Genomic DNA, 56350 nt, shown 5'->3' with positions numbered 1-56350 from the left:
CAATCAGCGCAATATCATCCACAGGTTTACCGGCATTACGTTTTTCCGCCTGAATACTTTCTCTCAACTCATAATCATCCGCCTGGGTTTTGTTATAAAACCAGGCCTCGCTCTGCATTGAGAACAGTTCAGAGGAAAAACCCTGCTTTTTCAGCACGGAAAATACGTTCATTTCCTTCAGGGTCCGTTCCGGCGCTTCTGACGCTCCGCCTTCACGCACGAACATGCAACGTAACGAGAGCTTGGTTGAGGTATCGCAGGAATAGCCCTGCAGCACCGCCAGATTGCTTTCCTTATCCAGATTCGGCGTGTTGTCGCGTTGGTAGCCATAAATGCCCATGTGGTCGCGTCTGGCGCTTTCGCCAATCACAAACACCACGTACAGATCATTCACGTCTTTTGGCGGTTGATAGGTAAAGTGCGCCGCCGGATCAAACAGATTACGGCTGTCTTCCGCCTGGCTGTATGAGCTGTAGGTCAACAATCCCAAGGCAGAAAGCCAGTTGGACGGCGAATAACTGCCGGCCACCACCCCACCATAACTGGCCATCAACTGATTACTTTCCCGATCGTGACGATCCTGTACCTGCCCCATTAGCTTCAGGGGGAGCCAGCACAGCAGTGCGGCGCTCAGCATAATGCCGCCCTTCTTGCACCACGCCCAGCCGTTTCCTTTCTTATAAGTCGCTTCGTGCATCGGGGCCAACCAAATAAGCAGCATCGGCAACAGGCTCACCAACACCACCCACACGGCAAAATGCCAGCCTACCGACTCCCTGGACAAGTCAACGTCAGTGGTCATCACCGCCGCCAGAATGCCGTAGCCAATATCAACGTGGAATAACACCATGTAGTAGCTGGCGGCAACCGAACTCAACACCAGTAACGATGCCAAAACACGGAACAGCCTGCGCCCCAAAAACGAGATCAATAGCGTGATAAAACACACCAGGCAGAAGGCGGCGAGCACCTCAATGCCGATCGACAAGGAGTTGTCATAATGAAGTTGCTGATAACGGCGGTAAAATATGGGGATATTGAGTAACACACCGAGATAAAAAGCGATAAAGAAAGAGACCTGCAACTGGGTCCAGCGTCGGAACTTCTGCATTATTGATACCATTCTTGCCAAAGTGAATTCATACCCTTGCCAGATACAGGTTATTGTTGAGAGTTTTCTCTCTCCTGCTGCTGGAATGGTTATCTGACAGGCAATTTAGGCCGGCGTTGCCACGGTGGGTGAAATTAGTGCTGTTATGATGTAACAATTCATGTGTGGCGTTGTTTTCGTTTATCTCCAGTAACGGCAGTATCCGACCACCGTTACTGGAATCGTCCGTTTTATGGCATCTGCGGTTGCTCATCAGTCACGGCGTTTTGTACTGGCATCGCCGCCTGATTTTCTTCGCGGTATTTTTGCTTATCCCAGGCGCGGAAGAACGGATAGTAAATCGCCATTGAAATCAGCAGATTGACCACCTGGATCACCGTTCCTGAAATATGACCGCCAGTTGCCAGATAGCCACTAATGAAAATCGGCGTAGTGAACGGTAAGGCAATGCCGACCGGAGGCGTCACCAGCCCGGTTGCCATCGCGCTGTAGGTCACGATCACCAGCACCACCGGCGTCAGAATAAACGGCAGGAAGAAGTACGGATTCATCACCAACGGGATCCCAAACACCATGGGTTCACTGATGTTGAACAGACAACCCGGTGCGGCGATTTTCCCCAACTGTTTCATCTGAGTGCTACGGCTGCGCAACAGCATAAAGATCACCAGCCCCAACAGCGCTCCCGTCCCGCCGGGCGCAATCCACAAATCGTAAAATTGCTGAGTAATGATGTGCGGGATCGGCTGATTGGCCTGAAACGCCACCAGGTTTTCTGACATATTCGCCAGCCACACCGGTTGAATAAACACCAGTACGATAGCGTCGCCATGCAGCCCCAGCGTCCACAGCAGGCCGATCAGAATGACCGAGAAAATCATTCCGGGAAGTGTTCCACCCACGTGATGCATCGGGATGCCGATAAGCGTAGCGATCATGGTGTTGATATCGCCAAACGGCGTAGCCTCAACAATCAAACGCAGCAGCAAAATCACTGCTAGCACGCAGAACCCCGGGATCAAGGCCAGAAAGGATTTGGCTACCGCTGGCGGCACCCCTTCCGGCATGTTGATCACCAGATTACGGTTATGCACAAAACGGTAGATTTCCGTCGATAATAGCGCCACTACGATCGCCACAAACAGCCCCTGGCTACCGATAAAATTCATCGGCAGCACGCCTTTAACAATTTGCTCTGCGGCCCCTTTCACCGGTGAAAACAGCGTATGCTGGGGAATAGTCATGATAAACGCCACCAGCGAAACCGCACCGGTACTGAGCGGATCCATCCCACGGTATTTTTCCGCCAGCCGGTAGGCAATGCCAAAGCTGGAGATGATCGCCATGATGTCGTAGGTCGCCTTGACCGGATACAACAACTTGTCCCGCCACGCCGCACCAAACACCTCGCCCATCAGATTGGCGTAGCTGGGGATCGGTAAATAAGCGAAGATCAGGAAAAACGACCCGATTAACATAAACGGCATGTTGAGAATTATGCCGTCCCGCACCGACAAAATATGTTTTTGCCCGGCAATTTTTAACGCCGTCGGCAACACGTAACGTTCCAGAATGTTATTTAAACCCGCCATCATCCCCCCTGCCCGGCAAAGCCGGTCGTCGTGATTGTTATTATGGAATATCGACTTAATTAAACTGCGGTAGATAGGCCTGATTGAGGCTCAACACTTCGTCCAGTAAGGGTTGCGCAATGCCGACACCGCCAATCAGCGGGTTCACCACAAGCGCCAACAGCGCACTCTGACGATCGCCATGCACCGCCGCCTCTATGGTCAGGCGTTCAAAATCTTTAACCTGTTGAGTCAGTCCATTCATGGCCATTGGCAACGGGCCGAAGCTCAGCGGATGCGCGCCCTGTGCATCGATCACACAGTTGGTTTCAATCACCGCATCATCGGGCAAGCCCTGAATGGCACCGTTATTGCGAGTATTCACCACCAGCACCTTGCCGCTGTTATTGTGAATTGCGCGGATCAATTCGACCGCCACCTCAGAATAGAAGGCCCCCCCGCGAAAACTCAGTTGCTCCGGTTTTTTATCCAGTGTCGGGTCGGCATATAAGGCAAATAACTCTGCTTCTACTTTCATCACCTGCTCTGCACGGGTGCCCTGCGCGGCAGCCGCTTCCAGCTCTTCTTCCAGCATGCCGGCAGTCTGATAAAAATAGCGATGATACGGACAAGGGATTGCCCCCAGAGCCTGCAGAAATGCCGGAGGCCACGGCAGGTCTTTGATGTTGTTCATCGACAGCGTTTCGCCATTGCTTAACATTTCCAGCACCTTGGCGGTCACATCCTTACCGCTTTGCGTCACCTGATGCACCCACACCATATGGTTCAGCCCGGCAAACCGCAGATCTACCTGATCGTACGGCGCTTTCATCATATCGGCGATCATGTGGTGCATGGTGATCGGCACGTTGCACAAACCAATAATCTTCGCCTTGCTGTAACGGGAAACGGCTTCGGTAACGATCCCAGCCGGGTTAGTGAAGTTGATAATCCAGGCATTAGGCGCCACCGCCTCCACCACGCGTGCCACCTCCAGCATCACCGGAATGGTGCGTAACGCCTTGGCAAAACCGCCGACGCCGGTGGTTTCCTGGCCCAGACGCTGATATTTCAACCCCAGACGCTCATCGGCAGCGCGGGCTGCCAGTTGCCCCACTCGCAGCTGGGTCAGCACAAAACTGGCACCGCGAATGGCCGGCTCCAGCGTGAAATGTACCGAAACCACCACCTGCTCCAGCCCATTGCGCTTGAGCATTCTTTTGGTCAGCTCCGCAATAATGCCCACTTTCTCGCGGCCGGACTCCACATCAACCAGCGCCAGCTCGGTTAACGGCACATCCTGAAAATGCGCGATCAATCCCTCGACCAACTCCGGCGTGTAGCTGCTGCCCCCGCCTATTACGGTGATTTTAGTCATTGCCTGCCCCCTGGGGTAAACGACGATAAAGTTCGATCATGTCAGTGGCCAGATCCTGGATCAGCATCGCATTCATCAAATGATCCTGCGCGTGCACCAGAATTAAACTGACCGATACCTTTCCACAGCCTTCATCCATGCCAATCAGCTCCGTCTGCATGCCATGCGCCCGGCCAATATCGGCCTTCGCCTCTTCCAGCCTGGCGCTGGCGGCTTCAAATTCACCGCGACGCGCTAACTGCAATGCAGAAAGCAGCGAGCTACGCGCACTACCTGCATGAACCAGCAATTCCATCACACTAGTTTCCAAATCCATCATTACCTCCCCCGTCCTGATTCCAGACACGGCGATCCCACCGCGGGTTAATGAAATAACCCGTGGTAAATCAATAAATAAATGAATATGGGGAACTACGTCCCCAGAGTGTTTATCAGGCCAGCAGACTAAGCGCCTTGTCCAGCACCTTATCGCCGCGCATGGTGCCGTAATCCATCATGTCGATAACCGCCACGGCTTTTCCCAATGGCGCAGCCAGTTCGGCCAGCCGCGCATGTTCATATTTCACCTGCGGCCCCAACAGGACAATGTCTGCCCACCCCAGGATGCGTTCAAAGTCTGCCACCGGAACGGCTTCGATCTCGATATCCAGCGCTCGTTTTTGCGCTTCGTTTTTCATTTTTTGTACCAACATGCTGGTCGACATTCCTGCGGCACAGCATAAGACGATTGTTTGCATTTTTCAGTGTCCCGGTTGTTAGCCACCACGGCTGTTCAAATATAAAACAACTCCGTAACACGCTTGTAAATACCTTAAATCCATACGATTCGATTATGATTTTTACTTAATCATTTAAAAACAATCGATTAAAAAAAATTATCATGAAAATTTTTTTCAACACTGTGATCGACGATCTAATTTTTGGTTTAATAATCGCAATAACATTTTAAAATCCTTTAAAAACAAAAGGATAAAGACACAACAAATCAACACCGAGATGAGTGTCGTGTTTTACAACAGAGTGCATTGAAAATTATTTTCATTAATTTATTCTGCCAGTCAGGGCTTTATAGCGTGCGAAAAACAGGCTAGTTTGAAGCACCGGGCATCGGTTGGCACACAGAAGGGACACTGCAGTTATGGATCTCGTTTACCACATTCAGTTCCGTCAGGATCCGTTCAACCGTCAGGAGGCAAAAATTGCCCGGACTATCCTGGACAATCCCGGGTTCACTTCAACCGCGACTATTGAACAGTTGGCAGAGCGGGCCGGCGTCAGTACCGAGATCGTCACGCATTTTGCCCTGTCTCTTGGTTGTCAGGATCTTAACGACTTTATCTCGTTGATGCGCACTCAGCCTTTACCAATAAGCCAGCCAGCCACCGTGGCGCAACCGGTACTGGGCGGCATGGATATCGCCTTCTCGTCCGCTGCCGATATCGGTAAATTGCCCGGTGTCAGCCCCACGACTTTGAGTCGCTTCGCCAAATCCATCGGTTGTGAAGATATCGGCGACATCGTCTATCAAATCCGTGCGCGGCAAAACCAACTCAGCCAACAGGAAGCCAAGGTAGCACAGACCATTTTGGACGATATCGCCTTTGCTTCTTCCGCTACGATAGAGTTGCTGGCCAGTCAGGCAGGGGTTAGCCCGGCAACCATCACTCGGTTCGCCAAAACCATAGGCTGTGATGATATTCGCGATCTGCGCATGAAGCTGGCACAGGCAAGCGTCAGCGGATCACGCTACTTGGCTGCCCAGACAACCCCCAATGGGCCACCTCGTTTGTGGCTGCAGCGCGTCAATGACGTAGAAACCACGCTGCATCAACAACTGCAACAGGTAGAACATTCGGCATTAATAGACGCCAGTAAACAGGTGAGCCAGTGCAAAAGCGTGCATATTTTTGGCGTAAACAGCATGACGTTGTACATCAACGAACTGCAACAACGCCTGGTGGGTTTGGGTTATCCCGCTTTTGCCTGCCAGGATCCGGCACTGATGCGCATGACGGCCTCCACCCTGAGTACGCAACAGTGCGTGATACTACTCTCGCTGAGTGGGGAAAATAGCGATTTGCTCAATGCCGCCAGGTTAGCCGGTGCCACTGGCGCTTATCGCATCGCGTTGACCCCGGCAGGCAGCACTCTGGCATCCCTGGCAGATAAGGTCCTGCCCCTGAGTGGTGGGAGTGCCGCACGCTATGGGCTGATGCTGACGCTGGATCTGTTGCTGGCACAGTTAATGCCAGAAAGCCTCGGTGCGCAAGCGGAAGATTAAATCCACAGAACAAGCCTTAACTCTGGTTATCGTCTGAGGATTTTCCTAATTAGCCATCCAGATTGCTCCACCCTATTGATAGGAATATTCTTACTACGTTATCGTTAACATGCCAATTAGGTAGTGACCTAAGTGGCATTTGCACAACTTTAATTTTTATATGGCTTCTCTGCCAGCTTCGGCTGGCACTTTACATTTCATCAGCGGTAAAATTCCATGATCGATTACTCCCTTTACGGTCTCAACGATAAAGATGTCGAGACGTACCGTGAACAAATTTACAACCTGCTCGGCAAGGGCGTTATTCAGGTGCTCTCCGCCAACAAGCCCATCAGCAAACAAAGCATTCTCGCCTATTTGATCAAAGAGATCGAAACACAACCCGATGACCATTGCCAAAAGCTGCACAGGGCGGCAATCGAAGTTATTGGTGTCACTGGCCGCTAAGGAACTGCATGCGAAAATCGGATCTATGCACCATTCTCTCTATCGCCGCCGTGGTGGCCATTATGTGGGTAGCGAACTGTAGCGCTGATCTAGCCCCGCCGTTTGGTATTCACTAGTGCGACCAAGACTTTCAGGAGAGATAGATAAGCACAACCCCGGCTCAACCGCCGGGTATTGCGCCAAGCCAGAATGATTGTTGTCGTTTGGGTGACTGTAAATTATTTGCGCACGAATAAAATAAAGGGATATCAGGGAGGTATGGCTCAACGGGGGCCAGATACAAGAAAACCGCCTTCCGGCGGTCACGACATTACTACTTATTGCTTTGATTATTCTGGAATTTATTTTCCTGGTACCGGGGCGGGATTTGAACCCGCACAGCCATAAGCCGAGGGATTTTAAATTCAGCGTTAACATCTTAAAAAACAATGGGTTGTTTAAAAATTCGGAACATGGATTAATAACTTCACATTTAGAAATCATCTAGTTAGAGCAAGACTAACCCCCATCTTCCGAACAATTACATGCATAACCGGCCGAATGCCAAGTTACCTTTAATTCCTTATTGGATACTCCCGTCAAACTGCAAAACACCCCAAGATGAAAAAGTGACCGACCATCGTAATATTGGACGTTTCCAAGCGACCACGTCGAACAATAGCACTTCAAAGATCAAGGCCTTTTAGCATATAATGGCTCAGTATAATATAGGAAACTAACTAATTTATGATACGGAAATTTATTTCTTATGCGTCTGGTTGGCGCATAGGCACAGCAGAAGAATATAGAACATGTTATTGCCTTTATGGCGGTAGTTTTGTAACTCACCCTGACGTTTTATCTTTTATGCAACGTCAACTTAACTTACGCCATAAATACTACATCAAGCGGGATTCCAATGGCTCACTACTCGGCGGTATGTGTACCAATGGAAGAAAAGAGATCGCTATCGTCGGACGTCAGTCGAAAAAAATCGGGGTTGATATGTTCCCGTTTAACAAAGACGAAATGATTTTACCAATTAGCAGCAGCGTTAAGACAGTGATCCCTTATCGCTCTAAAATCCTATCGTCCTTAAACGGCCGTTCAACATTGAACTCTACGTTTTCGCTTAATAGTCAGCGTGAAATTTGTCTGGCTAAAACCTGCGGCAAAGGTGGATATTCATCATCAACAAAAAACAGCCGGAACCGCGAGCTAAAAAAATTCCTGAATTCAGGTGGTGAAATAGTAGACCAAGCATTATTAACACCAGCTCAAATTGTAGACATTTACTTTGAGTTGTATGCCAAGCGCTGGGACCGGGAGCCCGGAAACAAGCGTCAGATGATGGAAATGATAACGTCGCTGCGTGAAATGATATTCGGTTTTGTGCTGTTCTATAACGGCAAGCCGTGTGCTTTTCAATTAATTACTCGCACTGACAGTCCAAGATGGATCTGCTTTGATTATGTGAATGGTGGATATGACCGTGAACATAACGGATTTTGCCCTGGGACGATTGTCACCTGGTTAAACGTTCGGGCCGCATACGAGTTATGCGAACAGGAAGGAAAGGAGATGCGCTATTCCTTCGGCAAGCCGACGGAGGCGTATAAAGATAGGTGGTGTGAGCGCGCACCGCTGGGGCGCACACTGTCGATTTAAATTAATGAGCCGGGATCAATCCCGGCTTTCATAATCACCCCATCAACTCGGCTTTTAACGCGTTGAATCGCGCATAGAGCGTGTTTTTCGCGTCAACCGACAGCGCACCGGGGACGATTATTTTCGCGGTAATGTCCCCTTGAAAACCGTTACTCAATGGGTTGCCTGCGCCACCTACGATCAACTGGCGCGATGCAGCCGTTGAGAACGGCTTAGCCGGGATCTGGATCTCTTTCTGCTGTAATAGTGCGCCGTCATGCTCCCAACGATGATGCGAGCTCGTCGCCTCGATTGCTGCAATGTGCCACTGATTATCGCGAAATCCTGCAATCGTCGTATTGATCGGATAATTGCTTGGGTCACTGACAGCCGTACCACCGTGATTGATCCAAACAGCATCTGTCAGGAATGAGTCATTCCCGAACCGGACGCGCAGCCAGTCAGGAACCGTCGTATAGTTCCCGCAGATATTACGCCGGTTCCCGTGTAACCTTCAGTGTTCGGTAGCGGGATACGGTACAAAATAAACTGCGAATAAATCCCATCGGCAGGCAGGGATTCGTAACCACTTTCGGCTATCAGCGCGCCAGAGTTGGACACAGCCCGGCCGAAACCTAGTGCAAACCCTTTTCCAGCCGCAATAACCCGAAGTGAAAATAGTGCCGGTGGTGGGTAATCAGAAAGGATGAATATTTATGCTGCTTTCAGGTTTTATCTTCTGAAAGCATCTTCTGAAGATGTTCTGAAAGGTGATTTCGGGTACAAAAAAACCGCCTTCCGGCGGTCACGACATTACTACTTATTGCTTGTTATTCTTGAATTTATTTTCCTGGTACCCGGGGCGGGACTTGAACCCGCACAGCCATAAGCCGAGGGATTTTAAATCCCTTGTGTCTACCGATTTCACCACCCGGGCTCGGGAAAATTGGAGGCGCGTTCCGGAGTCGAACCGGACTAGACGGATTTGCAATCCGCTACATAACCGCTTTGTTAACGCGCCTAAATTCTGTTTACCTTTTTCAGGCTAAAGCTCGTAAAACACCAGCTTTATCAAATTTGGAGCGGGAAACGAGACTCGAACTCGCGACCCCGACCTTGGCAAGGTCGTGCTCTACCAACTGAGCTATTCCCGCATTAATCAGAACTTACTGATTTTTTTGCTATCTTTCGGCAAATCACTGCTGCCGTCTGATGCGATGCATTCTACTTACCTGACGTAATGAGTCAATAAAATTGTTGGCTCATTACGTTTGTTTGACGATTTTTGCAGCGCTTTGATCAGGGTTCCAGCAAATCTTTGCGGGCAGCGTTCAAATATTGGAACATTGACCAGAAAGTCAGCACCGCAGCAATGTACAACAAACCAAAAGACACATACTCAACGGTGCGGTCCGGACGCCAAAGCAGACCGACCAACGACATCATTTGCGCCATGGTTTTTACTTTGCCAATCCAGGACACCGCTACGCTGCTGCGTTTACCAATCTCCGCCATCCACTCACGCAGTGACGAGATGATAATTTCACGAGCAATCATGGTCGCCGCCGGCAGAGTGATCCACCAGACGTGGTAGTGTTCCGCCACCAGCACCAGTGCCACCGCCACCATCACCTTGTCCGCGACCGGGTCGAGGAAGGCTCCAAAGCGGGTAGTTTGCTTCCAGCGGCGGGCGAGGAAACCATCAAACCAGTCGGTTATGGCAGCAAACACAAAGATGACGGCGCAAACCATCGGAGCCCAGGTGAACGGCAGATAAAATGCCAGAACAAAGAATGGGATCAGAACTACGCGAAACAGAGTAAGCCAAGTCGGTATATTCAATTGCATAATGCTAGGGTAACTATCTGGCTGGAGTGGGAATTAAGAGTATGTTGCTACATTGCCCTCAGTGTTTCAATGCATTGTAGATCTTTTCTGCCAATGCTTGTGAAATACCCGGCACTTTTGCAATTTCCTCAACGCTGGCGTTCAATAATGGTTGAAGTCCGCCCATATACTTCAACAGCACCTGTCGCCGTTTTGGTCCAACGCCGTCGATCAGCTCCAACGCGCTGGTATTTCTTACTTTTGCCCTTCTCTGCCGATGCCCGGTGATCGCGTGGTTATGTGAATCATCGCGGATGTGCTGGATCACATGCAGCGCCGGTGAATCCGACTGCAAAGCAATCCCCTCACCTTCAGGTACAAAGAAAAGTGTTTCCAACCCGGCTTTACGGTCTGCTCCTTTGGCGATACCGATCAGCAAGGGTTTGTTTTTATCCCAGCTCACGTTCAGCGAGTTAAATACGTCAATCGCCATACCAAGCTGCCCCTTGCCACCATCAATAAAGATAACGTCGGGGATTTTTTTCTCTTCCAGAGCCTTACCATAGCGGCGTTTCAACACTTGCGCCATCGCCGCATAGTCATCCCCTGGCGTAATGCCGGTGATATTATAGCGACGATACTCGGAACGCAGCGGCCCATTAGCGTCAAACACCACGCAGGAAGCTACAGTTTGCTCACCCATGGTATGGCTGATGTCGAAGCATTCCATGCGGTTAATCTCGGAAAGATTCAGCACCTTAGTTAACTCGGCCAGTCGCTGATGAATGGTCGACTGCTGGGAAAGCTTGGTGGTCAGAGCTGTCGCGGCATTGGTACGCGCCAGTTTAAGGTAACGAGCACGGTCGCCTCGCGGTTTACTCTGGATCTGGATTTTGCGACCGGCCAGTTCAGACAACGACTCGGCCAGCAGGTCTTTTTCCGGCAAAGTGAAATCCAACAGGATTTCCGCCGGCAAGGTACGCATCTGGCTACCCTGTAAATAGAACTGACCGACGAACGTCTGCACCACTTCGCTCATTTCGGTGCCGCCTGGCACTTTGGGGAAGTAGCTGCGGCTGCCCAATACTTTGCCCTGGCGGATAAACAGTACGTGCAGACAGGCCATGCCTGCCTCGAATGCCACGCCGATCACGTCCAGATCGTCGCTGTTACCGGACACGAACTGACGCTCAGTCACCCTGCGTACCGCCTGGATCTGATCGCGTATCTGCGCGGCCTCTTCGAAGTTCAACGCCTTGCTGGCGATTTCCATCCTTTCAATCAACTGATGCAGTACCTGCTGATCCTTGCCGGACAGGAACAGGCGAACATACTCCACCTGCTGACGATATTCATCTTCACTCACCAGCCCGGCGACACAAGGTCCCAGACAACGGCCGATCTGGTATTGCAAACAAGGGCGCGAGCGGTTGCGGTATACGCTGTTCTCGCACTGACGTATCGGGAACAGTTTCTGCAGCAGCGCCAGCGTCTCACGCACAGCATAGGAATTGGGGAATGGGCCGAAATACTCCCCCTTGGCATGTTTGGCACCACGATGCACGGCCAACCGCGGGTGGCTGTCCGCACTGAGGAAGATCAGCGGATAAGATTTATCGTCTCGCAAAAGAACATTATATCGAGGCTGGTATAACTTTATGTAGTTATGTTCCAGTAATAGCGCTTCTGTTTCGGTGTGCGTAACAGTAACGTCTATTTGTGCGATATTTTTAACCAGCGTCTCAGTTTTACGGCTTCCCACCTGCTGGCGGAAGTAACTGGCAAGGCGTTTTTTCAGATCTTTGGCTTTACCGACATAGATAACCGTGCCAGAGGCGTCGTACATTCGGTAGACGCCGGGCTGGCTGGTTACGGTGCTTAGAAATGCTTTGGCATCAAAACGGTCACTCACTGCTTAACAAAGTCTCCGCATTGAACAATCCGTGTCGGATAGCCAGGTGTGTCAATTCAACATCACCGCTGATATTCAGCTTACTGAACATGCGGTAACGATAACTGTTCACCGTTTTGGGGCTGAGACTCAGTTGTTCTGAGATCTCGTTAACCTTTTTGCCTTTGGTAATCATCAGCATAATCTGCAGTTCGCGCTCAGACAGGCAACTAAACGGCGTTTCCGTCTGCGGTTCCAACTGGCTCAATGCCATCTGTTGGGCAATATCGGACGCGATATAGCGCTGCCCGGCCTGCACGGCGCGAATGGCATTCACCACATCCTGTGGCGCCGCGCCCTTGCTCAGGTAGCCTGCGGCGCCCGCCTGCATTACCTTGGCCGGCAATGGATTTTCAGTATGGATTGTCAGCATAATGACTTTTACGTCGGGCGCATAGCGTACAATCTTGCGCGTGGCTTCCAGCCCGCCAATACCCGGCATGTTCATATCCATAAGAACGATATCTACAGCATTGCCACGGCACCATTTCACGGCGTCTTCACCGCACTGGGCCTCCCCGACAACTTTTATACCTTTGATATCTTCAAGAATGCGTCGTATCCCTGCGCGCACCAGTTCGTGGTCATCAACAAGAAGAACGCTAATCAAGGAAAAATCTCCAAAAAGAAGGGAGTAACGCAATCAGCCGCTGTTATAGGCAGAGATATTACTTGTTTTTCAGCCAAGAATGAACACAGATTAATACTTACTCCCGATTAACTTTGCGCAATGGGCCAAATTTTTGAATTTTAGTCACCCAAGGCAGCCCGATAAAACCGTTGTTTGTCGATAAAAAACCGACGATATGAATATTACCATGCGGGCCTCTGACCTCATGATAGTGCGTCTAACCTAACCCGCAGGTAAAACCAGTGTAAGCAATCGCAACACAGATAATACTAACACCGGCATGACCAGCTTGTAATTTATTGAAACAACACAAAATGGCAAGATTATCTTTATCTCACATGGCGAAATTCATTGCAAAAGAAATTATTCAATCCATGCCAAGCCAACGTCAGGCCAGAGACTAATGTTGATCATTTAAATAACAGGAGCAAGGTAACAATAACCTGCCAGACAAATACTTATTAACTCAAAAAAAAATAACTTGGCGGTATTGTTCAGCAAGCCGATTAATTCATCAATAGTGAGTATGCACTATAATGTGAAGTCGCTTAAACCCTGGAACTGACTCCAGTTAATGGTACGGACTACGACAGCGCTATCAGTGCAGATGGATAGCTGCATGCTATGCTATACTCCGCGCCCAGTTAAATACGCATCTGCAGGTTCGAGTGAATGATATCGGTGTGGGTGCGCATCAAAATGCATTTTGTTTCAGGCTTCGGCCTCAAAAACCAGGAGAGAAAATGAGCAACGTTGATTTCACTACGTCTGCAAACCCGGAAACGCTAGCAACAGAAGTTGCCTGCCTTAAAGCCACGCTGACGCTGATCCTGAAATCGATCGGTCAGGCCGATGCCGGGAAAGTCATTATCAACATGGAGCGCTTTATTGCGCAGATTGAAGACCCGACCCAGGCCGAAATTTTTAAAAACAGCATCCAACAGATTAAGCACGCTTACCGTCAATAATCTGTCACCCTTCCGGCCTGCCCTTATCGCCGCTGCCACCATTCCCTCCAGGAGAATGGTGGCAGCGGCGCTGATAGTCCCCCCGCCAGGCTTAAGGCCTACCGGCCTGCAGTACAAACCCACGCTGCATATCACCGGCAACGCGGAAATAGCGGCTCTCACCGGCGCGTAGCGTCATTGGCAGCCGCCCGCTGGTATCACGCCAGATACACAGGCTGTTTTCGATCATATCCTGCCCAATACTGATTTCGTTATTGCCTACCGGCACCCGAAACTCGGCCTTCTCTTTGGATGCCAGCGAGGCGGCGAACTCGCCGTTGATATAAACCCCAGTCCGGCAACTTCCCGCCAGCATCCCGCTGTCGCGTACCACCACTATGGTGGCAAATGGCGTTTGTGGCACATTCTGATAAAGCAGCAACCGGCTGGGCGGCGGTGATTCGGCCTGCTGCAGCGGAACGGCCTGGGTGGCACAACCAGACAATAGCACGGTGGTAACAAGTAACGCGGCGTAATGCTTCATCCTTTGCTCCTGAAATAAACCAACCCTCATACTAGCAAGAGAATAGCCACTGACTGTAGCACCGGGGTATCACCAATAGAAAAATAGGATAACTTCCAGTGGGCTGAGAAAAAAAGAGCCGGAATAATCTTACCCACGCCAACTCTATTGCTACAAGGCAAGGCAGTCCGTAGAGATAAGAATATTCTGTATACAGTATATTGAAAATAATAAAAATTTTATGGTTTTTCTAAATTTTGACCATGCGTTTTTGTATGTCATCGCGAAAGGCTTTACCCACATAGTTAAAACCATCTTCCGTCACATAAACCCGCGAGTAACCGTTTTCTGACAGCGTAGTCACCATATAACCTGCGTTAATCATCTCCGTAGAGGGTGCATTCATAAGAGTAAGAAAACCGCGGCCACGACACCATTGATAGAAGCGAGTACGGCCATAACCCAATGAATCACCGACATCAGAAAGATTTCTCAGCCGTTCACAATCCTCTGATAATGAAGGTAAATCACCACTATCTTTAAGTGTTTTAGGTTTATTCGCCAAAATATAAATCCCTTTAATGTCTTCATCATCATGACAGTCATTCATCGATCCTGAATCTAAAAAATTTACACCTGAATTGCAATCTCATTACCGACATATTCAATAATTTTTTTAATCTTGATTGTTTATAAAAAGCAATATAAAAAAACTCAATTTAATTACGCAGAGTACAAATATCCTTATACAGCAAATAATAAGAATAAATCCTTAGGCAAATATCTTAATGAATAAACAATAAAAAATAAAAAAACACAGAAAAAAATTAGCACGAACATGATAACAAATAAGTATTATTCTACTTATCAACAAGGCATCTTCCTCACACATTGCCACCAGCCTCACCTCAACCCCATCTAAACAATAACTATTATCATTTTCAATTTTAGCAGCAGTTTATTACACTCAGGCTCCACCTGAGAAAATTCTCAGCGTGTGCATTTAGGACGAAAGGAAGAGTCAGGAATACCATGAAGAAGTATAGCTTTTTGATTTTATTACCGTTAGTAACATTGACCGCCTGTACCCAATGGGAACGCGCTGGCGCCGGCAACGCCACCCGTGATGCGGAGTATGCAGAATGCAAGGGGCGGGGATACGAGCGGTTTCCTCCCGATGTGGTACGTGACTTTGAGTTTAGCTACGAGAACCAATACCACAGCTGCGAGAAAGACAAAAAAGACTGCCCGAAAGGCTACCGTTACGATAAACAACCCTCGTTTAAAACGGTGCAAAACGATCGCAATGAAGAGGCACGAACGGCGACTATCGAAGCTTGTATGTATGGCAAAGGCTGGCATGAGAAAACCTATTACTGGCCACAGTAATCTCAGCGTTGTCGAGGCTGGCACTTAGCTCAACTGACACTGCTTACCGCCGGGGATTATTCATCATCACCGTGCGGCATGCCGGTCCTCGGCCTAGCTTTATTCTGTTCCGGTTTTTTATCTTTTGCGGCCGATAATGCCCGACCAATCAGCCACAGCAGCAGCGGTATCAGCAGCAGGCACAGCCCCAGCGTAATCAGTGCATTTATCATCCGTTGTCCGCCCGATCTTTCTGGTCACTATGTCTGAGTGTAGCAGGCTTATCCGCCGTGCTCGATATGGCCCAACCGAGCCAGAGTAGCCACCCTGGCTGGCGTCAGGGGGATCCGTGGGACCGGCAGTGGCCAGCCGAACAAATGGCGCGCTGCCGCCGCACAAATCTTGCCCTGGCAAGCACCCATGCCACAGCGGCTGCTCAACTTGGCGGCCGTCCAATCGGCTAATCTACTTAACTGATGCAGCGGCACATCCTCACAACGACACAATAGCGTTTCCCGTGTCGCCAGCGTTTTCAGCATAGGGTTAAGCACAAAGGTAACCTGCGCGGCGTTCAGTGCTTGGCTGCTCACACCATACTCCGCCATGCGTTGCAGTTTACCTTCGGCATGTGCATTACTCGGCGCTGTGGGCCGATATCGAACCCTTGACCGACAAGGGGCTGGTGGCCCAGGCCTATACCCCCAACCATGTCTGGGTCACGCCGGCAGGAGGAACCCGGCAGCTGTTTGGTACCAATCCGATTGCCTTCGGTTGGCCACGTCCTCAGCGACCACCCTTTATTTTCGATATGGCCACCAACGCAACAGCACGCAGTGAAACCGAACTGCATCGCCGCGCCGGTAAGCCGTTGCCACCGGGGTGGGGCATCGATCGCCAGGGGCAACCCTCCGCCGATGCGGCGAGCGTGTTGCAAGGGGCGATACTGACCTTTGGCGGTCATAAGGGGTCGGCGCTGGCGGCGATGGTCGAACTGAGCGCCGGGCCGTTGATTGGCGATATGACCAGTAAGGAATCACTGGCCTACGATCGGCAAACCGGCTCCTCCCCTTACGGCGGTGAGCTGATTATCGCGATGGATCCCGATCGTTTTCTGGGGGCGGACAAGACGGTGCATTTGGCCAGGGCAGAAGTCTTATTTGCGGATTGAGTGATCAAGGGACACGTATTCCGGGGGAACGGCGTTTTGAGCGCCTACAGTACAGTGAGCAGCACGGCATTAGCTTGCAGCAGACGCTGTATGACGAGATTGTGGCGCTCTGCCGATGAACGAATCAGGCCCGCAATGCAATATTGCGGGCCTGATTTAACGGGATTACCTGACCACCATCACCGAGATATTGGCATGGCGCACAATGGCCGCCGCGTTGGAACCTAGCAGGTAGGTTTTTACACTCGGGCGACGCGAGCCGATGATGATCAGATCGGCCTTGATCTCCTCCGCCAACTGCAGCACCTCATCGCGCGGCGAACCAAAGCTGATGGTGTAATCCAGGCGATCCAGGGGAATGTCTATTTCCGACATGATCTTCTTGAGCCTATCTACCGCTTTCACTTCCGCCTGATTCTCAAATTCCTTGATACCGAAAGAATAAGCGGTAACGAATGCCGAAGCATCCGGCAGCGCATGGAAGAAATGCACTTTGGCACCGGATATTTTCGCCAGGTACTCAACATGCTCCAGCGCATGCTCGGTCAACAGATCTTCTTCAATATCTATCGGCACTAATATAGTCTTGTACATATCACATCCCTTCTATGCAACCTTGGTGCCTACAGGGTACTGCCGGGAAGAGTACGGGTGAACCGCTTATTCGCGCTTTTGTGATCGGCGGTAAATACTGACCAGGATAATTCCTTATTTAACAAAATATAAACATCACATTTCTAACGGATAGCCGATTAACTATTTCAAACGCGGTTAAATAAGCTGTAAATACACCGCCTTCGCCGTGGCGACGGTTTTATTGGCCACCGAAAGCTTTTTAATCGAATTGCCAATGTGGAAATTCACCGTCCGTTCACTCAGCCCCATTAACTGAGCAGTTTCTTCCGAGGTTTTACCTTCGCTGCACCAGCGCAAAATATCCTTTTCGCGCAGAGTCAGCACATCTTTGATTGCCTCGTCGTTTACCGATATTAATGCCTCACGCAGCGTTTTATGAACCATCTGCGCCAACCACAGGAAGAAGGTTTCGTTACGCGCACTGGCCTGCGACCTGATTGTCGCCAGCCGCAACGCGCAATTCAGTTTCCCGGAAACCGGGCTGGGATTGATAGCCGCGCAGGGAGAGTGTTCACGGCTGCCGGCGCGCATCTCACCCTACATCGCCCTCGATTGGTTGTTGACCGGCCGGATCATCACCGCACAGGAAGCCTGGCAACAGGGGGCTATTTCCCGCATCAGCGAGGGCAGCGCATATGAGGAGTCGCTGAATCTCGCCCGGCAGATTGCGCAGAAAAATCCGCAGGCAAGTCAGGCGGTGAAGGCCATCGTCCACCATGGATTAAACCGACACGAAGCCCCTTCCTTTGACTACCAACAAAGTGGGGTAAACCGGGCGCGTCAGGCGGCAATATCCTTTTAGGAACATTCTTAATGAATGGTAATCATTCGCAGTCTAATTTTTAATCATTACAAGACAGTGCTTGAGAAGCCATTAACCCCGCTCTGCGGGGATTTTTTTGCTCCCTTAGCCCTTCACCAAGGCAAATGGCTGCATAAACAGGAAGGTGCAGGGTTTACTTTGATGCTGGTTGATTAACGGTACCAAACGCCTGAAATGTTCCGTCTGGCAATGGGCGTCCGGCGCGGCGCGATCGGGCCACTCTTCGACAAAAATAAAATGCCCCGCGTCCTGATGATCGATAAACAGTTCATAGGAGAGACAAAGCGGCTCCTGCCGGGTTTTCTGCACCAGTTCCTGATACAGCAGCATCACCGTTTCAACACAATCGAGCTTGATAAAATCTTCAGCAATCACTTTTAACATTGTTACCTTCCTTGTTTTTATCTCAAGCGAACCATCAGGGTAACCGCGCTATCTCATCAGGATGAACCTATTCAGTTAACAAAACCTAATTGACCATTTATTGAGGTTATCAATGGGAAACTGGTCACCAGAGGATACATTTTCAAAGGTGGCCGATGGAACAACTCACACAAATTATTGCCAAATACAGCCCGGAACCTGAATTCCTGTTGTTGATTATCTTTTTATTTTCGCTGGGAAAGTCAGTGATTTTTATTTCCTCGTTGCTGCCACCCGCGTCGGTCACGCTAATACTGGGCATCGTTGCCGGTAAAAGCGTGCTCCCCGACGTTCATGTCTGGGGGGCGATTACCCTGGGCGCCTTACTCGGCTCCGTTTTGTCCTTCCATTGTGGCGCGCTGTTCTGCCTCCGGGGATCACTCAAAGGGTTACCGGTCAGATTTCATGCACCACTGCACAGGGCACAAACCGCACTGCAGAAAAAAGGCATGCCACTGTTGTTTATCTCGCGTTTTTTGGCGGTGATGCGCTACAGCGTGCCGTTGGTGGCCGGCATCATTACATTGCCCCTGAGGCAGGTCTATTGCGCCAGTGCGCTGTCCGCCGGGATTTGGGCGCTGGCTCTGATATTGGTTAGTCGGGTGTTTTGACCTGACTATCAATACCAGACTGGCCGATACTATGGCTAAGGTAGTAAAAAGCCACCTAAAGGTGGCTCTAGGTTGCTGACAAAGCAGGAAAAAGCGTGGTTTTTCCTGCTTTGTGGTGAGCAGCCGAAAATCAATAAATTGATTTTCCTGATTTTTATTTATCGGCCTCTACTCGCTCTGGGCAGGAATGAGGTTTGTCATCAGTCTGAAGCCACCTAAAGGTGGCTCGATGGTTACGCGTGGTTTTCACAACCCGGAAGGCTACGGTCAATAATTAGGTTACCCTCTGCCCGAACACCAATCTTGCCAAACAGGAAGGCATGGTTGAGCTGAGTGATAACTACATTACTCAAACCTACAGCGCATTTATCTTTCTCAATAACTTTATCGATGGCTGTTTTCATTTTACAGAAAGCCAACAACACTTTTCGATAGACTTCCGGCATCCAGACACTTCCCACTACGTCCGGCATATATCATGCTCCCAAGGCAATCGGCTTATTCAATCGAAGTCCCATTATCAATTTTGCAGGAAATAGCTGGCTGTACCACACCCGAAAGGTTGAGATCGGAAGCCCACCTTGCGCCAGATCACTTAACGGCAAATTCCTCCTGAAAGGAGGCAATTTTTGTGGGAAGAGTCTCAATCAGGTATTAATCGTTAAAAAACCATGAAGAAAAAAACCGCTAAAAAATTGATTTAATTTATATTTTTTATTAAATCCAACCCCGTAATCAATTAATTAAACCTCAAGGATGCTACCCACAGTGCTAACAACTCAAGGTGTTAACTTATTCACCTCCGTTCCCCAAATGCAAAACGCTTACACGCATTAGTTTTTCTCATGCGATATTTTCAACCCCCTGTTTTATCAATAAGATAAGCCACATTAGGGCTGTTAATCTGCTAAGACCCAGAGTAATCTTCCGCCCCCAAGACGTCCGATTTGTCTCCGCAGTGTAAAGAACAATCGACTTTTATCCCTCGCATAAATGTTGTAAATATGTTGCACGAAGGTGGCGTTATTGCACTACCTTACTAAAGCCGGGCCAACCGGATAATCGTATAAAAAAGAGCCACTTCAGAGCTCGCTATTTCACTCATGACAGGTAAAACAGGACATCATAAGATGGTAGATCACTCTAAAATAGCCACAGAGGCCGCGCCAGAATCAGAAGATCATCTACGGCGAAACCTAACTAACCGACATATTCAACTGATTGCCATCGGCGGTGCTATAGGTACGGGTTTGTTTATGGGCTCCGGCAAAACCATCAGCCTGGCCGGACCTTCGATCATCTTCGTATACATGATTATCGGCTTTATGCTGTTCTTCGTGATGCGTGCCATGGGCGAGTTGCTGCTCTCCAATCTGGAATATAAATCCTTCAGCGATTTCGCCGCCGATCTGCTCGGCCCCTGGGCTGGCTTCTTTACCGGCTGGACCTACTGGTTCTGTTGGGTGGTCACCGGTATTGCCGACGTGGTGGCGATCACCGCCTACGCGCAGTTCTGGTTCCCCGAACTGTCACAGTGGATCGCTTCGTTGCTGTGTATCCTGCTGCTGCTGGGCCTGAACCTGGCGACGGTGAAGATGTTTGGTGAGATGGAATTCTGGTTCGCTATGATCAAAATCGTCGCCATTGTCGGGCTGATCATCGCCGGGCTGGTGATGATCGCTATGCAGTTCCAGTCGCCTACCGGCACCGTCGCCTCGTTCTCACATCTGTGGAATGACGGCGGCATGTTCCCGAAAGGCATCAGCGGTTTCTTCGCCGGCTTCCAGATTGCAGTGTTCGCCTTTGTCGGCATTGAGCTGGTGGGCACCACCGCGGCTGAAACCAAAGACCCGGAAAAAGTGCTGCCGCGCGCGATTAACTCGATTCCTATCCGCATCATCATGTTCTACGTGTTCGCCCTGATCGTGATTATGTCAGTCACGCCATGGAGTTCCGTGGTCGCCGATAAGAGCCCGTTCGTGGAACTGTTCGTGCTGATTGGCCTGCCTGCCGCGGCCAGCGTGATCAACTTTGTGGTACTGACTTCCGCCGCTTCCTCCGCCAACAGTGGTGTGTTCTCCACCAGCCGTATGTTGTTCGGTCTGGCACAGGAAGGCGATGCACCCAAGTCGTTTTCCCACCTGTCCAAGCGAGCAGTACCGGCTAATGGCCTGACCTTCTCCTGTATCTGTTTGTTGGGTGGGGTGGTGCTGATTTACCTGATCCCGAACGTGATGACAGTCTTCACGCTGGTGACCACCGTCTCAGCGATCCTGTTTATGTTTGTCTGGACCATCATCCTGTGCTCGTATCTGGTTTACCGTAAACAACGCCCGGCGCTGCACCAGAAATCGATCTACAAGATGCCGGCCGGCAAACTGATGTGCTGGGTCTGTATGGCGTTCTTCGCCTTTGTGTTGGTGCTGCTGACGCTGCGCGAAGATACCCGCCAGGCGCTGATCGTCACGCCACTGTGGTTTGTGGTGCTCGGCCTGTCCTACGTGTTCCTGCGTAAGAAGAAAACCGCTTAAGACGCTGCTGGGGGATAGTCCGCTATCCCCCTTTCCGCTCCTGGCGCTTAGCACGGCCGAATACCCTCGACAATCACCCGCTGCACGTTCTCCACCGTCTGCTGAAAAAACGCCTCATCGTCCAGGGTCTTGCCGGTCACCGCTTCTACCTGCACCCAAAAATCAGCGTAATGCTGAGTGGTTGCCCACAGCATGAAGATCAGATGGTGCGGATCTACCGCCGCGATATGACCTTCGGCAATCCAGCGCTCAATCATGGCGGACTTCTCGTCCACCAGCGCCTTCAACCCGCCCTGCAGCTCCAGTTTCAATAAAGGCGCCCCCTGGATCATCTCCAGACAAAACAGCCGTGAAGCCTGCGGATGATGACGGGATACCTCAAGCTTCAGCCGAATATATTCACGAATGGCCTGCAAGGGTTCCTGATCGGCACGCAGCGCTTTAAGCGGTGCCAGCCATACATCAAGAATGCCTTTCAGCACAGCCACATACAGCTCTTCTTTGGAAGGGAAGTAATACAGCAGATTGGTTTTGGAGACGTCGGCGCGTTCCGCCACCTGATCCAGACTGGTGCCATGAATACCGTACAGCGAGAAGAACTCCAGCGCCGCATCCATAATGGTGCTGCGTTTTGCAGCCACCGCACGCGAGCGGCGCGTGGGAGGTTTAAGGGCTTGTGGCTTCACTGCGACTCCTTGGCGCAACCTGATTCGGGCCAGCATAACAAAGCCATTGGGTGAAACCCACGCTTTTGCCTACCCCTTTCGAGTGATTATTTGCACCTTTAACGCGCAGTCTCGCCTGTTTTTTGTGCAGCTATTTTTGACCAAATGGTCTGTTTTAGACCATTCACTCAACAAAAAAAATTACACCTTAAAAAAAATCGTTGATAAATAAGCCATTTTCAAAACTGGCACCGCCTTTGCAAAAGCCTCCGTATCCAGCGCCGCCTGCAGAAAGCATTCAGGCGACGCATGATCCGTCCCACTAGCAACCGAGGTGTTCAAATGAAAATTGGCGTATTTATCCCGATCGGCAACAACGGCTGGCTGATTTCCAGCAATGCCCCGCAGTACCAACCGACGTTTGAACTCAACAAAACCATCGTGCAGAAGGCCGAGCACTACAACTTCGACTTCGCGCTGTCGATGATCAAACTGCGCGGCTTCGGCGGCAAAACCGAGTTCTGGGACCACAACCTGGAATCCTTCACCCTGATGGCCGGGCTGGCCGCCGTCACCTCACGCATCAAGATCTACGCCACGGCAGCCACGTTAACCATGCCACCGGCGATCGTCGCCCGTATGGCCTCCACCATTGACTCCATTTCCAACGGGCGTTTTGGCCTGAATGTAGTGACGGGTTGGCAGAAGCCGGAATACGAGCAGATGGGCATGTGGCCGGGCGACGATTACTTCGGCCGTCGATACGACTATCTGGCGGAGTACGTCAATGTGTTGCGTGATCTGTGGGGCACCGGTAAATCCGATTTCAAAGGCGAGTTCTTCCAGATGGACGACTGTCGCGTCAGCCCGCAGCCGCAGGCGGACATCAAGGTGATCTGCGCCGGACAAAGCGATGCGGGCATGGCCTTCTCGGCAAAATATGCCGATTACAACTTTTGCTTCGGCAAGGGCGTCAACACGCCGACCGCCTTTGCGCCAACCGCAGCACGCTTAAAAATTGCGGCGGATAGCGAAGGCCGCAGCGTGGCCTGCTACGTACTGTTTATGATTATTGCCGATGAAACCGACGAGGCCGCCCGTGCCAAATGGGAAAGCTATAAAGCGGGGGCCGATACCGAAGCCCTGGCCTGGCTGACGGAGCAAAGCGGCAAGGACACCAAATCCGGTGCCGACACCAACGTACGCCAGATGGCGGATCCCACCTCCGCCGTCAATATCAATATGGGCACGCTAGTCGGCTCCTACGCCAACGTGGCGCGCATGATGGATGAAATCGCCACCGTCGCCGGTACCGAAGGTGTGTTACTGACCTTCGATGATTTCGTCACAGGGGTGGAAGACTTCGGCGAGCGCATCCAGCCACTGATGAAAAGTCGCGCCGACGTTTGCCCACAGACTGCCACAAGCCGCGAGGTAGCATAATGAAAATTGTTGAAAACCAACCAATAGTGCGCCGCCAGTCACCACAGGCCGGGGTTACCCTTACCCTGCCTGCCCGTCCGGAGGCTATCGTCTTTGCACCACAGGAAACCGCGCTGATCGTGGTCGATATGCAAAATGCCTACGCTTCGCAGGGCGGCTATCTGGATCTCGCCGGTTTTGATGTCTCGGCCACCGCCCCGGTGATCGCCAACATCAAACGCGCCATCAGTGCTGCCCGTGCCGCCGGAATCAAGGTGATCTTTTTCCAAAATGGCTGGGATAACCAGTACATCGAAGCCGGTGGCCAGGGCTCCCCCAACTGGCATAAATCCAACGCGCTGAAAACCATGCGTAAACGCCCGGAACTGATGGGCAAGCTACTGGCCAAGGGCGACTGGGATTACGATCTGGTTGACGAACTGCAACCGCAGCCCGGCGACATTCTGATCCCGAAACCGCGTTACAGCGGCTTCTTTAACACACAGCTCGACAGCCTGCTGCGCTCGTATGGTATTCATCATCTGGTGTTTACCGGCATTGCCACCAACGTCTGCGTGGAATCCACGCTGCGCGACGGCTTTTTCCTCGAATATTTCGGCATCGTGCTGGCTGACGCCACCCACCAGGCCGGGCCACCGTTCGCCCAGCAGGCGGCGCTGTACAACATCGAAACCTTCTTTGGTTGGGTGTCGGATGTCGACAGTTTCTGTGATGTGCTCGCCGCCCCGCTCAGCCAGACGGCATGAGTTTTGCCCGCCTTTAACCAAAATTAAATTTTCTCCAGGAGCACCACTATGCCAAAAACCATTATTACCCCGCCGGGCACCGGCAAACCGCTGGCTCCTTTCGTGCCCGGCACCCTGGCCAACGGCGTGGTTTACGTCTCGGGCACGCTGGCATTCGATAAGAACAATAACGTGGTACACGTCGGTGACGCGGCGGCGCAAACCCGTCACGTGCTTGAGACCATCAAAAGCGTGATTGAAACCGCCGGCGGCAGCATGGACGACGTGACCTTTAACTCGATATTCCTCACCGACTGGCAAAACTATGCCGCCATCAATCAGGTGTATGCCGAGTATTTCCCCGGCGACAAACCGGCACGCTACTGCATTCAGTGCGGATTGGTAAAACCGGACGCCCTGATTGAAATTGCCACCGTGGCCCATCTGGGCCGCTGAGTCATTATCCACTGAGGACTGAGCATGTATTTTGAGATTTTGGGAAAAGACACGCCGTTGGCACCCACGCTGGTGCTATCTGCCGGGCTGGGTGGCGCAGGCAGTTTTTGGCAACCGCAGATTAACGCGCTGAGTGAGTATTTCCGTGTGGTGGTTTACGATCACTTCGGTACCGCACACAGCAAGGGCAGCGTGCCGAATGGCTACAGCATGGCCGACATGGCTGATGAGGTGGCGCAGTTGCTACGCTCACTCAATGTAGAACGCTGCTACTTCGTCGGCCATGCACTCGGCGGGATGATTGGCTTGCAACTGGCGCTCACGTATCCGCAACGGGTCGAAAAGCTGGTGGTGGTTAACGGCTGGTCGGCGTTGGACAGCCAGACACAGCGCTGCTTTAAAGTACGTCAGGATCTGCTGCTCAACAGCGGCGTGGAAGCCTACGTGCGTGCCCAACCGCTGTTCCTGTTCCCCGCCGACTGGCTGTCGCACCACCAGAGTTTGCTGGATGAAGAGTTGCAGCATCAGACCGCGCATTTTCAGGGCACCGAAAACCTGCTGCGCCGTCTGCATGCCTTGATGAACACCGATTTCCGTCCACATTTGGCGGACATCACCACGCCGACCCTGGCGCTGTGCTCCCGCGACGATTTGCTGGTGCCCTACCACTGCTCGCATCAATTGGCGGCCAGCCTGCCGAACGGCGAACTGGCCGAGATGGCCTACGGGGGTCATGCCATGAGCGTGACCAACACCGAGCACTTTAACCGCATCCTGCTGGGTTGGCTGTTGAAAACGCAATACGCCCAAGCCCACCTGCAACCCTAGCCCGGAGACACAATATGCAAAGCCAAACGCTGCTTTCCAATACGCCACTACAGCCGCCGTCTGTAGAAAAACAGGACTTCCGCGACGCCATGGCACGCCTGGGATCGGCGGTCAATATCATCACTACCGATGGCCCTGCCGGCCGAGCCGGTTTTACCGCTTCGGCAGTCTGCAGCGTCACCGACACGCCACCAACCTTGTTGGTGTGCCTTAACCGTTCCGCGTCTGTCTATTCGGTGTTCAAACAAAACCAAACGCTGTGCGTCAATACGCTGGCCGCGGAACACGAGTCGCTGTCGAATCTGTTCGGCGGTAAAACCCCGATGGACCTGCGTTTCTCTGCTGCACGCTGGTCTACGCTGGCGACCGGCTCCCCCATTTTGCACGGGGCGGTGGTCTCATTCGACTGCCAGATCGGCCAGATTGTCAGCGTCGGCACCCACGACATTTTGTTCTGCCAGGCGGTGGCACTGACGCGTAATGACGACAGCCACGGCCTGGCCTATTTCGACCGGCGCTACCACTCGCTGTTGAAACAATGAGCGGCGCATAACCCGCTCAAACCCATTCACCTACACCCTAAAATTTTGGAGATAACGATGGCGAAGACCTGGTTTCCCCAATGGCGCCTGAAACAAGGCAGTCTGGACGGTTCGATTGTTGCGCCCGATGAACGGCTTTCGCTGGCACAAACGCTGGTGATGGGGTTGCAACATGCGGTGGCGATGTTTGGTGCCACGGTACTGATGCCGCTGCTGATGGGCTTTGACGCCAATCTGGCCATTCTGATGTCCGGCATCGGCACGCTGCTGTTTTTCCTGGTGGTTGGCGGCCGGGTACCAAGTTATCTCGGTTCCAGCGCGGCGTTTGTCGGGCTGGTAATCACCCTGACCGGCTACAGTGGCCAGGGCGCTAACCCGAATATTGCGCTGGCGCTTGGCGGTATTATCGCCTGTGGCTTGGTGTACCTGCTGATCGGCCTGGTGGTGATGAGCGTAGGTACCCGTTGGATCGAACGCCTGATGCCGCCGGTGGTGACCGGTGCAGTAGTGATGGCGATTGGCCTTAACCTGGCACCTATCGCGGTGCGCAGCGTTTCAGCTTCCAGCTTTGACAGTTGGATGGCGGTGACCACTATTTTGTGTATTGGCTCGGTCGCGGTATTTACCCGCGGGCTGATGCAACGGCTGTTGATCCTGGTGGGATTGCTCGCCGCCTATTTAATCTACGTGATAGCCACCAACGGCTTTGGGCTTGGCAAACCGGTGGATTACAGCGCACTAAGTCAGGCAGCCTGGTTCGGCCTGCCACAGTTCACCACGCCGGTGTTTCACCTGCACGCCATGTTGCTGATCGCCCCGGTGGCAATCATTCTGGTGGCGGAAAACCTCGGGCATGTCAAAGCGGTGGCGGGCATGACCGGTCGCGATCTCGATCCTTATATCGGCCGTGCCTTCGTCGGGGATGGACTGGCGACCATGTTCTCAGGTTCAGTGGGCGGTACCGGGGTGACCACCTATGCCGAGAATATCGGCGTGATGTCAGTGACCAAAATTTACTCTACGCTGGTGTTTATCGCGGCGGCGTTGGTAGCGATTGTACTGGGGTTTTCACCGAAGTTCGGCGCGCTGATCCACACCATTCCCGGCCCGGTTTTGGGCGGTGCCTCGGTGGTGGTGTTCGGTCTGATCGCCGTCGCCGGCGCGCGCATCTGGGTGCAGAACAAAGTAGATCTGGGCGATAACGGCAACCTGATTATGGTTGCCGTCACCCTGGTACTGGGTGCGGGCGATTTTGCACTGACTATTGGCAACTTCACCATGGGTGGGATAGGCACCGCCACTTTCGGCGCCATTATCCTTAATGCCCTGCTGCGCAAGCGTAAAGCGCTGCCGCTGGCAGACAGTACCGTACGTTAATTAAACGGCGCTGGTCTTATTCGGCCAACGCCGCCGCTTTCTCTTTGCGGCGAATACGCAGTTCGCTAACCAGCACCCCCAGCACGATCAGTGCGCACCCCAACAGGGCGACACCGGGCAAACGCTCGCCGGCAATACGCCCGACCAACCCGGCCCAGACCGGCTCCCCGGCATAGATGACCGTGGCACGCGTTGGCGAAACGCTGCGTTGCGCCCAGTTCATCGTCACTTGAATGATGGCACTGGCGAGCCCCAGCCCCAGCGCGCTGTACAACAAGTAGCTGCTATACGGCGGTACCGACTCACCGGTAGGCACCATCATCAGGAACGAGGCCACTGAGGCGGTAGCCAATTGCACCACCGTCACCCGCTTGACATTGACCTTGCCCGCATAGGCACCAATCAAAATGATCTCGGCGGCCATGCCCAAGGTGCCAATCAGCGTCAGTATCTCGCCCACGCTGAGCGTCATATCGCTGCTGCTCGGCGCTGCCAGCAGCATCAGGCCGGTGAAGGCCAGTAACACACCGACCCAGGCCATCACACCGGGAAAACGGCCCAACACCAACCACTGCAGCAGCGGCACCATAGGCACATACATGGCGGTAATAAACGCCGACTGACTGCTGCTGATGGTTTGTAGCCCCACAGTTTGCAGACCGTAGCCGAACATAATGGCAACGCCAATAAACACGCCCGCTTTCAGCTCATACCAGGTCAGCCCACGCAAACTGCGCAGCGAAAACAACACCAGTACCAGCGTGGCTGCGGCAAATCGCAAGCCAACGAAAAAGAACGGCCCGCTGACCTGCATGGCAAGATGCACCGCCAAAAAGGTGCCGCCCCAGATCATGGTGATGAAAATCAGCACCGCTTCCTGTCGCTTTATCTTGGGAATGTACGTGGAAATAAAGGATTTTTTTACTACGGACACCGGCTTGCCCTTCCTGCTGGGTGCAATATAATGCACAGATCCTGCCAGTATGAGGTAAAGCCAGTGGATGGGCAATACAGTGAACAACGGTAAACATGAAGCTCCCAAGGTACTGCAATACCTGAGCAGCAACCTGCGCGGTTATCGCCAGCAGGCGGGGCTTAGCCAGGTGGCGTTGGCAGAAAAATCTGACGTCAGCCGCCGCATGCTGGCCGGTATTGAGGCCGGTGACCGTAACGTTAGTTTGGCGGTGCTGGACAAGCTGGCCGACGCCCTGAATATCGCCTTCACCGATCTGATCCAGGCGCCCGAAGCGCGCGGCAGCCATTTGGTGGGTGAATTGGCCTGGCAGGGAGTACAACCGGCAAGTCAGGCGCTGTTCGCTGCCAGCGTGCCTGCGCGCCAGCGGGTTGAACTCTGGGAATGGACGCTAATGCCGGGCGAGCACTACGACTCAGTGCCGGATGCCGAAGGCTGGAGCGAAATTATCTACGTGATCGTCGGTAGCCTGACGCTGGTACTGGAACAGCAAACCCTGACACTGGAGGCCGGACAAACCCAGGTGTTCAACAGCGATCAGCACTATGCCTATGCCAACCGCAGCGAGCTGCCAATACGTTTTATCTGCAACGTCACCTTCTAGTCGCCACGTCAGCCCGCATTTTCAGCAGGCTGTCACCCCTCTGTCGTCCCCATGTCATGCTACTGTCGTGGCGGCCGAGGGTGGCAGCCCCTACACTTGTGCTCAGTGAACGTTCATTTTGGAGAACAGCAGTTTGCCATCAACTGGTTTACCCATCCGCAAGATCTGTGGTCACTGTGGGCCATCGGCGGCATGAGCATCGCGCTCGTCTTGCGTGCCATGAGGCCCCTGCTGTTGCGTGATGTTTTCCGTCGCTGGCAACAACAACGGTTGGCAGAAAAACTCAGGCGCATGCCATAAGCTGTAGCCAATCCGCCAACCGGGCCAGCGCACTGCCCGGCCGGATTTCTTGCGGCGTCAGCAAACAGTAACCGCTGCCGTCCGACGAAAAGCCAAAAGGTGCGCACAGCAACCCGTTAGCGACATCATCACGTACCTGCTGCCACGGGCCGATGGCAATGCCTATCCCCGCCACCGCCGCCTGTAAACTGAAGTAAAAATGATCAAAGCGTTGTTCCGAACGCCCCACCAGCGCGACGCCCTGCACGTGTGCCCACTGTAGCCAGGCATCGGGGCGGGTGGCCGAGTGCAATAACACCGCGTCTTGACTCAACTGCGGCTGGCCACCCTTGGCGGTAACGAAACGCCGTAGCATTTCAGGTTTGCACACCGGCCCGACCCGTTCGTTGAACAACGTCACGCTGTTCAGCTTGTCGTCCCAGTCAAAATCATTGCGACGGATAGCGGCGTTAATCCCATCGTGAAACGAAAACGGCCCACCACCAGCCACCAGTTGCAGGTTAATGTCCGGGTGTGCCAACTGAAATGCCGGCAGACGCGGTATCAGCCAGCGCATCAATAGCGTCGGCTCACAGGACAATACCAGCGGTGCGTCCTGCGCCTGCTGCCGCAGCGTTTGTGCGCTGTGCTCCAAAATACCGAATGCCTGTTGTGACGCCTGCAATAACGTACGACCCGCCGCCGTCAGATACACCCGCCTATGACGGCGCTCAAATAACATCACGCCGAGTTCATCCTCCAGCCCCCTGACAGCACGGCTAACTGCACCGTGCGTCAAACTCAGGCTGTTCGCCGCCTGGGTAAAACTCTCCAGCCGCGCCGCGGCCTCGAAACAACGCAAACCACCCAAGGATAACGGGCGGTTAGCATTGCGTGAGTTTTTCTCACCGGTACTGTCAGTTTTCATCGTTTGTCACCTTCGACCATTTCTCTTATAAATCAGCGACTCTCTTCTGATTTATTAATAGGATAACTATGACCGAACTCCTCGCTGTCGTCACCATTACTTTACTCGCTGTCATCAGCCCAGGGCCGGATTTCGCCATGGTGTCACGCAACAGTCTGCTGCTTTCCCGCCGCGCCGGGGTAGTGACCGCCTGTGGCATTGGCGCTGGTGTACTGATCCATGTCACTTATACCCTGATTGGGGTCGGTGTGTTAATCCAGCAATCTCTGTGGCTATTCACCCTGCTGAAGGCGATTGGCGCCGCCTATCTGATCTATCTTGGCGTCAGTATGCTGCGTAACGCCGGTGCCCAGGCAGCTCCGTCGTCCAGTTCGCCCACAGCCGCTAGTGATATGGTTGCGCTGAAAACCGGCTTTTTAACCAACGTGCTAAACCCGAAAACCACCATTTTTATCGTCAGCCTGTTTATGCAGGTGGTTAATCCGCAGACACCGCTCAGCGTACAAATCGGCTATGGGCTGTTTATTTCACTTGCCCATATTTTCTGGTTCAGTGCCGTCGCGCTGCTGTTTTCCGCACCCCGCATCAATACGCGCCTGCTGCGTATGCGCAAAGGTATCGACAGAGTCTTCGGTAGCCTGCTGATTACCTTCGGCACATTGTTGGCATTGGCCGGAATAAAATAATGCCGCGAAGATAAGTTCAGCATTCACTTCTATGCTTAGGGGGGCATATCGTTCAATCACCAAAGCGGAGAATGGAACATGGCGAAAATATTGGTCCTTTATTACTCGATGTACGGACATATTGAAACCTTAGCGGAGGCGGTAGCGGAAGGCGCTCGCCGGGTCAGTGGCGTTGAAGTGACCCTGAAACGCGTGCCGGAAACCATTGCGGCAGAAGCCTTTGCCAAAGCCGGTGGTAAACAAGATCAAAAAGCACCGGTGGCCAGCCCACAGGAGTTGGCCGATTACGATGGCATTATCTTCGGGACGCCGACCCGCTTTGGCAATATGGCCGGGCAAATGCGCACCTTCCTCGATCAAACCGGCGGCCTGTGGGCTTCTGGCGCACTATACGGCAAAGTGGGCAGCGTCTTCTCCTCCACCGGTACCGGCGGCGGGCAGGAACATACCATTACCTCCACCTGGACCACCCTGGCGCACCATGGCTTTATTATTGTGCCGATCGGTTACGCCACCCCGGAACTGTTTGACGTCTCCCAAACGCGTGGCGGTACGCCTTATGGCGCAACCACCATCGCCGGGGGGGACGGCTCACGCCAGCCGAGCCAGGAAGAACTGACCATTGCCCGCTACCAGGGCGAACACGTGGCAAAAATCACCGCCAAGCTGAAAAGTTAAGCGATAACCTTCTGTTACCTGCACTACGGGGTCGTTGATTCCTTCGACCCCATCTTGTTGCCAACCCACAGCAAGGTTAAAATGCCGCTCAGCCTGCCATTCACTACCTGAACGTCACGGTCGAAATTCGTTCTGCCCGTCAATCACCGCCCCGTGCCCTGATGACGGGCGTTCTGTTTTTGCGCATAGCGAAGGGAAATAAGTCAGTGTCTAAAGATTTTGATGAACTAATAAGAGACATGGATCTTATTATTGAAAATGTAGACAGTTTCAAGGCTCTGGCCCCACGCGCACCCGAACCACCTGTGACGCCGCCTGCGGTTCATCACTACGATTCGTTCTGCGAGAATGTGGCGCTGAAAGTGGTGCTGAAGGTTCTGCTCTCGTCGGTGGATAAAATCGTCAAGGTACAGATTGCCAATAAGGTCGAGCAAGAAATTGCCCAGATAGAACAGCAGGTAGTCCGTGCTGGCGGTGGGCCGGTATCGCCCGAAGATCTGGCTCAGATGACGCAATACGTGCGGCGCACCGTCAACAACCTGTTGGAATAAACACCAACAAGGTTAAAAAACGTGCCAACCTTCGCAGACGATATAAATTTTTACGCCTTTTTTATATCGTCTGCCTTATTCTTTATAGACTTAAAGAATAAATCGACTCATTGCCGACAGGCAACTCGGGCGCAAGTATGGTCAAGAATAAGCAGATTCTGGTCGTTATTCATCTTTGCAGTTTTTTAGTTTTCCTTTACAGCCTGTCCATGATCCCCCCTCTGTTGGTGGCATTGTTGTATAAAGAAAAAAGCGTTTTTTCTTTCTTCTATACGCTGGTGATTGCCGGTTCGCTCGGCGGTTTGGGCTGGTTTAGCACCCGTCAGTCCAGGGTACAGCTGCGCACGCAGGACGGTTTTTTAATCATTGTGTTGTTCTGGCTGCTTTTTTCCATGGTCAGCGCCCTGCCGTTATGGATGGACGACACGCTAAACATCAGCCTGACCGATGCCATGTTCGAAGGTGTTTCCGGCATCACCACCACCGGTGCTTCGGTGCTCAATGATGTTTCCGGCCTGCCCAAATCTTTCCTCTACTACCGCTCCCAGCTCAATTTTATCGGCGGCCTCGGCGTCATTGTATTAGCCGTGGCGGTACTGCCCTTGCTCGGCATTGGTGGCGCCAAACTTTATCAGTCGGAAATGCCCGGCCCGTTCAAGGAAGAACGCCTGACCCCGCGGCTGGCCGACACCTCGAAAAACCTGTGGCTGATTTATCTCGGCCTGGGGTTGGCCTGCACGGTGGCATTTCGCATTGCGGGCATGCCATGGTTTGATGCCCTCTGCCATGGGATTTCTACCGTTTCACTCGGGGGGTTTTCCACCCGCAATGAGAGCCTGGGCTTTTACGATAGCTCGGCGGTGGAAATGGTCGGCGGGATTTTTTCTATCCTGGCTGCGGTGAACTTCACCCTGTATTTCGTCGCCGTGGGACGCCGCAGCCTGAAGCCGCTCTACAGAAACCCGGAACTGCGTTTTTTCCTGCTGGTGCTGTCGATTATTGTGGTGATTGTCTGTTTCGAGCTGTACCGCTCTGACATGTACGGTGCCAAAGACTCCTTCGTACACGGTTTTTTCCTCACCAGTTCGATGATGACCGATAACGGGTTAGCCACCGCCGACTATGCCAAAATGCCTTCTCACACCATTATGTTGCTGTTGGCGGCAAGTTTTTTTGGTGGTTGTGTCGGTTCGACCTGCGGCGGTATCAAGGCACTGCGTTTTCTGATCATGTATAAGCAGAGCCGGCATGAGATCAACCAACTGGTTCATCCCAACGCCATTTTCACCATCAAAGTTGGCAACGCGCCGATTCAGGATCGCGTGTTGCGTTCAGTCTGGAGCTTCTTCTTTCTGTATGTCTTCTTCAGCTGTTTCTTCGTCTGGCTGCTGAACCTGATGGGCTATGACCTGGTCACTTCCTTCGCTACCGTCGCCGCCTGTATTAATAATATGGGATTAGGCTTTGGTGAAACCGCCGCCGGGTTTGGTACGCTCAGCGATGCGGCCAAATGGTTAATGTGCTCGGCGATGTTGCTGGGCCGCCTTGAGATCTACCCTATACTGATTTTGTGCTCCCGAGCTTTTTGGCGTTTTTGATACCTTCGCCGCCCTGTCGCCGTATCGCCTGTTTTTCCTCAACTTTTCTGTACCAACGCTGACACATTCGTAACGTGAATGTGTTTCATTGTTGTATTCGTTTCGTTGCGATAAGTTAATTTCACTGTAAATACATACTGCACTGCATAATCAGAATGCCCAGTTCACTACGTAAGTTTAGCAACAGGCCGTTCAGGCCGGCTTGCAGGATGTGGTCACCGCGATTATCACCGCCTGGTATACCGGCACCGTCGGCCATGGCCAATAACACCCTGAGCGATGGTGCCACGTTGTTTAGCGGCAACTGCACCAGTTGCCACCAGCCGGACGGCAGCGGCAGTAAAAATCAGGCTTACCCTTCTCTGTTCAATAACACGGCCACCGGTTCCGGTAACCCGGCCAACCTGATCTCGGCGATTCGGTTCGGCGTTGAACGACCAACAGATCGCTGCTATCAGCAACTATGTCCTGCAACAGTATGGCAATCCGGCAGTTAAGGTCAGCGCCACGGACGTCAACCTATTGCGGCAAGGTGGCCCGATCCCGCTGCTGGCCAGCCTACAGCCTTATATGGCTCCGGCAATCAGCATGGCGGTACTGGCCTTGCTCATCCTGGTCTGGCTGGTGGGAAGAAAACAGCGTTAAATCCTGTGATTGCAGGTTGGGGAGCTATCCCCGGCTTGCAGGTTTGGCCGCAAGCCACGCAAGGATAGTTTCTGCCTTCATCCTGAGGAATTCGGCATAGTTCGCTTTTATTGAGTTTGATTTTCCACACGGGTGATGCCGTGTTTCTTCATCACTTCTTCCATGGTCAGATTTTCATCATCCGGTGTTTCATCAATGACAACATCTTGCGGACGAACATAAGGTTTGGTGGCACGTTTGAACATCCACCACCAAACGAACACCAGAAACGCACCGGACTTCAGAAAAATCATGGTCCACAATGCTATTTGATACCAGGTCATCTCTATCTCCATGAAAGAGTTAAACGCGATCGCGTCAGTCTATTTTACCCTCTGCATTGTCCCGATCAATAGTCAACGACCTATCCCCCGGGTTCAGGGCCGCTGTTATAGGCATTTCTATCAGGAATTGCTCTACCCTGCCGCCAGCGGCATCTTGCACGGCCTCCGATTCCCCACCAGAGGCTTTGTTTGTCCAGTTGCTGTTATTGCCGGTTTGGCCGACTCGTTTTTCCCTTCGAAAAGAGCGGATTACCCTTTCTCACAGGCTCTTTTTTCATATAGCTAAAAAGTCTAACCAAACCGCTTAAAATAGCCGTTTCAACCAAAAAATGTTAATAGCCCCGTTTTTCCGCTATACTCGCTAGGTTAGATTTCTCGGGCAGCCTGTTTCGCCCACTTTTTATGGAGCTGTTTTAACGGATAAACCCTCACTCCTAACGGACTAGCTAGAAGGTATTCTATGAGCCAAAACGACACTGAAATTGTGGCACGTCGTAGCCATATCAATCCTCCGGTATTTTTTATCTCTGCCGCTTTAATCATCGTCCTGGTGGCCTTTGCCGCCTTTTACCCAGAGTTGGCCGATCGCAAATTCAAAGCGTTGCAACAGGGTATTTTCACTAACGCCAGCTGGTTTTATATTCTGGCGGTGGCACTGATCCTGATGAGCGTGACCTACCTGGGATTGTCGCGTTACGGCAATATCAAGCTCGGGCCGGATCACGCCCAGCCAGACTTTAGCTATGTTTCATGGTTCGCCATGCTGTTTTCCGCCGGGATGGGCATTGGCCTGATGTTCTTTGGCGTCGCCGAACCCGTAATGCATTATCTTTCCCCCCCAATCGGAACGCCGGAAACAGTGGAAGCGGCTAAACAGGCCATGCGCCTAACCTTCTTCCACTGGGGCCTGCATGCCTGGGCAATCTACGCTATCGTGGCGCTGATCCTGGCCTTCTTCAGCTATCGCCACGGCCTGCCACTGACGCTGCGTTCCGCGCTATATCCTATTATCGGCGATCGCATTTATGGGCCGATTGGCCACGCGGTAGATATTTTTGCGGTGATTGGTACCGTGTTCGGTGTCGCCACCTCGCTGGGCTACGGTGTGTTGCAGGTTAACGCCGGCCTTAACCACCTGTTTGGCTTGCCGATCAACGCAACGGTGCAGGTGGTTCTGATCGTGGTGATCACCGGCCTGGCTACGCTGTCAGTGGTTTCCGGACTGGATAAAGGCATCCGAATTCTGTCCGAATTGAACCTCGGCCTGGCGGTGTTGCTGCTGGTGCTGGTGGCTGCGCTCGGCCCGACCGTGCTGTTGTTAAAATCCTTTGTCGAAAATACCGGCGGTTATCTCTCTGACATCGTCAGCAAGACTTTTAACCTGTATGCCTATGAGCCGAAATCCAGTAACTGGCTGGGCGGTTGGACGCTGCTGTATTGGGGCTGGTGGTTGTCTTGGTCGCCTTTCGTCGGCATGTTTATCGCCCGCGTTTCACGTGGACGTACCATCCGTGAATTCGTTACCGGCGTGCTTTTCGTCCCCGCGGGCTTTACGCTGCTGTGGATGACCGTGTTCGGTAACAGTGCCATTAATCTGATCATGGTCGAAGGTGCGCGAGATTTGGCTAACACGGTGCAAAATGACGTAGCACTGGCACTGTTCAACTTCCTGGAACATTTCCCATTCTCTAATATCTTGTCATTTATCGCCATGGCCATGGTGGTAGTCTTCTTCGTCACCTCAGCGGATTCGGGAGCGATGGTGGTAGATACTCTGGCTTCCGGGGGGACCGACCAAACTCCGGTCTGGCAGCGGATTTTCTGGGCCGGCATGATGGGCCTGGTCGCCATTGCCTTGCTGCTCGCCGGTGGGCTGAGCGCACTGCAAACCGTCACCATCGCCAGTGCCCTGCCGTTCTCGATGATATTGCTGATGTCTATCTACGGGCTGTTAAAGGCCTTGCGCATCGACGCCTATAAGCGTGACAGCCAGGTGATGACCACTATTGCACCGACCGCCGCACGCAACCCGATTTCTTGGCAACGGCGGTTACGCAATATCGCCTACTTCCCGAAACGTTCTCAGGTAAAACGCTTTGTCAGTGAGGTGGTTCAACCGGCCATGGCGCTGGTAGAAGCTGAATTAGCCAAGCAAAACACCACTTCCTCTATTGATGATTCACAGGACGATCGCATCCGTTTCGAAGTCGATTTGGGTGATGACCTGAACTTCGTCTATGAGGTTCGCCTGCGGGCCTACATTCAACCGGCCTTTGCTCTGGCGGGCTTGAAAGACGAGGAACGTGATGAGGAACATAAGTACTACCGGGGTGAAGTCCACCTGAAAGAAGGGGGCCAGGATTACGATGTGATGGGCTGGACGCAAGAACAGATCATTCACGATATTCTCGACCAGTACGAGAAACACCTGCACTTCCTGCACCTGGTACGCTAGTACTTTTCGCTGTTACTCTGCCGCCCCATCCGGGGCGGTTTTTTTGGATCGAGCACGGCGAACCATTTTCTGAGCATAAAAAAACCCCGCGATCCAAGAGCACGGGGTCATAATTTATGGCGGAGGAACAGACCTCTTATCTCACATCCAATCCAACGCAATTCAATTAAATCTTTAATATCATGATGTTATTTACAGCACTCATTTAAAGCTGTTCAATCAAATCCACTGATAGCCAAAACAAATGGCCTACTGGATTTCGAGGAAAGCCCATGGCTGTAATCACCGATACCAAAGCAAAAAATATCAAACTGGACGACAAACCTATCCCTCACGGAAGCGTAACTGGCCTGGCGCTTCACCCATCCTCAAAACGGGGGCGCGGAAAATGGGTACTCCGTTTTATAAGCCCTCAAACACAAAAGCGTCGTAACGCAGGGCTAGGTATTTACCCCGAGATCGGTATCGCCGAAGCCGGAAAACTTGCCAGAACTATGCGCGAACAATTAGTCGCAGGTATCCAGAACTGGCTGCATAACTAGCACCGTTTTTATTTTGATGCATTCTGTTTTATTTCAGCATATCGGGTAGTCAGTTGCTTCAGATGCATCTCCAGTTGAGCCCTGAGAGCGGCAGGTAAAGGTTCTCCAGCAGGATTTTGTGATAATGCCCGCAGTTGCTCTTCAGCCGGTATGGATTGATTAAATGACTGCATGGTGGAAAATACCACGGACTTGAGCTCACTGACCGTCATGTATTTACCCTTCTGCTCATCCAGCCCGCTCAGCCGGTTACTCAGTTGCTGTAGCTTCGTCATCCCTTGATGCCAGCCATTCAGGTTCTCTGCAGGTATGCCAGCAGCGTTCAACTGCCGCTGCCATTGTTGTACCAGAGGTTTAGTCTGTTCCGGCCACAGCAACTGAGCCTGTTCCAGAAGCTGCCGACTGTAGGCAATATTCCAGTCAGGAGGTAATTTATCCAGTCGGGCAAGCTGCTGTTGTGTTTGCGCTATCACTGTTTGTGATGACAGGGATTGCTGACGCAACATATCCAACTGTTCAGGTGTGAGTATTGCGGGTAACGGTGCCAGAGATGCAGCAAACTGAGTCTGTAACGGGTCAGGTCGGTGCAAGACATGCCAACCCCACACCGTTGCCAAACTTGTCACCAGCATGGAACACATCCCGGCGGCGAAGAAATGCCACTTTTTTTCCGGAGCTGGCACAGCTGCCAGTACTTCCACATTCGCCTGGTGTTCTGGTTGCGTTACATACACCCACTTCACTGGGCTGGCCGGTGCATCTTTCTCTGCAATCGGGATACCTGAGTGGGCTTCAGATGATATTCCCAAGTCATTCATTGTCGCAGCAGACGGCACGATTCCGGGCTGAATAACAACGCCGGAACCCGATGCGCCGTCACTGTTTTCCAGACGAACAGCACTGTTATGCATCAGGGTACGCAAGGTATCGAACTGACTCAGATGTTTGAGCTCCAAGCGCTGTAATATCGCCCCCAGGCTGGCAAGCTGCTGTTCTGCACGATAAAGCTGGCTGAGGTCACTGTAATTCAGTGGGAGAGTACGCATCAGCTGTTGTATACGCTGGCTCAGAGCGCTGAGGATTTCCATACGGGCGTGTACCGGCTGCGGCCAGAGTACCCCCCACTGATGGCTTATCAGGGCTTCCAGTATCGCCAGCCCTTCATTGAGACCGAATAATCCGGCAAGTTGCGTGCGGGCCAGCGTGTACCATGCCGCTGTCTGCAGCTCCACGCCATTTTGTTCAAACAGCGAGAGGCAGAGTTTTTCGGCATAACGCCAGTTCACATCCGGACGTGCCGGATGTGACAGCTTGCTCAGCTCATCGCGCAGGGCAGCATAATCCGGCAGCGTGCGCGGGTCGCCGCCGGTTTTGATTTTACGGGAGGGAATGTCATTCATGACCAGATATCCATTTGACATATAAGGAGCTATTGAAAGTGATTGTTTATGCGGCTTCGCTTTCTGCATATTCGAGACTCTGCAGATACTGTAGCGCCACAGGGTCAGCAATATATTCAACCTGCCCGTGGTGACGCTCCACCTCATCAATAATTCTGCTGAGCTCGACCCGGAAAAACTCCTTGCGCAGGTTGATTCGGTTAATCCGGTAACTTTCCAGATGGTCATGCAGTGTCTTTTCAAGCGCAGGAGCGTCATCGCAGGAAATCATGGCGTGGACGTCAAAATCAAACGGCACGGCTGCCCCGCTCAGTTCTTTCACACGCTCCATAGGCTCCAGTCGTCGGGTCATACCGATTTTGAAGACGTTTTCACCGAAAGAGCCGATATTCGAAATCACATACACATGTCCCTGTCTGGTGAGCTGGGCCATGGATTTGGCGCGTTCATACTGCTGATGCACGTCTTGGATTTTCTGCTCCAGCTCCAGGCGCTGTCGTTCCAGCTCTTCTCTGTGAGCACCTTCAGCGGCGAGCAGGGCTTCTTCCAGTAAGCGCTGCTGCTCCGCAAGGCGTTGTTCCTCCTCTTCCGCTTCTCGCTGCTGCTGCTCCAGTTCATCCTGACGCTGTTTTTCTTCCCGCATCTGACGCTTGAGCTCAGCCTGATATTCCTTTTCTTCCTGCGCTTTTTCCAGCAGAGCAACCTTATCCAGAAACTGCTGTTTTACGCCTTCCCAGTCGGCATTATCGTCAAGTTCCAGAAAGGTGATTTTTTCGCTGATGGCCACGTAAGCGTCTCTCTCCTTCCTGAGTTGGTCGTACTTGCTTTGCCAATTATTTACCGTGGTACCGGAAAGCAGTGTTTTGACTTTGAATTTATATGCCGAGTCCACAATACGCTGCAGTGCCCGGGAGGCTTTATTTCTGGCATTGTGAAAGTCATCCCACTGACCCGAAAGCTGTTTCTTTTCCTGATACAGACCTCGAGCTACTTCAGTATTGACGGTTTCTTCAAAGGCTTTCTCTTTCTGTGCCAGATCCGAAGCGGCCTGTCCGAGCTCTGCTGTTTTCTTCCGAAAGCCCCGGTAAATGAAAACCCGTATTATCAGCGCAACGGCTATCAGTAAACCAAAGAACAGACCGAGTATTCCTGCCGGATTCGACACAGATTCAATAAATCGCTCATTAAGATTAATTAATGCTCTTACTGCAACATAAATACCCCAGGCAATTACGCCAATAATAACCAGAATAATACCCGCAGCATTGTCATCTTTTTTTCTTCGTGCCATGTTTTATTTTTTCCTTTCTTCTTTTAATCCTGACTATTTAATCTTTACAACGGGCAGGGAATCTTTGCCATATCCGATTAATACTGGTTCTCTGAGCAAATCGGTAAATGGGTGTATCCGGGCTTGTTGACCATATAGAGGGGAGCGCATGTTGGCTGTCGGGGTTGCGTGCTGACCGGTTCGTCGTTTTCTGCAACGCGTTGCGGTTTCTGCTTTTTCGCTGTTGGCACTTTTTTCGTCTGCGCTTTGCGGGAGGACGTAGACGGTTTTACCGGATTGCTGGTTTCTGAGGAAACATATCCGGAGCAGAATCGTTTCGACTGACTCAGACTCCCGTCATTACAGACAAAGCGTCCATCCGATGTGCAGTGCGCTATACCGCCTTTTGAACCTGAGCAGGGCTGCCTTCCTCGCGCAGCATCAGCCTGTGCCGTAAAAAGAATTCCTGAGACCAGAAGGAAGATTAATTTTCTCATTTCCATATCCGTAATTTAATTCGTTATTTTGTGGCTCTGTTCTCCATCAGCCATTAACTGTTTCGCCAGGTAATTATGCAATGACAGACAGGCAAACAAACTATTACTCATTCCGGCTGAGCTATGGAAGGAGCGCCAGAATCAAACCAAAAAATGTGCTCTCATCAAAACCCTGCCCAGAGGAGGATAAAGCACCAGGCGGAGTAAAGGTCCACTTGTTCACCGTTCCAGACCGCATAAATAATCGCCCCAGTGGCGTCACGAGTCCTCCATTATGGAAGGTCGCCTCCACACACCCGGTTACACCCTGACCATAAAGGAATGCCGGCACAAATTTTACTGACCGGTCGTCGATACGCAGAACGAGGGTCGCAATCTCAAATGCTCCCCCCTCAACCAGCAGGTCCGTAACGGGTGTACTGAGCGTCTCCACATTCAGTCCGGTACCCACCAGCCACGCGTCCATCTGTTCCTGAAGCTGTGTCATTCGCAGGCGAAACTCTGCAATATCAGCCTGAGTCTTGCTGACAGATGAAGCCGGAGCAGACTGTCTGGTCTGCAATTTTTCGAGAAACTGTGATTTTACTGACATGATGCTATCTGGCCTTACAGACGGGTTGTGGTATCGATATACTGCTGTTGCTTCAGGTGTCTCAGCATCACTCGTCCCTCGGGCATAAACTCGGTGCCGTAACGCACAAGGCCAATGCCCTTAAGCTCAGCATCAATGGCATAGCGCAGTTCACCGGGAACGTGCTGCTCCAGCAGGACAACCGTTATTTTTTTCAGGCGTGGCTCATATTTGAGCAGAACAGCAGACAGGGTACCCATCAACTCATGGGCCGTTCCCGGCATGCCCTGCAGGATTCTGGTCATATCGGGCAGGCCATAATCCGGCAGATGCGCCAGCGTTCCCGCACGGCAGTTAAGAATGCGCTGCATGTTGTCGAGCACCGACAGAATCACCTGGTTCTGCTCGCTGACCTGATGAAGGTCGAGGCCACCGGTAAAATTTCCGGTCAGCATTTCATACAGCGAAGGCGTGTTATGTCCCTGGGGCATCAGTTGTCCTTGAGAGGTTGCAGCGTCAGATGATTGTTACCGGCTTCCAGAATGCGCGGTTTATCCGGGTCAAGGTCTTCGCGCCCTATCACCAGCTTCCAGGTGTTGTTGACCATATCCGGGTGACGGAACAGCCCCACCACCGCCACAAACTGTGCATCGGCTTCCATCGGCATATTCAGGTTCGCATCCCCCCCCGGCTTCACCACCACATCACGGCTCGCCAGCAGGTCAGCTTTCAGAATGGTCTCCCCGTCTTTCAGCAACTGTTGGTAGACTGTTTTATCGAAGGTTTTGCGGTCTTTCAGCTGGTAGACACGGACCACCACCGGCTCAGACAGCGAGTTGCTCTCGCGCGAATCGGTATTCAGCGCCTCACGCGCGGTGAAATCCAGGTGCAGCACCTTAATCTTTTTGTAGAACACGGTGTTAAATGCCGATTTGGTGCCATCGGTGATGCCCTGCGTCACCCCGCAACCCACCAGGCTGAATGCCAGCAGGGGTAACAGCCAGCGCGCTGTTTTAGTTAAACTTGTACGTAACACGTCGGTTTCCTTGTTGTGGTGTCGCAGGCTCCAGCCCGGCGTAGTAACCCAGTTCGGTCGTAAAGGTCTGTGGAATATCCTCCGGGAGAGCTTCGTCTTCCACACCCAATACGCCGTTCATGCCGAGCCAGAAGGGAGCTTCGCCGAGCGGTGGCGCAGCCAGCAGACGAGTGGCGGTGGTCAGAGTGATTTTGGCCTTGAATCGCCAGCCGAGGTACACCCGCAGCATCACCAGGAGATCCTGGTACAGCAGGCCATCCGGCTTCCAGCCCTGCGCTTCCCGCTCGTTATCCGTTGAAAGCGCAATCAGCAACTGGCTGTTGGCATCCATCGCCTCGTCGCCAAGCGCCGTGTTGCCATCCAGCAGAAAATCCTCATCCCCGTAAAAACCCAGCGGCTGACTGACTTCCACCGGCCGCAGACAGTACGGACTGACCAGCACCACAGTGTCCGGTGCCAGCAAGCTCACCAGCGCCTGCATCCCCTCCTGGGTTTTACACGGTTGCTGCAACACTCCCAGCAGAGCCAGAAAGCGGGATACCGGGGTGGCAATATGCTCTGCTGTGCCTGGTATGCCCAGCCCCACCAGGCCCAGCAGCGACTGTGAGATGCAGTCGGTGCCACCGGGTTCAAATGTGGCCGGGTAGGAATATTTTCGCCAGATGCGATAAAACTGTGTCAGGATGCGGTGGCTGAAGATATCGAGAAACCCTTGCAGCGCCTCGTGCCCTTCCCGGCGCTGGGTGATGTCATCGAGATAGGCCGTTGGCAAGGGTGAGTCGACGCCGTACATCCCCATAAAGGTTGTGCGGATGAGCGGTGGCCTGCTGTCATCATCCTCATCGTATTCAACGGCCTTCAGTTCGCTGGCGGGAAACCCCATCCCCGGATGCGGCGCAAAGCGCACCGGGTCATCAGCGGGATGGCTGGTCGACCCCATCAGCGGCCTGCCCGGATTACGCTTCTCCAGCAGTTGACATAAACGGTAAAAGTTTATCCGGTGAAGGTCGGCTTCCAGCCGTGGGGTCAGCCGGGAATGCGGCGGTCGTGCTTCTCTTCCCATTCCAGACGCTCTCCGGTTGGTTGCAGAATAATAATCAGGCGGTTAAACAGGTAAATATCGGTATAGAGGGCGAAGAAGCGGCTTAGCATCTCGCCAAACAGGCAGATATCGCCCCGTCCGGCAAAACCGTGGCTGTCCAGTGTCACTTCAATCTGTACGCCGCGCACCAGGTAGCCCTGCTCAAAACGCTCCGTTTCGCTGTGCTTCACGTCGATAATCGCCTCCAGACGGCGGCGGTTCATCTCACTGTCCGTCCACTCATACAGCGCCAGCGTGCCACGCAGCACATCGGCATTATCCATCATCGAGAGAAAACCGCTACCGAGGTGGCTCAGCACGCGCCAGTGAAACCGGTCCTGAGCCGGCGGGTAACAGGGAAGCGTAGGGGCACACAGATTACGTACGGCTATGCTGGTCGAGGTGGTTTTCATCACCGTATCGAGCACCGTGCTCTGCAGTGCGCGGCGCGGTAACTGGCCATTGGTACCGGTGAGCGTCAGCGACAGGCTTTCATCTTCCGGCACCGTGTGATTGTCAAAGGCTTCGCCGCCGAGGATAAGCCAGGTGTTATGCAGCCCGGACGGGCCGCGGCGCACGCGGGTGTGGTAGTAATACTCCGGCGCTTCATGGCGCATCATTCCGCCTTTGTGGCGAAAGCTCGAGAACGGGACGTAGGTATGCTGGCTCGATGACATCACCGAATCCACCGCGTAAATCTCGGTATGACCATCCTGGACGCGCATCGGACGCAGCATGTATTCGGTTTGCAGAGAATTGAGCGTCAGCGGATCGGATTCCAGCGGGAACAGGTTAATCACCGGTACACAGTTCAGACGCAGATGCTTTTCGGTAAAGCTGAAGTCATGCTCCCAGCGTTCCGCCAGCACCACGTCGATTTCAAACCATGGGAGCTCGGCCGGAAAGACCACGGTCTCCAGCCCGCGTAGGCCCGTGAACATGAACTTCTCGCGGAAGGTGAAATACTCCAGCAGCAGCTGGTAGCCGCTGAAACTGCTGTCACCCTTCGGCCACAGCCCGTCATCATCTCCAAACCCCAGCGCGGCGAAATACCCGTCGAGCGGTCTTCTGTCCACGTCACCCGGCATCCGCAGCCACAGACGCGCAGCGTTCATGGTAAAGGCTTCGTGCATGGCGCAGGCCAGCGGTGCGTCAGCGTTGAAGTAGAACGGGATCTGGCTGAGATCCATACGGCTCCAGTCTGCAAGATGGCTACAATTAAAGCGCAGGCTGATGACCGACCGCCCGTCAGGGTCAGTCGACAGGCGAACGTGCTCCAGCGACAGCGGCTGAAAGGTTATCTCTTTGGTGGTGGTGTACCGGCAGCGCGTGCCCTTCTCACCGATCGGCCGCGAGTTCACCTCGAAACCTTTGACAATACGCATCTGCTCTTTCATTTCACGCCAGTCGGGGGTGAACTCCACCACCGACATGGACGGAATGGTGCGCAGGTAATGCGGCCACAACAGGCTGACCAGCCCTTCTGTCAGTTCAGGCAGGTCGTCATCGAGCTTTTCACGAAGACGGCCCATCAGGAAGGCAAAGCCTTCAAACAGGCGCTCCACATAGGGGTCGCGCGCGCCCGCTTTATCAAGATTCAGCATCGCCGCCTGCTCAGGATGAGCGCGGGCAAACTCTTCACCGGCTTCCAGCAGGTAGCGCATTTCGGCGTCGTAATAACGCAGGGTTAAGTCGTCCATAGAGTCATCATCTTTTTGTTCGGTGAGTTAACCACACAGCACTGCGGCGCGTGCCGGATCGAGAGAAATAAGCCCGGAAAGCAGTGATTCCATCTCAGGCTGCAGACGGGTTTTATCCGCCTCACTGCGCCCGGCCTTGCCACGCAGCAGCTTGAGTCTGCGGGCTTTGACCTCAAACATTAGCTTTGGCACCCATTGTTCAAGCGTCAGTTCTCGGGCACTGCCGTCGAGTTCACCCAACAAATGCAGTGCCATTTCGTTTTTACCGTACTGCTCGCTCACCCGAGCCATCAGTAAGCGCATCAGCCATCGATCGCGGGAAGAGGTGTAACCCGGCTGAACCTGCAACCAACTGAGCGCGGCTTCAATGCCTTCACTGTCTGCTTTTGCCAGGACCTCAGGCTCCAGCATCAGTACATCATCACTGTTGCTCGCCGTTGCCGTCACCGGCTCATCTTTCCATCCCGGCATAGCATCAAGCACGTTTTCTTTAATCCAGTTCAGGGTCACTTCATCGGCGAAAGGCGTGCCGTCATTGAAGGCCAGCACTTCCAATCCTGGAAGGCGAGCCAGCAGCCCTTCCAGGTCACGGCAAAGGATATCGGCACGCACGCTGTCGTTATCCAGCTTTACCAATGCCTGCCAGGCGTACCACTGCACATCCAGCCACAGATGGTTAACCCCCTGTGCCAGCAGGGTATCCGTATGCTCCAACAGTTCAGACCAGCTTTTTTGCAGGTACAGACGTTTGAGATGTGCCCTGTTATCTGGCTTGGGGGGGACCAGCCGGGTACGCCCGGAGGCGTCCAGCGGCGGTAACTCCGTCAACGTGTCCCAGCGCACACTTTTCAGCAGATGATGCCCGGCCAGCCAACCACCGGGCTGATCGCGGAGATATTTCGCCAGCACTTTGGCCTGATCGAGCAAATCGCGTCCTGACGTGACTGCGTTCATCACCGGCGCCGATAATGCCGGCACCCTAGTAGCGTTTTCTTCACGACTGGTTTGCGGCACCAGACTGTTGGCGCCACCGCTTTGCACCAGCCGGTTATCCAGCGCCTGATACAGTCCTGCCAAATCTGGACGCGCGTCCTCAGCAAACGTTTGGAGTGTCTGCTCTGCAAGTAACAGCGCAGCCGTGATGCGTTGCATGACGGACATATCCACTTCCGGGTACAAAGACAGGCTGTCTGTCACACGGTTACTGCCAAGCCACTCCAGGGCAGATTTACGGCTGCGCTCACGCCTAGGATGCAATCGGGTTCCGAACTGCGCCAGCATTGCAGCCAGCAGTTCAAGCCCCTGAGCAAGCCCGGACTCGCCATCCTGATGCAGACGCGCCCAAACGTAGAAGGTGATGACACGCAGATCCTTGCAGGTGCCGGTCAACAGCTTTTCCGCCAACTCGCAAATCAGGCCTGTATCAATGCCCGAAAGTTTATTGACCTCCTCGCGGATGCGCTGGAAATCATCGTCATAGCCCGGATCCTCCCCAGTCGGTTCATTGCCATTAATAGGTACCAGCCAGCGTTCCCAGTCAGCACTGCGTGCCCTGGCCTGAACCAGTGAGATCTTTTCATCTGCACCACAGACCTGAAGTAGGTTTTGTAATGTGGCCATTATTTCATTCCATCCATGGCTAGGTTATCAGAACGACTCAGTGCCTGAGCCGTCGCCTCGGCATCCACGCTGAATATTTTTTCCGGCAGACTAAAACCGCGCAAATCCAGTAACGCCAGCGGCCCTTTGCCAAGTTGGGAGCGCAGAACCCACTGCAACGTGCGACCATCCGGGGCGGTAAAACTCATCATCCACTGGCTGTGGTCAAGCTGTTTTCGCTTGCCCTGTTCCAGCCAGCGAATGAAGCCCCAGGTACCGCTGTAATCCCCGAACAGACGCGTTCCGGCGCTGGTTGAAGTCCAGGTCAGCATGGCACCGGGCTTGAAGGTATCCCCTGGCCAGCGGAAGGACTGCCAGTCGGCCATCTGGTTGAAGTAATGCAACTGCTGCCCGTCAATCGTTAGCTGGGTTTCCACCACCTGTGGTACCGGGCGGGCCTGTAATTCGAAGCTGATGCCCTGGCTGCCGTCGGTAAACAGAATGTCGGATAGCTGACTCAATTGGTTTAACGCTTTCAGAAATGCCGGGTTAAACGTCAACCCCTGGCTGTTAGTACGGTTCGGCACCCACCGACTGCCTTCTTTTTGCAATACGCCGCTGAGTTCAGCGGTCAGGAAACGGTCAATACGCCCGGTGTCCTTGCGGATAAACTCCGCCAGCATCGGCAGGGAAGCGTCGCTTTTGCTCGCGGCAAACGGGAAGCGCCCCTCAAAGGCGGTATGCCAGTTTGCTACCACTGAACGGCTCCAGCGGTCGTTCAGGCTGGCTGCAGACGGTTGCAGTACGGTTTCCCAGGCCTGCGTCAGCGGCTGCACAAACAGGGTGTTGCCAAAGCCGCTCCACTCCTCACCCAGGCTGGCCGCCACCAGGCTGCCGTACTGCTGGGTATCGGTCAGATCAACGCTTTTGCCCTGGAATACCGTCTGCGCCAGGGTCTGCATCATCTCCTGCGGATCGTTAGCACTCGCCACCTGTTGCAGGCGCAGACGCACACGGGTGATACGGGTGAGGTAGGTTTGCAGGCTCAGCGTGCTGTCCGCCGACATCACGTTGCTGGCTTGGTTTTTCCCCATCAGTGTCAGTAACGGCCCGAAGGTGTCATCCAACGGCCCCTGCTGGCCCGCCGCTTTTTGGTCGATAACCGGCCGATCGTTTTTGCCGATAAGATCTTTTGCCGACTTGATGATGGAATCCGACAGCCCTTCGCGCAGCTCGCCAGCTTGTCCCTGCCAGGCCAACGTATTCATTAACGCGATCATCGGCGACTGACGCACATCGCTCATCAGTGTCAGTTGGTCAATCACATCCGCAATGTTGTGCGCCGGATTCAGCCGCAGGCTGTTGAGGAAGTTCAACCAGCTGCCGGCAAAATCAGTGAAGTAACGCTGCGTCAGACGCGCTTTAAGCGCTTCCGGGGAGAGGTCGGCAGAAACGGTCTTGCGACTGTCGCTCAGTACCCAGTCAATCTCATCCCGCCGCGAGTTCGCCGCTTTCTCGATGGCCTGCTGAATCCCCCCTTCCCACGCCTGACGGGTAAACATCCCCGGCACCACGTCATCGGTGGTGAACAGTCGCCGCGCATCGGTACCACTGGTCATGTCCTCCAGAGACACATCGGCAAAGTTACGGCGCACCGATTTGAGCATGTTTTCGTAGAGGGTTCCCTCCGCATTACGGCGACCAATCTGCTGCAACAGCACCTGGCGGCTTTGGCTGACCAGTTGCGCATCCGGAGTGATTTTCCACTGCGGCTGCGGCGGCAACTCATTTATGTAGAATGCCCATAGGTCCGGAGAAAGACTCCGCCACAGACCGGTGGATATGCCGGTCCTGGACGGTTGAACGTCCTTCATGGTCTGGGCATAGAACGCACCATCGGCTTTGTCCGGACGCGCCATCATCAGCCAGGCTTTCAGCTGGTCATAACCGGGTTTAGCCAATTGCGTGCGCTGGTCACTGTTAGGTGCCGAGTTTGTCAGAGCAGTCAGTTTCTGCATCAGGGCAGCATTGGCCGGGTCACGGATCAGGCGGTTGTTCGCCACGCCATACCACGGGAGCATCGCGCTCAACAGTTGCGGATTATGATCGAGGCCAAAACGTTGATACCACGGTGAACCGCCCTGAACATGATGTTGCAGACGACCGGCATCGTTACGCAGGTCGTGCAGAGCAGTCAGTTGAGAGTCAGAAACGGAGGGATGCTCGACCAGAGAACGGACTTTGTTCGCTACAGAGGAAATCTGACTATAGTTCAGGGAAAAAGAGAGCAGCAGCCCCGCCCCCCAGATGCCGAGCACAGCCATAATGCCCCATGCCAGCGTCTGCTCCCAGGCCATACCGACACGGCGGCCACGCACACGCGTGCAGTCTTCCGTCACCCCTTGCCAGGTTGCCGGAAACGTCAGGGCATGTTTATGCGCAGCCGGAATGGCGCTTTCCGCCACGTTTTTGCCTGCTTCTTCACTCGGGGAGCCGGGTTTATTGACCGGGCTGAACATCAGCCCCCGCAGCGGGATACGTTGTTGATAACCGTACAGCCAGGGTGTCAAGCGGGACATCCAGCGTTTGCTTTCCCCCTGCTCAAGCTGCTGAGCAAGGCGCAGCAGAAAATCATACTGGCGCTGTTCGGCAATCTGCGACATGCCCTGTTCACGCAGTTGCGGCAGCAGCTTATCGAGTTGTGTCGCCACCGCCTCCGGCATCGCCCGCAGTGGCAGCGTGATACCGACAGACTGCGATTTACGCCCTGCCTGCGACCATTCACTGCCGCACAGCTGCCACAGCCAGACAGGGGCAGAATAGCGCAGCGCTTCGCCGATTTTCTCCAGCCCGCGCAGATCGTTGTCACTCATCTGCGGTGTGAGGATCTCACCTTCCCCCAGCACCCGGACAATGCCGTCCAGTGGGCGGCCACGGCGGAGTTTGCGCAGCGCGGTATATTTTTCTGTATCTACTTCAGCCGTCAGACTGCCGCCGTAGATCAGAACGGTACGCTCACCTTCAAGCCACTGGCCGGCTTGCAGACCGGGCACCAGTTGTTCAATTGTGGCCTCGTCGCCGACGACTAACAGGAGGCGGACTTTTCGGTGCCAGAACAGCTTATAACGGCGGAACAGGTGATTTTTCAGCGGCGCGTAAATCGCTTCACGTTGGCTTTCTGGTGCCGGTTGACGTTGGCGGGATACCGGTGGACTGACCTTGTCCTTAATCAGCAGGCGGAAGGCCATAAACCCCAGTACCAACAGGCTTAGCGCCACTCCCCAGACGATAAAACAGGCGGCGATAAGTGGGCGCAGCGCCTCCCATTCCGTTGCGCGGTCGGTCCCCCACAGCCACCATGCCAGCCCGCCCAGCAGCACCAGCAAGGTGACCACGGCAATACAGACGGTGGCCGTGGCTGCCACTGAGAGGGCAGCAGGTTTATTGACGTTGTCCATCAGGTTTTACGATTCCAAGTGCGAGGGTGTTCATCGGGTCGCGGGCAATCCAGCCACACGGTTGTTGGTGGTGCGCGGCGTAAATGACCGCCAGCGATATCACGGTCAAGGCGGCCATATCACCGATATCGCCCCAGTTGGCATCCTGTTGATGCTGGCTGACGTCCCAGCCGCTGTGCGCCAGCCCATCCAACTCTGGCAAGGCGAACATCGGGCAGGCTTCGGGAGGGGAGCTCAGCTCACTCTGCACCAGCGCACGGGCGCAAACGGCGGGAAGTGCATCCCCCGCCTCCGCGGAGAAGACTTCGCCACGCGCCAGTTGCACCGGGCCATCCTGCCCGGCCAGCCACAGCACGGCGGCCTCCCCGGCGGGACGCGGTGTACCGGGCGCTGCGACGACCGACCGGCAACCCGCGATCAGTATAACGTCATCCGTTTTAGCCGCTGCCAGCCCGCTCGCTATCGCCGCAAGGCTGGCTTCCCCTTGCCAGGGTTCAGGGCGCGGCGGCAAAGAGCACGCCGGGAAGATAGCGGCCATCTGCGCGCTGAACGCCTGCCAACCCGCGTCTGTACCCTGCCAGTAACAGCACTGCGGCGAAGTAAACATTTTATCGCCATGCTGCTTTTGCCACTCAATAACCAGCAGTTCAGCCAGCCGCTTTTCACGCCCAGCGGCATCCACCGCCGAAATCTGCGGCAGGCGCAGCGCCCGGCCGCCGCCTTCTTTTTTTTCCTCCGGCTGGCGATGTTCACGTTTAAGCAGGCGCAGCCAGTCGGTTGAGCGCCCACCGGCGGGCCCCAGCAATACCACCTCTTTTAATGCGAACGTTTGGCGATGCTGTGCCCACCACCGCTGCTGTTCATACGCCACCCGTTGATGGTAGAAAGCGGTGTTATGCACGCTGACGCGGTAGTACAGCAGGCGGATAAGCCAACCCGTACCCGCCAGCACCAGTGACAGCAGGATACCGACCGCGATCGGCGAGGTTCTCCCCTGTGCAGACGGCAGCAGTGCGCTGATGCCGCCACCGAGCAGCACCAGCAGTGCCGCGGCCGACAGCCAGCGAGCGGCGAGCGGCGGGCGGGCCGTTTTATAGCCGGGATAGTCAGGAACCGGCCTCACTGGTCAATACCGCAATCCGGGAAGGAACTGACCAGCGTGCAGCCACAGGCGCAACGGTGGCCGTGCAGCGCAACCGGCTGGCCATCGATCCGGGTCCTTGAACTGCCTTCGGCGATGGTGGTCATGCCGTGCTTATTACAGCTCACCGGGTCGCCCTTGCAGGCAAATCCCTGACTAAAACACTGATAGTGCCCGCCCAGCACCCTGCCGCCATGTTCCCGCAGCGTATCCCCCTGGCGAATGACTTTATTCATCAGATTCCCTTCCCTGGACTTAAGCGATGGCCGCCTGTACCTGCTCAAGCCAACTGGCCGGCATGGCCGATTTCGCCCGCGTCAGTTGCTGTTCCGCCACTGCGGCTTTCTGTAGGGCAACTACCACACCTGGCTCGGTGGTAAAGGCTCTGAGCTGTTCGCCCCCCGGCAGCTCGGGCAGCGGCAGGCCGGTGAGCCTGTCCAGCACCTCGACCTGCAGCGAACGCACCGCACCGGTGGCGGCCAGGCCGGCCAGTTTGCCGCTCAGGCTTTTCTGTTTGAAACTCAGAACCACCCCCGTGGTGAGGGTGGCAAACCCCACCAGGTTGCCGGCAATCACCAGCGGCGAGAGCGACTTATTGCATTGGTCGCTGAAGTAAATCATGCGGTAGCGGAAGTAGCCGCCCCACATCTCGCGCGAGCTGAGCGCGGCGTGCATAAACCAGGCACGCGAGTCGTGCACCTGGTCGTCGAACAATGCCCTGACCAACCCGGCGGGCTGCTCCGCGTTGCTGGCCTCTCCGGCGGCGGGGAACAGGGTAGCCACGCGGGCATCTCCGTCGGTTTTAATCCGCCGGTATTCATGCGGTTCATCATCGGTATTGAGGACAAAGATCATCGGTTGCAGTACGGTGTCCAGCACCACCTGCGCCAGATTTTCCGGGATGCGGTAGCCGTCGTGGTAGTCCTTGCCAAACTCCTTCGCCGCTTCAAACAGCTGGGTCTGCGCCATATCCGGGTCGAAATCCTTGATGCCTGGATGCAGCACCAGATCGTCCATCTGGTCGGCGGGTTGATTTGCCATCTGCTCCTGACGTGCCTTGATAACCTCTTGCTGCTTTTTATCTCGTACCTCTTCAGCAGCCTTGCGTACAGCGGGCAACGCTTCCTTATCCGTGGCAGCTTTGTAGAACCGCTGTTCCACCAGCGTCCCTTTGGCATAGCGATCAATACGCCAGGCGGTGATCCAGGCAATCTGGTTTACGACGACGGTTTCCAGACTGCCGCTGGCGCGCGGCGGATCGTAGTTGGCCGCCTCATCTGGGCTGATGTCGGCCGGAGTAGTCAGATTAAGGGTGAGCTCGCGCCAGGCGTTGAAGCGCTGGACTAGATCTCCGTGAATTAGAAATTCTTTTAAAGAATCTAAAGGCATCAACCGCCAGTTGTCCGTCTTCTTGTCATCAGGTAATGCTTCCACGGGCACTTTTAATGGCGCACCAGAGGAAAAGGCTGAAGCATACATATCATGCAAGGAGATTTGTGACAGCAATAAAGCATCATCCTCACCATTCGCCTTCCCCTGATCTCCCGGCGGATAACCACCACCGATATCCGAATGCATCCCTGGATACACCACCTCGGTGGCATAAGGTGGGTACTTGCCGTTCCCCCGGCGCACCGAGTCCAGCGGGAAGCAGAGCCGCTGCTCGTGGCCGGAGACCAGATGCACGCATTTTTTTATCAACCCGCCATAGGTTTCATCACTCGGCAGCTCCATCGTATCGTCCGCCCAGCCCATATGCCCCTCGGCAATCGGCGCCACGTGCGCCACCCCGACCGAGGCCACGGTATCCAGCAGCCCGAGAAACTCCACGCTGAGGGGCAACTGCAGCTCACCAATCTGCAGGCACTGCGGGGGGTTCTCACCTTCCGCCGCCGGTGGCGGCAACAGTTCGCTCAGCCAGCGTACAAAGGCGCGCGCCGCCGCTGCACCGCGAGAAAAGCCGTAAACATACAGCTTGATGCCTAACAGCTTGGGTTTTCCCGGCTCCGGCTGGGTAATTAATGGTTTCAACTGCGGGGCTAACTCATTCAGTAAGCGGCTGAACTCTTCATAACGGTTGTGGCTGCCGCCAAACCACAGGCGGTTCCAACTGGTACCCATTTTGCCGATGGACTGACGACTCTCCGCGGTAGTCAACCATTTTTCAGTGGCGGTGAACTTCAGTACATCAATAATGCGCAGCAGCCCCCAGTTAATACGCTCCTCGCCCTTAGTTGCACCCACCAGCCCCAGAGTGGAATAGTCTGGGTCGTTCACTTCCGGGAACGGAGTACCCACACCGGGCATATAGAACTTAAAATATTTCCCCTCGCCGTCTTCCGCATCATCTAGCAACGTGCTCTGGCCGTCTGTTGGCACTCCACCCGCAGTGCCGGTCCCGATAGTGGCACGAAACAGACGCGCGATATTGGTCGGATGCTTCGGGTCAGACAGGAGCAGGTCATTGTTCAGGTTATTGCCGGTACCGTCGAAAAACAGACTAATATGCAGCGTTTTGCAGCACGGCGGCTCCACGCGCCGTCCGGCAGCCAGGCACAGTTCCTGGCGGTAGAGCCGTTCGGCGCTGTTCTGCTGATGGCAGCTCTGCCCGACCTGCAGTGCCTGAGTCGGCAGGCGTCCCTGTGGCGGGAACGGCGGTGGCGCCCAGGCTAAATCGGTTTCCTTTATCTCGGACATACGTTTGGCTCCTTCATCCTGATGGGCTCTTTAATCGGGTAGTTGGCATTTCTCGGTGACCAGCAACTGGTGGTCACCTTCACTTCATCGCAGGGCAAAAAGTGCACCGTAATACCGCAGGTATCCTGGCCGTTGTAGTCAGGAACCGGGACGGTTTTGCTGTGCTGGCGATTCTGAGCACTCATCTTTTTCTCCCAGGCTTTATATTTTTCGTAATCAGTAAATCCCGGGAAACCTTCTGTTGATGCCTCCCCACTTTCCCAGTCAATACGCACCGTCATGCCCGGCTGCCAGCGGGCCGGCACGCTGTAGCAGCAGCCGCCACCGCCGCCCTGGAACGGGCCAATAATGTCGATACCCGACTGACGGTCCACGCTGAAGTGGTTAATCGCCCATTTGGTGTGGTTGATGGCCTTAATGGTACCGCCGCCGCCACTGGCCTGAGCGGCGGGTTGTGAGCAGCCGGTTAACAGCAACAGACCCGCCAGCAGCGGGCTTAATAATGAACGTTTCATCTGACTTTCCTTGTAGACGTGGAACTCAACTAAGGGGGAAAACGACAACCGGAGACAGGTTATCTCGGACAGTCTTTCGGCTCCTTCATCCTGATGGGCTCTTTAATCGGGTAGGCCGGGCTGCCATAGGTGTAGCAACTGGTCGTCACCTTTACCTCATCACAAGGCAAAAAGTGCACCGTAATGCCGCAGGTATCCTGGCCGTTGTAGTCGGGAACCGGGACGGTTTTGCTGTGCTGGCGTTTTTGTGCATCAATGCTTTTTTTCCAAGCAAGATATTTTTTCCTGTCCTGATAACCAGGAAAGTCCATTGAATACCCAATCCCAGTTTCCCAGTCAATACGCGCCGTCATACCCGGTGTCCACCGAGCGGGCACGCTGTAGCAACAGCCACCACCACCGCCCTGGAACGGACCGATAATGTCGATACCCGACTGGTTATCCACGCTGAAGTGGTTAATCGCCCAATGGGTGTGGTTGATGGCGTCGATAGTGCCACCTCCGCCCCTTGCCTGAGCGACAGGCTGTGAGCAGCCGGTTAACAGCAGCAGACCCGCCAACAGCGGGCTCAATAATGAATGTTTCATCTGACTTTCCTTGTAGACGTGGAACTCAACTAAGGGGGAAAACGACAACCGGAGACAAGTTATCTCGGACAGTCTTTCGGCTCCTTCATCCTGATGGGCTCTTTAATCGGGTAGTTAGCATTTCTCGGTGACCAACAACTGGTTGTGACCTTCACCTCATCACAGGGCAAAAAGTGCACCGTGATGCCGCAGACATCCTGGCCGTTATAATCAGGCACCGGGACAGTTTTGCTGTGCTGACGGTTCTGGGCCTTCATTTTTTTTCCCAAGCAAGATATTTTTCTGTATCAGCAAACCCGGGAAAGCCTTTTGACCCTCCTTCCCCACTTTCCCAGTCAACTCGTACCGTCATACCCGGCGTCCAGCGGGCGGGCACGCTGTAGCAGCAGCCGCCACCGCCGCCCTGGAACGGGCCAATAATGTCGATGCCCGACTGGTTATCAACACTGAAGTGGTTAATCGCCCATTTGGTGTGGTTGATGGCTTTAATTGTTCCGCCACCACCGCCCCTTGCCTGAGCGACAGGCTGTGAGCAGCCGGTTAACAGCAGCAGACCCGCCAGCAGCGGGCTTAATAATGAGCGTTTCATTTGACTTTCCTTGTAGACGTGGAACTCAACTAAGGGGGAAAACGACAACCGGAGACAA

General features: G+C 53.7%; 56 protein-coding genes, 3 tRNA genes and 6 pseudogenes (1 of these 65 cut by a window edge). 24 read left to right on the top strand and 41 right to left on the bottom strand.

From position 1 onward, the window contains the following. From eptB to ACUTSU_RS16425, 5 genes are all read right to left on the bottom strand, one after another. Positions 1 to 1111: the 5' portion of a kdo(2)-lipid A phosphoethanolamine 7''-transferase gene (eptB, locus tag ACUTSU_RS16445; protein WP_445650799.1), read on the bottom strand. 542 nt of this gene lie to the left of the window's left edge; only the first 1111 of its 1653 coding nucleotides appear in the window; it begins with the start codon at positions 1109 to 1111; the stop codon falls past the left edge of the window. Between the two features lie 230 nt (positions 1112 to 1341). Beyond that, positions 1342 to 2703, bottom strand: a complete 1362-nt coding sequence (gene celB / locus ACUTSU_RS16440; protein ID WP_445651143.1) for a PTS cellobiose transporter subunit IIC — start codon at positions 2701 to 2703, stop codon at positions 1342 to 1344. Positions 2704 to 2758: 55 nt separating this feature from the next. Next, positions 2759 to 4060: a 6-phospho-beta-glucosidase gene (locus ACUTSU_RS16435; RefSeq protein ID WP_445650798.1), complete on the bottom strand. Its 1302-nt coding sequence runs from the start codon at positions 4058 to 4060 to the stop codon at positions 2759 to 2761. Continuing rightward, a complete protein-coding gene (locus ACUTSU_RS16430) occupies positions 4053 to 4379 on the bottom strand; it encodes a PTS lactose/cellobiose transporter subunit IIA (RefSeq protein WP_445650797.1) in 327 nt (108 codons plus the stop codon). The genes ACUTSU_RS16435 and ACUTSU_RS16430 overlap by 8 nt, the downstream gene beginning before the upstream one ends. A gap of 112 nt (positions 4380 to 4491) precedes the next feature. Next, on the bottom strand, positions 4492 to 4797 hold the full coding sequence (locus ACUTSU_RS16425; protein WP_445650796.1) for a PTS sugar transporter subunit IIB: 306 nt from the start codon (positions 4795 to 4797) through the stop codon (positions 4492 to 4494). 401 nt (positions 4798 to 5198) lie between these two features. Here ACUTSU_RS16425 and ACUTSU_RS16420 point away from each other — a divergent pair, with 401 nt between their 5' ends. The 3 genes from ACUTSU_RS16420 (at position 5199) to ACUTSU_RS16410 (ending at position 8435) form a co-directional block, all read left to right on the top strand. Beyond that, entirely contained in the window at positions 5199 to 6341 is a 1143-nt protein-coding gene (locus tag ACUTSU_RS16420) for an SIS domain-containing protein (protein ID WP_445654406.1), read from the top strand. A gap of 216 nt (positions 6342 to 6557) precedes the next feature. After that, positions 6558 to 6788, top strand: coding sequence for a hypothetical protein (locus tag ACUTSU_RS16415; RefSeq protein WP_445650794.1), 231 nt, complete (start codon positions 6558 to 6560; stop codon positions 6786 to 6788). 726 nt (positions 6789 to 7514) lie between these two features. Continuing rightward, positions 7515 to 8435, top strand: a complete 921-nt coding sequence (locus tag ACUTSU_RS16410) for a GNAT family N-acetyltransferase (protein WP_445650793.1) — start codon at positions 7515 to 7517, stop codon at positions 8433 to 8435. A 34-nt stretch (positions 8436 to 8469) separates the two neighbouring features. Here ACUTSU_RS16410 and ACUTSU_RS16405 read toward each other — a convergent pair whose 3' ends face one another. The 7 genes from ACUTSU_RS16405 to uvrY all read right to left on the bottom strand — a co-directional run bounded on the left by ACUTSU_RS16405 (position 8470) and on the right by uvrY (position 12802). After that, complete coding sequence (locus ACUTSU_RS16405; protein ID WP_445650792.1) at positions 8470 to 8592, bottom strand: hypothetical protein; 123 nt, start codon at positions 8590 to 8592, stop codon at positions 8470 to 8472. Positions 8593 to 9265: 673 nt separating this feature from the next. Further along, positions 9266 to 9351, bottom strand: a tRNA-Leu gene (locus tag ACUTSU_RS16400). Positions 9352 to 9361: 10 nt separating this feature from the next. Further along, positions 9362 to 9435, bottom strand: a tRNA-Cys gene (locus ACUTSU_RS16395). Between the two features lie 57 nt (positions 9436 to 9492). Then, a tRNA-Gly gene (locus ACUTSU_RS16390) sits at positions 9493 to 9568 on the bottom strand. Positions 9569 to 9713: 145 nt separating this feature from the next. Beyond that, positions 9714 to 10262, bottom strand: a complete 549-nt coding sequence (gene pgsA, locus ACUTSU_RS16385) for a CDP-diacylglycerol--glycerol-3-phosphate 3-phosphatidyltransferase (RefSeq protein WP_017892379.1) — start codon at positions 10260 to 10262, stop codon at positions 9714 to 9716. Between the two features lie 58 nt (positions 10263 to 10320). Then, positions 10321 to 12153 (bottom strand): excinuclease ABC subunit UvrC, encoded by a 1833-nt coding sequence (gene uvrC, locus ACUTSU_RS16380; RefSeq protein WP_445650791.1) that lies wholly within the window; start codon positions 12151 to 12153, stop codon positions 10321 to 10323. Continuing rightward, positions 12146 to 12802 carry a UvrY/SirA/GacA family response regulator transcription factor gene (gene uvrY, locus ACUTSU_RS16375; RefSeq protein ID WP_012006273.1) on the bottom strand — a complete coding sequence of 219 codons (657 nt, stop codon included), beginning with the start codon at positions 12800 to 12802 and terminating at the stop codon, positions 12146 to 12148. Before uvrY ends, uvrC begins: the two co-directional genes overlap by 8 nt. A 764-nt stretch (positions 12803 to 13566) precedes the next feature. On the opposite strand from uvrY, the gene ACUTSU_RS16370 reads away from it, so the two are divergent. Beyond that, entirely contained in the window at positions 13567 to 13791 is a 225-nt protein-coding gene (locus tag ACUTSU_RS16370) for a DUF2594 family protein (protein ID WP_020826235.1), read from the top strand. Positions 13792 to 13882: 91 nt separating this feature from the next. On the opposite strand, the gene ACUTSU_RS16365 is transcribed toward ACUTSU_RS16370, so the two are convergent. Together ACUTSU_RS16365 and ACUTSU_RS16360 are read right to left on the bottom strand one after the other, a co-directional pair. Then, a complete protein-coding gene (locus tag ACUTSU_RS16365; protein WP_445650790.1) occupies positions 13883 to 14314 on the bottom strand; it encodes a hypothetical protein in 432 nt (143 codons plus the stop codon). Positions 14315 to 14543: 229 nt separating this feature from the next. After that, positions 14544 to 14903, bottom strand: a complete 360-nt coding sequence (locus ACUTSU_RS16360) for a hypothetical protein (RefSeq protein WP_445654404.1) — start codon at positions 14901 to 14903, stop codon at positions 14544 to 14546. A 422-nt stretch (positions 14904 to 15325) separates the two neighbouring features. Between ACUTSU_RS16360 and ACUTSU_RS16355 the strand changes: the two genes are divergently transcribed. Next, positions 15326 to 15682, top strand: a complete 357-nt coding sequence (locus tag ACUTSU_RS16355) for a hypothetical protein (protein ID WP_445650788.1) — start codon at positions 15326 to 15328, stop codon at positions 15680 to 15682. Positions 15683 to 15738: 56 nt separating this feature from the next. On the opposite strand, the gene ACUTSU_RS16350 is transcribed toward ACUTSU_RS16355, so the two are convergent. Together ACUTSU_RS16350 and ACUTSU_RS16345 are read right to left on the bottom strand one after the other, a co-directional pair. Beyond that, positions 15739 to 15894, bottom strand: coding sequence for a hypothetical protein (locus ACUTSU_RS16350; RefSeq protein WP_445650787.1), 156 nt, complete (start codon positions 15892 to 15894; stop codon positions 15739 to 15741). Between the two features lie 48 nt (positions 15895 to 15942). Continuing rightward, positions 15943 to 16215 (bottom strand): annotated as a pseudogene (locus ACUTSU_RS16345) (FAD/NAD(P)-binding oxidoreductase); the annotation flags it as partial. A gap of 68 nt (positions 16216 to 16283) precedes the next feature. On the opposite strand from ACUTSU_RS16345, the pseudogene ACUTSU_RS16340 reads away from it, so the two are divergent. Continuing rightward, positions 16284 to 16948: pseudogene (locus tag ACUTSU_RS16340) on the top strand (Ldh family oxidoreductase); the annotation flags it as partial. A gap of 46 nt (positions 16949 to 16994) precedes the next feature. On the opposite strand, the gene ACUTSU_RS16335 reads toward ACUTSU_RS16340, so the two are convergent. Together ACUTSU_RS16335 and ACUTSU_RS16330 are read right to left on the bottom strand one after the other, a co-directional pair. Next, the gene (locus ACUTSU_RS16335; protein ID WP_261095199.1) at positions 16995 to 17423 is read right to left on the bottom strand and encodes a universal stress protein; all 429 of its coding nucleotides are present in this window, start codon (positions 17421 to 17423) and stop codon (positions 16995 to 16997) included. Between the two features lie 177 nt (positions 17424 to 17600). Beyond that, positions 17601 to 17894 (bottom strand): annotated as a pseudogene (locus tag ACUTSU_RS16330) (LuxR C-terminal-related transcriptional regulator); the annotation flags it as partial. On the opposite strand from ACUTSU_RS16330, the gene ACUTSU_RS16325 reads away from it, so the two are divergent. Then, the gene (locus tag ACUTSU_RS16325) at positions 17848 to 18267 is read left to right on the top strand and encodes an enoyl-CoA hydratase/isomerase family protein (RefSeq protein ID WP_445651142.1); all 420 of its coding nucleotides are present in this window, start codon (positions 17848 to 17850) and stop codon (positions 18265 to 18267) included. The pseudogene ACUTSU_RS16330 and the gene ACUTSU_RS16325 overlap by 47 nt on opposite strands. Before the next feature lie 105 nt (positions 18268 to 18372). Here the strand turns inward: ACUTSU_RS16325 and ACUTSU_RS16320 are convergent, their stop codons facing one another. Further along, positions 18373 to 18672, bottom strand: coding sequence for a putative quinol monooxygenase (locus tag ACUTSU_RS16320; protein WP_445654403.1), 300 nt, complete (start codon positions 18670 to 18672; stop codon positions 18373 to 18375). 155 nt (positions 18673 to 18827) lie between these two features. Here ACUTSU_RS16320 and ACUTSU_RS16315 point away from each other — a divergent pair, with 155 nt between their 5' ends. Then, positions 18828 to 19322: a DedA family protein gene (locus ACUTSU_RS16315; protein WP_445650785.1), complete on the top strand. Its 495-nt coding sequence runs from the start codon at positions 18828 to 18830 to the stop codon at positions 19320 to 19322. A gap of 233 nt (positions 19323 to 19555) precedes the next feature. Here the strand turns inward: ACUTSU_RS16315 and ACUTSU_RS16310 are convergent, their stop codons facing one another. Beyond that, entirely contained in the window at positions 19556 to 19795 is a 240-nt protein-coding gene (locus ACUTSU_RS16310; RefSeq protein ID WP_445651156.1) for a hypothetical protein, read from the bottom strand. 657 nt (positions 19796 to 20452) lie between these two features. On the opposite strand from ACUTSU_RS16310, the gene cycA reads away from it, so the two are divergent. Continuing rightward, on the top strand, positions 20453 to 21853 hold the full coding sequence (cycA, locus tag ACUTSU_RS16305) for a D-serine/D-alanine/glycine transporter (protein ID WP_445650784.1): 1401 nt from the start codon (positions 20453 to 20455) through the stop codon (positions 21851 to 21853). A 47-nt stretch (positions 21854 to 21900) separates the two neighbouring features. Here cycA and rutR read toward each other — a convergent pair whose 3' ends face one another. After that, positions 21901 to 22575, bottom strand: coding sequence for an HTH-type transcriptional regulator RutR (gene rutR / locus ACUTSU_RS16300; protein WP_445650783.1), 675 nt, complete (start codon positions 22573 to 22575; stop codon positions 21901 to 21903). Positions 22576 to 22860: 285 nt separating this feature from the next. On the opposite strand from rutR, the gene rutA reads away from it, so the two are divergent. The 6 genes from rutA to rutG are packed head-to-tail and all read left to right on the top strand — an operon-like array spanning position 22861 to position 27889. Next, complete coding sequence (gene rutA, locus ACUTSU_RS16295; RefSeq protein ID WP_445650782.1) at positions 22861 to 23961, top strand: pyrimidine utilization protein A; 1101 nt, start codon at positions 22861 to 22863, stop codon at positions 23959 to 23961. Beyond that, positions 23961 to 24707, top strand: coding sequence for a pyrimidine utilization protein B (gene rutB, locus ACUTSU_RS16290; protein ID WP_445650781.1), 747 nt, complete (start codon positions 23961 to 23963; stop codon positions 24705 to 24707). The genes rutA and rutB overlap by 1 nt, the downstream gene beginning before the upstream one ends. Positions 24708 to 24755: 48 nt before the next feature. After that, the gene (gene rutC / locus ACUTSU_RS16285) at positions 24756 to 25142 is read left to right on the top strand and encodes a pyrimidine utilization protein C (RefSeq protein ID WP_445650780.1); all 387 of its coding nucleotides are present in this window, start codon (positions 24756 to 24758) and stop codon (positions 25140 to 25142) included. Between the two features lie 24 nt (positions 25143 to 25166). After that, a complete protein-coding gene (gene rutD, locus ACUTSU_RS16280; RefSeq protein WP_445650779.1) occupies positions 25167 to 25970 on the top strand; it encodes a pyrimidine utilization protein D in 804 nt (267 codons plus the stop codon). 14 nt (positions 25971 to 25984) lie between these two features. Then, a complete protein-coding gene (gene rutF, locus ACUTSU_RS16275) occupies positions 25985 to 26512 on the top strand; it encodes an NADH-dependent FMN reductase RutF (RefSeq protein ID WP_445650778.1) in 528 nt (175 codons plus the stop codon). Between the two features lie 57 nt (positions 26513 to 26569). Further along, the gene (gene rutG, locus ACUTSU_RS16270) at positions 26570 to 27889 is read left to right on the top strand and encodes a pyrimidine utilization transport protein G (RefSeq protein ID WP_445654402.1); all 1320 of its coding nucleotides are present in this window, start codon (positions 26570 to 26572) and stop codon (positions 27887 to 27889) included. Between the two features lie 16 nt (positions 27890 to 27905). On the opposite strand, the gene ACUTSU_RS16265 is transcribed toward rutG, so the two are convergent. Then, entirely contained in the window at positions 27906 to 28823 is a 918-nt protein-coding gene (locus ACUTSU_RS16265) for a DMT family transporter (RefSeq protein WP_445650776.1), read from the bottom strand. A gap of 67 nt (positions 28824 to 28890) precedes the next feature. Here ACUTSU_RS16265 and ACUTSU_RS16260 point away from each other — a divergent pair, with 67 nt between their 5' ends. Beyond that, positions 28891 to 29466: a helix-turn-helix domain-containing protein gene (locus tag ACUTSU_RS16260; protein WP_445650775.1), complete on the top strand. Its 576-nt coding sequence runs from the start codon at positions 28891 to 28893 to the stop codon at positions 29464 to 29466. Between the two features lie 105 nt (positions 29467 to 29571). Beyond that, positions 29572 to 29766, top strand: a complete 195-nt coding sequence (locus tag ACUTSU_RS16255) for a hypothetical protein (protein WP_445650774.1) — start codon at positions 29572 to 29574, stop codon at positions 29764 to 29766. Here the strand turns inward: ACUTSU_RS16255 and ACUTSU_RS16250 are convergent. Then, positions 29750 to 30673 carry a LysR family transcriptional regulator gene (locus ACUTSU_RS16250; RefSeq protein WP_445650773.1) on the bottom strand — a complete coding sequence of 308 codons (924 nt, stop codon included), beginning with the start codon at positions 30671 to 30673 and terminating at the stop codon, positions 29750 to 29752. The two genes, ACUTSU_RS16255 and ACUTSU_RS16250, sit on opposite strands and share 17 nt — an antisense overlap. A 68-nt stretch (positions 30674 to 30741) precedes the next feature. Here ACUTSU_RS16250 and ACUTSU_RS16245 point away from each other — a divergent pair, with 68 nt between their 5' ends. The 4 genes from ACUTSU_RS16245 to ACUTSU_RS16230 all read left to right on the top strand — a co-directional run bounded on the left by ACUTSU_RS16245 (position 30742) and on the right by ACUTSU_RS16230 (position 34186). Continuing rightward, positions 30742 to 31359 carry a LysE family transporter gene (locus tag ACUTSU_RS16245; protein WP_445650772.1) on the top strand — a complete coding sequence of 206 codons (618 nt, stop codon included), beginning with the start codon at positions 30742 to 30744 and terminating at the stop codon, positions 31357 to 31359. A 78-nt stretch (positions 31360 to 31437) separates the two neighbouring features. Beyond that, the gene (wrbA, locus tag ACUTSU_RS16240) at positions 31438 to 32037 is read left to right on the top strand and encodes an NAD(P)H:quinone oxidoreductase (protein WP_445650771.1); all 600 of its coding nucleotides are present in this window, start codon (positions 31438 to 31440) and stop codon (positions 32035 to 32037) included. Positions 32038 to 32276: 239 nt separating this feature from the next. Beyond that, entirely contained in the window at positions 32277 to 32588 is a 312-nt protein-coding gene (locus ACUTSU_RS16235) for a hypothetical protein (RefSeq protein WP_017892346.1), read from the top strand. Positions 32589 to 32725: 137 nt separating this feature from the next. After that, the gene (locus tag ACUTSU_RS16230) at positions 32726 to 34186 is read left to right on the top strand and encodes a TrkH family potassium uptake protein (RefSeq protein ID WP_445650770.1); all 1461 of its coding nucleotides are present in this window, start codon (positions 32726 to 32728) and stop codon (positions 34184 to 34186) included. Positions 34187 to 34307: 121 nt separating this feature from the next. On the opposite strand, the gene ACUTSU_RS16225 is transcribed toward ACUTSU_RS16230, so the two are convergent. Next, positions 34308 to 34496 carry a hypothetical protein gene (locus tag ACUTSU_RS16225; RefSeq protein ID WP_445654430.1) on the bottom strand — a complete coding sequence of 63 codons (189 nt, stop codon included), beginning with the start codon at positions 34494 to 34496 and terminating at the stop codon, positions 34308 to 34310. Here ACUTSU_RS16225 and ACUTSU_RS16220 point away from each other — a divergent pair. Then, positions 34447 to 34831, top strand: a pseudogene (locus ACUTSU_RS16220) (c-type cytochrome); the annotation flags it as partial. The gene ACUTSU_RS16225 and the pseudogene ACUTSU_RS16220 sit on opposite strands and share 50 nt — an antisense overlap. Before the next feature lie 107 nt (positions 34832 to 34938). Here ACUTSU_RS16220 and ACUTSU_RS16215 read toward each other — a convergent pair. Further along, positions 34939 to 35154: a hypothetical protein gene (locus ACUTSU_RS16215; RefSeq protein ID WP_012006231.1), complete on the bottom strand. Its 216-nt coding sequence runs from the start codon at positions 35152 to 35154 to the stop codon at positions 34939 to 34941. Between the two features lie 460 nt (positions 35155 to 35614). On the opposite strand from ACUTSU_RS16215, the gene betT reads away from it, so the two are divergent. Beyond that, positions 35615 to 37609: a choline BCCT transporter BetT gene (gene betT / locus ACUTSU_RS16210; protein ID WP_445650769.1), complete on the top strand. Its 1995-nt coding sequence runs from the start codon at positions 35615 to 35617 to the stop codon at positions 37607 to 37609. Between the two features lie 272 nt (positions 37610 to 37881). Continuing rightward, positions 37882 to 38127: pseudogene (locus ACUTSU_RS16205) on the top strand (Arm DNA-binding domain-containing protein); the annotation flags it as partial. Between the two features lie 32 nt (positions 38128 to 38159). Here the strand turns inward: ACUTSU_RS16205 and ACUTSU_RS16200 are convergent. The 16 genes and pseudogenes from ACUTSU_RS16200 to tli1 (ACUTSU_RS16125) form a co-directional block, all read right to left on the bottom strand. Beyond that, complete coding sequence (locus ACUTSU_RS16200; protein ID WP_445651141.1) at positions 38160 to 39551, bottom strand: VasL domain-containing protein; 1392 nt, start codon at positions 39549 to 39551, stop codon at positions 38160 to 38162. A 46-nt stretch (positions 39552 to 39597) separates the two neighbouring features. Then, positions 39598 to 40842, bottom strand: a complete 1245-nt coding sequence (locus tag ACUTSU_RS16195) for a GIY-YIG nuclease family protein (protein ID WP_445654401.1) — start codon at positions 40840 to 40842, stop codon at positions 39598 to 39600. A gap of 77 nt (positions 40843 to 40919) precedes the next feature. Continuing rightward, the gene (locus tag ACUTSU_RS16190; RefSeq protein ID WP_445650767.1) at positions 40920 to 41318 is read right to left on the bottom strand and encodes a YdcA family protein; all 399 of its coding nucleotides are present in this window, start codon (positions 41316 to 41318) and stop codon (positions 40920 to 40922) included. Between the two features lie 121 nt (positions 41319 to 41439). Beyond that, positions 41440 to 41910, bottom strand: coding sequence for a hypothetical protein (locus ACUTSU_RS16185; RefSeq protein WP_445654400.1), 471 nt, complete (start codon positions 41908 to 41910; stop codon positions 41440 to 41442). Positions 41911 to 41924: 14 nt separating this feature from the next. Then, entirely contained in the window at positions 41925 to 42380 is a 456-nt protein-coding gene (gene tssE / locus ACUTSU_RS16180) for a type VI secretion system baseplate subunit TssE (protein ID WP_445650765.1), read from the bottom strand. Then, the gene (gene tssJ, locus ACUTSU_RS16175) at positions 42380 to 42925 is read right to left on the bottom strand and encodes a type VI secretion system lipoprotein TssJ (protein WP_445650764.1); all 546 of its coding nucleotides are present in this window, start codon (positions 42923 to 42925) and stop codon (positions 42380 to 42382) included. Before tssJ ends, tssE begins: the two co-directional genes overlap by 1 nt. After that, the gene (gene tssG / locus ACUTSU_RS16170; protein ID WP_445650763.1) at positions 42903 to 43988 is read right to left on the bottom strand and encodes a type VI secretion system baseplate subunit TssG; all 1086 of its coding nucleotides are present in this window, start codon (positions 43986 to 43988) and stop codon (positions 42903 to 42905) included. Before tssG ends, tssJ begins: the two co-directional genes overlap by 23 nt. Further along, positions 43952 to 45706, bottom strand: coding sequence for a type VI secretion system baseplate subunit TssF (gene tssF, locus ACUTSU_RS16165; RefSeq protein ID WP_445654399.1), 1755 nt, complete (start codon positions 45704 to 45706; stop codon positions 43952 to 43954). The genes tssG and tssF overlap by 37 nt, the downstream gene beginning before the upstream one ends. Positions 45707 to 45733: 27 nt before the next feature. Then, positions 45734 to 47326 carry a type VI secretion system protein TssA gene (gene tssA, locus ACUTSU_RS16160; RefSeq protein WP_445654398.1) on the bottom strand — a complete coding sequence of 531 codons (1593 nt, stop codon included), beginning with the start codon at positions 47324 to 47326 and terminating at the stop codon, positions 45734 to 45736. Then, positions 47326 to 50763, bottom strand: coding sequence for an ImcF-related family protein (locus tag ACUTSU_RS16155; RefSeq protein WP_445654397.1), 3438 nt, complete (start codon positions 50761 to 50763; stop codon positions 47326 to 47328). Before ACUTSU_RS16155 ends, tssA begins: the two co-directional genes overlap by 1 nt. Then, positions 50747 to 51886: a hypothetical protein gene (locus ACUTSU_RS16150; RefSeq protein WP_445654396.1), complete on the bottom strand. Its 1140-nt coding sequence runs from the start codon at positions 51884 to 51886 to the stop codon at positions 50747 to 50749. The genes ACUTSU_RS16155 and ACUTSU_RS16150 overlap by 17 nt, the downstream gene beginning before the upstream one ends. Then, positions 51883 to 52140, bottom strand: coding sequence for a PAAR domain-containing protein (locus tag ACUTSU_RS16145; protein WP_445654395.1), 258 nt, complete (start codon positions 52138 to 52140; stop codon positions 51883 to 51885). Before ACUTSU_RS16145 ends, ACUTSU_RS16150 begins: the two co-directional genes overlap by 4 nt. A gap of 19 nt (positions 52141 to 52159) precedes the next feature. After that, positions 52160 to 54601 carry a T6SS phospholipase effector Tle1-like catalytic domain-containing protein gene (locus ACUTSU_RS16140; RefSeq protein ID WP_445654394.1) on the bottom strand — a complete coding sequence of 814 codons (2442 nt, stop codon included), beginning with the start codon at positions 54599 to 54601 and terminating at the stop codon, positions 52160 to 52162. Next, positions 54589 to 55116, bottom strand: a complete 528-nt coding sequence (gene tli1 / locus ACUTSU_RS16135; RefSeq protein WP_445654393.1) for a T6SS immunity phospholipase A1-binding lipoprotein Tli1-KP — start codon at positions 55114 to 55116, stop codon at positions 54589 to 54591. Before tli1 (ACUTSU_RS16135) ends, ACUTSU_RS16140 begins: the two co-directional genes overlap by 13 nt. A 59-nt stretch (positions 55117 to 55175) precedes the next feature. Beyond that, on the bottom strand, positions 55176 to 55703 hold the full coding sequence (locus tag ACUTSU_RS16130; protein ID WP_445654392.1) for a DUF3304 domain-containing protein: 528 nt from the start codon (positions 55701 to 55703) through the stop codon (positions 55176 to 55178). Between the two features lie 59 nt (positions 55704 to 55762). Beyond that, positions 55763 to 56292 (bottom strand): annotated as a pseudogene (gene tli1 / locus ACUTSU_RS16125) (T6SS immunity phospholipase A1-binding lipoprotein Tli1-KP). Between the last annotated feature and the right edge of the window lie 58 nt (positions 56293 to 56350).

The organism is Serratia sp. NA_13 (genome assembly GCF_052691735.1).
Note: the sequence above shows the minus strand (reverse complement) of the source record. Positions and strands in the feature narration are given on the sequence as shown.

Bases quoted from the DNA above. Each gene is read 5' to 3' on its own strand.
- tssF (WP_445654399.1), bottom strand. From the start codon at position 45,706: ATGGACGACTTAACCCTGCGTTATTACGACGCCGAAATGCGCTACCTG.
- tssG (WP_445650763.1), bottom strand. From the start codon at position 43,988: ATGGGAAGAGAAGCACGACCGCCGCATTCCCGGCTGACCCCACGGCTG.
- ACUTSU_RS16245 (WP_445650772.1), top strand. From the start codon at position 30,742: ATGACCGAACTCCTCGCTGTCGTCACCATTACTTTACTCGCTGTCATC.
- ACUTSU_RS16355 (WP_445650788.1), top strand. From the start codon at position 15,326: ATGAAGAAGTATAGCTTTTTGATTTTATTACCGTTAGTAACATTGACC.
- ACUTSU_RS16315 (WP_445650785.1), top strand. From the start codon at position 18,828: ATGGAACAACTCACACAAATTATTGCCAAATACAGCCCGGAACCTGAA.
- ACUTSU_RS16435 (WP_445650798.1), bottom strand. From the start codon at position 4,060: ATGACTAAAATCACCGTAATAGGCGGGGGCAGCAGCTACACGCCGGAG.
- ACUTSU_RS16200 (WP_445651141.1), bottom strand. From the start codon at position 39,551: ATGAATGACATTCCCTCCCGTAAAATCAAAACCGGCGGCGACCCGCGC.
- rutR (WP_445650783.1), bottom strand. From the start codon at position 22,575: ATGCTGGCCCGAATCAGGTTGCGCCAAGGAGTCGCAGTGAAGCCACAA.
- ACUTSU_RS16155 (WP_445654397.1), bottom strand. From the start codon at position 50,763: ATGGACAACGTCAATAAACCTGCTGCCCTCTCAGTGGCAGCCACGGCC.
- rutC (WP_445650780.1), top strand. From the start codon at position 24,756: ATGCCAAAAACCATTATTACCCCGCCGGGCACCGGCAAACCGCTGGCT.
- tli1 (WP_445654393.1), bottom strand. From the start codon at position 55,116: ATGAAACGTTCATTATTAAGCCCGCTGCTGGCGGGTCTGTTGCTGTTA.
- rutA (WP_445650782.1), top strand. From the start codon at position 22,861: ATGAAAATTGGCGTATTTATCCCGATCGGCAACAACGGCTGGCTGATT.
- ACUTSU_RS16320 (WP_445654403.1), bottom strand. From the start codon at position 18,672: ATGTTAAAAGTGATTGCTGAAGATTTTATCAAGCTCGATTGTGTTGAA.
- tssE (WP_445650765.1), bottom strand. From the start codon at position 42,380: ATGCCCCAGGGACATAACACGCCTTCGCTGTATGAAATGCTGACCGGA.
- ACUTSU_RS16415 (WP_445650794.1), top strand. From the start codon at position 6,558: ATGATCGATTACTCCCTTTACGGTCTCAACGATAAAGATGTCGAGACG.
- ACUTSU_RS16215 (WP_012006231.1), bottom strand. From the start codon at position 35,154: ATGACCTGGTATCAAATAGCATTGTGGACCATGATTTTTCTGAAGTCC.
- celB (WP_445651143.1), bottom strand. From the start codon at position 2,703: ATGGCGGGTTTAAATAACATTCTGGAACGTTACGTGTTGCCGACGGCG.
- ACUTSU_RS16250 (WP_445650773.1), bottom strand. From the start codon at position 30,673: ATGAAAACTGACAGTACCGGTGAGAAAAACTCACGCAATGCTAACCGC.
- wrbA (WP_445650771.1), top strand. From the start codon at position 31,438: ATGGCGAAAATATTGGTCCTTTATTACTCGATGTACGGACATATTGAA.
- ACUTSU_RS16195 (WP_445654401.1), bottom strand. From the start codon at position 40,842: ATGGCACGAAGAAAAAAAGATGACAATGCTGCGGGTATTATTCTGGTT.
- ACUTSU_RS16335 (WP_261095199.1), bottom strand. From the start codon at position 17,423: ATGTACAAGACTATATTAGTGCCGATAGATATTGAAGAAGATCTGTTG.
- ACUTSU_RS16350 (WP_445650787.1), bottom strand. From the start codon at position 15,894: ATGATAAATGCACTGATTACGCTGGGGCTGTGCCTGCTGCTGATACCG.
- ACUTSU_RS16310 (WP_445651156.1), bottom strand. From the start codon at position 19,795: ATGCCGGACGTAGTGGGAAGTGTCTGGATGCCGGAAGTCTATCGAAAA.
- ACUTSU_RS16235 (WP_017892346.1), top strand. From the start codon at position 32,277: ATGGATCTTATTATTGAAAATGTAGACAGTTTCAAGGCTCTGGCCCCA.
- ACUTSU_RS16190 (WP_445650767.1), bottom strand. From the start codon at position 41,318: ATGAGAAAATTAATCTTCCTTCTGGTCTCAGGAATTCTTTTTACGGCA.
- rutB (WP_445650781.1), top strand. From the start codon at position 23,961: ATGAAAATTGTTGAAAACCAACCAATAGTGCGCCGCCAGTCACCACAG.
- ACUTSU_RS16145 (WP_445654395.1), bottom strand. From the start codon at position 52,140: ATGAATAAAGTCATTCGCCAGGGGGATACGCTGCGGGAACATGGCGGC.
- cycA (WP_445650784.1), top strand. From the start codon at position 20,453: ATGGTAGATCACTCTAAAATAGCCACAGAGGCCGCGCCAGAATCAGAA.
- betT (WP_445650769.1), top strand. From the start codon at position 35,615: ATGAGCCAAAACGACACTGAAATTGTGGCACGTCGTAGCCATATCAAT.
- ACUTSU_RS16230 (WP_445650770.1), top strand. From the start codon at position 32,726: ATGGTCAAGAATAAGCAGATTCTGGTCGTTATTCATCTTTGCAGTTTT.
- rutF (WP_445650778.1), top strand. From the start codon at position 25,985: ATGCAAAGCCAAACGCTGCTTTCCAATACGCCACTACAGCCGCCGTCT.
- ACUTSU_RS16425 (WP_445650796.1), bottom strand. From the start codon at position 4,797: ATGCAAACAATCGTCTTATGCTGTGCCGCAGGAATGTCGACCAGCATG.
- pgsA (WP_017892379.1), bottom strand. From the start codon at position 10,262: ATGCAATTGAATATACCGACTTGGCTTACTCTGTTTCGCGTAGTTCTG.
- ACUTSU_RS16130 (WP_445654392.1), bottom strand. From the start codon at position 55,703: ATGAAACATTCATTATTGAGCCCGCTGTTGGCGGGTCTGCTGCTGTTA.
- ACUTSU_RS16365 (WP_445650790.1), bottom strand. From the start codon at position 14,314: ATGAAGCATTACGCCGCGTTACTTGTTACCACCGTGCTATTGTCTGGT.
- rutD (WP_445650779.1), top strand. From the start codon at position 25,167: ATGTATTTTGAGATTTTGGGAAAAGACACGCCGTTGGCACCCACGCTG.
- ACUTSU_RS16140 (WP_445654394.1), bottom strand. From the start codon at position 54,601: ATGTCCGAGATAAAGGAAACCGATTTAGCCTGGGCGCCACCGCCGTTC.
- ACUTSU_RS16370 (WP_020826235.1), top strand. From the start codon at position 13,567: ATGAGCAACGTTGATTTCACTACGTCTGCAAACCCGGAAACGCTAGCA.
- tssA (WP_445654398.1), bottom strand. From the start codon at position 47,326: ATGGCCACATTACAAAACCTACTTCAGGTCTGTGGTGCAGATGAAAAG.
- ACUTSU_RS16260 (WP_445650775.1), top strand. From the start codon at position 28,891: ATGGGCAATACAGTGAACAACGGTAAACATGAAGCTCCCAAGGTACTG.
- ACUTSU_RS16430 (WP_445650797.1), bottom strand. From the start codon at position 4,379: ATGATGGATTTGGAAACTAGTGTGATGGAATTGCTGGTTCATGCAGGT.
- ACUTSU_RS16360 (WP_445654404.1), bottom strand. From the start codon at position 14,903: ATGAATGACTGTCATGATGATGAAGACATTAAAGGGATTTATATTTTG.
- rutG (WP_445654402.1), top strand. From the start codon at position 26,570: ATGGCGAAGACCTGGTTTCCCCAATGGCGCCTGAAACAAGGCAGTCTG.
- ACUTSU_RS16185 (WP_445654400.1), bottom strand. From the start codon at position 41,910: ATGTCAGTAAAATCACAGTTTCTCGAAAAATTGCAGACCAGACAGTCT.
- ACUTSU_RS16420 (WP_445654406.1), top strand. From the start codon at position 5,199: ATGGATCTCGTTTACCACATTCAGTTCCGTCAGGATCCGTTCAACCGT.
- ACUTSU_RS16410 (WP_445650793.1), top strand. From the start codon at position 7,515: ATGATACGGAAATTTATTTCTTATGCGTCTGGTTGGCGCATAGGCACA.